62 protein-coding genes (2 of these 62 running past the window's edge) are annotated in these 53,791 nt (G+C 60.7%); 30 read left to right on the plus strand and 32 right to left on the minus strand.

The features are described from left to right. A protein-coding gene (locus tag AC1Q9F_RS04810) for a glucarate dehydratase family protein (protein WP_207983044.1) crosses the window boundary here: on the minus strand, positions 1-836 show its 5' portion. The gene continues 439 nt to the left of window position 1, outside the view; the window shows 836 of its 1,275 coding nt (coding positions 1-836); it begins with the start codon at positions 834-836; the stop codon falls past the left edge of the window. Positions 837-860: 24 nt separating this feature from the next. Then, complete coding sequence (locus AC1Q9F_RS04815) at positions 861-2,228, minus strand: MFS transporter (RefSeq protein WP_207983045.1); 1,368 nt, start codon at positions 2,226-2,228, stop codon at positions 861-863. A gap of 126 nt (positions 2,229-2,354) precedes the next feature. On the opposite strand from AC1Q9F_RS04815, the gene AC1Q9F_RS04820 reads away from it, so the two are divergent. Next, the gene (locus tag AC1Q9F_RS04820; RefSeq protein ID WP_064379392.1) at positions 2,355-3,254 is read left to right on the plus strand and encodes a LysR family transcriptional regulator; all 900 of its coding nucleotides are present in this window, start codon (positions 2,355-2,357) and stop codon (positions 3,252-3,254) included. A 142-nt stretch (positions 3,255-3,396) separates the two neighbouring features. On the opposite strand, the gene AC1Q9F_RS04825 is transcribed toward AC1Q9F_RS04820, so the two are convergent. The 6 genes from AC1Q9F_RS04825 to AC1Q9F_RS04850 form a co-directional block, all read right to left on the minus strand. Next, a complete protein-coding gene (locus AC1Q9F_RS04825) occupies positions 3,397-4,002 on the minus strand; it encodes a DUF6338 family protein (protein ID WP_492618796.1) in 606 nt (201 codons plus the stop codon). A gap of 121 nt (positions 4,003-4,123) precedes the next feature. After that, complete coding sequence (locus AC1Q9F_RS04830; RefSeq protein WP_492618795.1) at positions 4,124-5,737, minus strand: GMC family oxidoreductase; 1,614 nt, start codon at positions 5,735-5,737, stop codon at positions 4,124-4,126. Between the two features lie 174 nt (positions 5,738-5,911). Beyond that, complete coding sequence (locus tag AC1Q9F_RS04835; RefSeq protein ID WP_230731368.1) at positions 5,912-7,129, minus strand: mandelate racemase/muconate lactonizing enzyme family protein; 1,218 nt, start codon at positions 7,127-7,129, stop codon at positions 5,912-5,914. A 1-nt stretch (position 7,130) separates the two neighbouring features. Further along, a complete protein-coding gene (locus tag AC1Q9F_RS04840) occupies positions 7,131-8,450 on the minus strand; it encodes an MFS transporter (protein ID WP_492618794.1) in 1,320 nt (439 codons plus the stop codon). Between the two features lie 82 nt (positions 8,451-8,532). Then, positions 8,533-9,957, minus strand: a complete 1,425-nt coding sequence (aldA, locus tag AC1Q9F_RS04845; protein ID WP_207986230.1) for an aldehyde dehydrogenase — start codon at positions 9,955-9,957, stop codon at positions 8,533-8,535. A 107-nt stretch (positions 9,958-10,064) separates the two neighbouring features. After that, complete coding sequence (locus tag AC1Q9F_RS04850) at positions 10,065-10,997, minus strand: LysR substrate-binding domain-containing protein (protein WP_085711383.1); 933 nt, start codon at positions 10,995-10,997, stop codon at positions 10,065-10,067. A 185-nt stretch (positions 10,998-11,182) separates the two neighbouring features. Between AC1Q9F_RS04850 and AC1Q9F_RS04855 the strand changes: the two genes are divergently transcribed. Together AC1Q9F_RS04855 and AC1Q9F_RS04860 are read left to right on the plus strand one after the other, a co-directional pair. Continuing rightward, positions 11,183-12,361: a hypothetical protein gene (locus tag AC1Q9F_RS04855; protein WP_492618793.1), complete on the plus strand. Its 1,179-nt coding sequence runs from the start codon at positions 11,183-11,185 to the stop codon at positions 12,359-12,361. A 202-nt stretch (positions 12,362-12,563) separates the two neighbouring features. After that, complete coding sequence (locus AC1Q9F_RS04860; protein WP_492618792.1) at positions 12,564-13,439, plus strand: LysR substrate-binding domain-containing protein; 876 nt, start codon at positions 12,564-12,566, stop codon at positions 13,437-13,439. A 10-nt stretch (positions 13,440-13,449) separates the two neighbouring features. On the opposite strand, the gene AC1Q9F_RS04865 is transcribed toward AC1Q9F_RS04860, so the two are convergent. From AC1Q9F_RS04865 to AC1Q9F_RS04885, 5 genes are all read right to left on the minus strand, one after another. Beyond that, complete coding sequence (locus AC1Q9F_RS04865; protein ID WP_492618791.1) at positions 13,450-14,814, minus strand: MFS transporter; 1,365 nt, start codon at positions 14,812-14,814, stop codon at positions 13,450-13,452. A gap of 89 nt (positions 14,815-14,903) precedes the next feature. After that, positions 14,904-16,337, minus strand: coding sequence for an NAD-dependent succinate-semialdehyde dehydrogenase (locus AC1Q9F_RS04870; protein ID WP_492618790.1), 1,434 nt, complete (start codon positions 16,335-16,337; stop codon positions 14,904-14,906). Then, on the minus strand, positions 16,334-17,368 hold the full coding sequence (locus tag AC1Q9F_RS04875) for an aldo/keto reductase (RefSeq protein ID WP_085731936.1): 1,035 nt from the start codon (positions 17,366-17,368) through the stop codon (positions 16,334-16,336). Before AC1Q9F_RS04875 ends, AC1Q9F_RS04870 begins: the two co-directional genes overlap by 4 nt. A 10-nt stretch (positions 17,369-17,378) precedes the next feature. Next, positions 17,379-17,891: a formaldehyde-activating enzyme gene (fae, locus tag AC1Q9F_RS04880; RefSeq protein ID WP_007950493.1), complete on the minus strand. Its 513-nt coding sequence runs from the start codon at positions 17,889-17,891 to the stop codon at positions 17,379-17,381. Positions 17,892-18,141: 250 nt separating this feature from the next. Beyond that, complete coding sequence (locus tag AC1Q9F_RS04885; RefSeq protein ID WP_492618789.1) at positions 18,142-18,708, minus strand: MarR family winged helix-turn-helix transcriptional regulator; 567 nt, start codon at positions 18,706-18,708, stop codon at positions 18,142-18,144. A 117-nt stretch (positions 18,709-18,825) separates the two neighbouring features. On the opposite strand from AC1Q9F_RS04885, the gene AC1Q9F_RS04890 reads away from it, so the two are divergent. From AC1Q9F_RS04890 to AC1Q9F_RS04900, 3 genes are read left to right on the plus strand one after another with little or no spacing between them, the layout of a single operon-like run. After that, entirely contained in the window at positions 18,826-19,566 is a 741-nt protein-coding gene (locus tag AC1Q9F_RS04890; RefSeq protein WP_492618788.1) for a hypothetical protein, read from the plus strand. Next, the gene (locus tag AC1Q9F_RS04895) at positions 19,566-19,823 is read left to right on the plus strand and encodes a DUF2024 family protein (RefSeq protein ID WP_007950496.1); all 258 of its coding nucleotides are present in this window, start codon (positions 19,566-19,568) and stop codon (positions 19,821-19,823) included. The genes AC1Q9F_RS04890 and AC1Q9F_RS04895 overlap by 1 nt, the downstream gene beginning before the upstream one ends. Before the next feature lie 4 nt (positions 19,824-19,827). Then, positions 19,828-20,106 (plus strand): Rho-binding antiterminator, encoded by a 279-nt coding sequence (locus AC1Q9F_RS04900; RefSeq protein WP_064597351.1) that lies wholly within the window; start codon positions 19,828-19,830, stop codon positions 20,104-20,106. A 55-nt stretch (positions 20,107-20,161) separates the two neighbouring features. Here the strand turns inward: AC1Q9F_RS04900 and AC1Q9F_RS04905 are convergent, their stop codons facing one another. Next, positions 20,162-21,367 (minus strand): NAD(P)/FAD-dependent oxidoreductase, encoded by a 1,206-nt coding sequence (locus tag AC1Q9F_RS04905; protein ID WP_492618787.1) that lies wholly within the window; start codon positions 21,365-21,367, stop codon positions 20,162-20,164. 337 nt (positions 21,368-21,704) lie between these two features. Between AC1Q9F_RS04905 and AC1Q9F_RS04910 the strand changes: the two genes are divergently transcribed. Continuing rightward, complete coding sequence (locus tag AC1Q9F_RS04910; protein WP_007950499.1) at positions 21,705-22,253, plus strand: RrF2 family transcriptional regulator; 549 nt, start codon at positions 21,705-21,707, stop codon at positions 22,251-22,253. 64 nt (positions 22,254-22,317) lie between these two features. Here AC1Q9F_RS04910 and AC1Q9F_RS04915 read toward each other — a convergent pair whose 3' ends face one another. After that, positions 22,318-22,653: a hypothetical protein gene (locus tag AC1Q9F_RS04915; RefSeq protein WP_179694603.1), complete on the minus strand. Its 336-nt coding sequence runs from the start codon at positions 22,651-22,653 to the stop codon at positions 22,318-22,320. A gap of 176 nt (positions 22,654-22,829) precedes the next feature. Here AC1Q9F_RS04915 and AC1Q9F_RS04920 point away from each other — a divergent pair, with 176 nt between their 5' ends. Continuing rightward, positions 22,830-23,069 (plus strand): hypothetical protein, encoded by a 240-nt coding sequence (locus AC1Q9F_RS04920; RefSeq protein ID WP_007950501.1) that lies wholly within the window; start codon positions 22,830-22,832, stop codon positions 23,067-23,069. A gap of 59 nt (positions 23,070-23,128) precedes the next feature. On the opposite strand, the gene AC1Q9F_RS04925 is transcribed toward AC1Q9F_RS04920, so the two are convergent. Beyond that, complete coding sequence (locus AC1Q9F_RS04925) at positions 23,129-23,317, minus strand: hypothetical protein (RefSeq protein ID WP_007950503.1); 189 nt, start codon at positions 23,315-23,317, stop codon at positions 23,129-23,131. A 197-nt stretch (positions 23,318-23,514) separates the two neighbouring features. Between AC1Q9F_RS04925 and AC1Q9F_RS04930 the strand changes: the two genes are divergently transcribed. After that, the gene (locus AC1Q9F_RS04930) at positions 23,515-23,877 is read left to right on the plus strand and encodes an NUDIX hydrolase (RefSeq protein ID WP_492618786.1); all 363 of its coding nucleotides are present in this window, start codon (positions 23,515-23,517) and stop codon (positions 23,875-23,877) included. Positions 23,878-23,880: 3 nt separating this feature from the next. On the opposite strand, the gene AC1Q9F_RS04935 is transcribed toward AC1Q9F_RS04930, so the two are convergent. The 3 genes from AC1Q9F_RS04935 to AC1Q9F_RS04945 form a co-directional block, all read right to left on the minus strand. Next, positions 23,881-24,123 carry a DUF1652 domain-containing protein gene (locus tag AC1Q9F_RS04935; protein WP_007950507.1) on the minus strand — a complete coding sequence of 81 codons (243 nt, stop codon included), beginning with the start codon at positions 24,121-24,123 and terminating at the stop codon, positions 23,881-23,883. A 121-nt stretch (positions 24,124-24,244) separates the two neighbouring features. Continuing rightward, entirely contained in the window at positions 24,245-25,144 is a 900-nt protein-coding gene (locus AC1Q9F_RS04940; protein ID WP_492618785.1) for a polysaccharide deacetylase family protein, read from the minus strand. A 134-nt stretch (positions 25,145-25,278) separates the two neighbouring features. Beyond that, positions 25,279-26,226 (minus strand): ABC transporter substrate-binding protein, encoded by a 948-nt coding sequence (locus AC1Q9F_RS04945; protein WP_492618784.1) that lies wholly within the window; start codon positions 26,224-26,226, stop codon positions 25,279-25,281. A gap of 293 nt (positions 26,227-26,519) precedes the next feature. Between AC1Q9F_RS04945 and AC1Q9F_RS04950 the strand changes: the two genes are divergently transcribed. The 4 genes from AC1Q9F_RS04950 to AC1Q9F_RS04965 all read left to right on the plus strand — a co-directional run bounded on the left by AC1Q9F_RS04950 (position 26,520) and on the right by AC1Q9F_RS04965 (position 29,681). Continuing rightward, the gene (locus tag AC1Q9F_RS04950) at positions 26,520-27,506 is read left to right on the plus strand and encodes an aliphatic sulfonate ABC transporter substrate-binding protein (protein ID WP_492618783.1); all 987 of its coding nucleotides are present in this window, start codon (positions 26,520-26,522) and stop codon (positions 27,504-27,506) included. Between the two features lie 61 nt (positions 27,507-27,567). Then, positions 27,568-28,407, plus strand: coding sequence for an ABC transporter permease (locus tag AC1Q9F_RS04955; protein WP_492618782.1), 840 nt, complete (start codon positions 27,568-27,570; stop codon positions 28,405-28,407). Positions 28,408-28,460: 53 nt separating this feature from the next. Continuing rightward, on the plus strand, positions 28,461-29,141 hold the full coding sequence (locus AC1Q9F_RS04960) for an SOS response-associated peptidase family protein (protein ID WP_492618781.1): 681 nt from the start codon (positions 28,461-28,463) through the stop codon (positions 29,139-29,141). 267 nt (positions 29,142-29,408) lie between these two features. Further along, entirely contained in the window at positions 29,409-29,681 is a 273-nt protein-coding gene (locus AC1Q9F_RS04965; RefSeq protein WP_041475322.1) for a hypothetical protein, read from the plus strand. A 44-nt stretch (positions 29,682-29,725) separates the two neighbouring features. On the opposite strand, the gene AC1Q9F_RS04970 is transcribed toward AC1Q9F_RS04965, so the two are convergent. The 3 genes from AC1Q9F_RS04970 to AC1Q9F_RS04980 are packed head-to-tail and all read right to left on the minus strand — an operon-like array spanning position 29,726 to position 30,922. Then, the gene (locus AC1Q9F_RS04970) at positions 29,726-29,872 is read right to left on the minus strand and encodes a hypothetical protein (RefSeq protein ID WP_007950514.1); all 147 of its coding nucleotides are present in this window, start codon (positions 29,870-29,872) and stop codon (positions 29,726-29,728) included. 40 nt (positions 29,873-29,912) lie between these two features. Continuing rightward, complete coding sequence (locus tag AC1Q9F_RS04975; RefSeq protein WP_492619434.1) at positions 29,913-30,224, minus strand: AzlD domain-containing protein; 312 nt, start codon at positions 30,222-30,224, stop codon at positions 29,913-29,915. After that, on the minus strand, positions 30,224-30,922 hold the full coding sequence (locus AC1Q9F_RS04980; RefSeq protein WP_045121617.1) for an AzlC family ABC transporter permease: 699 nt from the start codon (positions 30,920-30,922) through the stop codon (positions 30,224-30,226). The genes AC1Q9F_RS04975 and AC1Q9F_RS04980 overlap by 1 nt, the downstream gene beginning before the upstream one ends. 155 nt (positions 30,923-31,077) lie before the next feature. On the opposite strand from AC1Q9F_RS04980, the gene AC1Q9F_RS04985 reads away from it, so the two are divergent. Beyond that, positions 31,078-31,464 carry a DUF2784 domain-containing protein gene (locus tag AC1Q9F_RS04985; protein WP_492618780.1) on the plus strand — a complete coding sequence of 129 codons (387 nt, stop codon included), beginning with the start codon at positions 31,078-31,080 and terminating at the stop codon, positions 31,462-31,464. Here AC1Q9F_RS04985 and AC1Q9F_RS04990 read toward each other — a convergent pair. Next, positions 31,461-31,982 carry a DUF3087 domain-containing protein gene (locus AC1Q9F_RS04990; RefSeq protein WP_492618779.1) on the minus strand — a complete coding sequence of 174 codons (522 nt, stop codon included), beginning with the start codon at positions 31,980-31,982 and terminating at the stop codon, positions 31,461-31,463. The two genes, AC1Q9F_RS04985 and AC1Q9F_RS04990, sit on opposite strands and share 4 nt — an antisense overlap. A 210-nt stretch (positions 31,983-32,192) precedes the next feature. On the opposite strand from AC1Q9F_RS04990, the gene ppnN reads away from it, so the two are divergent. The 5 genes from ppnN (at position 32,193) to AC1Q9F_RS05015 (ending at position 36,106) form a co-directional block, all read left to right on the plus strand. Continuing rightward, positions 32,193-33,566, plus strand: a complete 1,374-nt coding sequence (gene ppnN, locus AC1Q9F_RS04995) for a nucleotide 5'-monophosphate nucleosidase PpnN (RefSeq protein ID WP_007950520.1) — start codon at positions 32,193-32,195, stop codon at positions 33,564-33,566. A gap of 61 nt (positions 33,567-33,627) precedes the next feature. Continuing rightward, complete coding sequence (locus AC1Q9F_RS05000) at positions 33,628-34,365, plus strand: response regulator (RefSeq protein WP_039766999.1); 738 nt, start codon at positions 33,628-33,630, stop codon at positions 34,363-34,365. Positions 34,366-34,516: 151 nt separating this feature from the next. Next, a complete protein-coding gene (locus AC1Q9F_RS05005; protein WP_492618778.1) occupies positions 34,517-34,849 on the plus strand; it encodes a hypothetical protein in 333 nt (110 codons plus the stop codon). Between the two features lie 162 nt (positions 34,850-35,011). Then, a complete protein-coding gene (locus AC1Q9F_RS05010; RefSeq protein ID WP_492618777.1) occupies positions 35,012-35,746 on the plus strand; it encodes a substrate-binding periplasmic protein in 735 nt (244 codons plus the stop codon). Between the two features lie 108 nt (positions 35,747-35,854). Continuing rightward, the gene (locus AC1Q9F_RS05015; protein WP_207983069.1) at positions 35,855-36,106 is read left to right on the plus strand and encodes a hypothetical protein; all 252 of its coding nucleotides are present in this window, start codon (positions 35,855-35,857) and stop codon (positions 36,104-36,106) included. Between the two features lie 64 nt (positions 36,107-36,170). Here the strand turns inward: AC1Q9F_RS05015 and AC1Q9F_RS05020 are convergent, their stop codons facing one another. The 3 genes from AC1Q9F_RS05020 to AC1Q9F_RS05030 form a co-directional block, all read right to left on the minus strand. Next, complete coding sequence (locus tag AC1Q9F_RS05020) at positions 36,171-37,586, minus strand: FAD/NAD(P)-binding protein (protein ID WP_492618776.1); 1,416 nt, start codon at positions 37,584-37,586, stop codon at positions 36,171-36,173. Positions 37,587-37,645: 59 nt separating this feature from the next. Further along, positions 37,646-39,049, minus strand: a complete 1,404-nt coding sequence (locus AC1Q9F_RS05025; protein ID WP_492618775.1) for an LLM class flavin-dependent oxidoreductase — start codon at positions 39,047-39,049, stop codon at positions 37,646-37,648. A gap of 216 nt (positions 39,050-39,265) precedes the next feature. Next, a complete protein-coding gene (locus tag AC1Q9F_RS05030; RefSeq protein ID WP_064597393.1) occupies positions 39,266-39,829 on the minus strand; it encodes a helix-turn-helix domain-containing protein in 564 nt (187 codons plus the stop codon). An 85-nt stretch (positions 39,830-39,914) separates the two neighbouring features. On the opposite strand from AC1Q9F_RS05030, the gene AC1Q9F_RS05035 reads away from it, so the two are divergent. The 7 genes from AC1Q9F_RS05035 (at position 39,915) to AC1Q9F_RS05065 (ending at position 46,999) form a co-directional block, all read left to right on the plus strand. Next, positions 39,915-40,853, plus strand: coding sequence for a DMT family transporter (locus AC1Q9F_RS05035; RefSeq protein WP_179694586.1), 939 nt, complete (start codon positions 39,915-39,917; stop codon positions 40,851-40,853). Between the two features lie 106 nt (positions 40,854-40,959). Next, positions 40,960-43,860: a monovalent cation/H+ antiporter subunit A gene (locus AC1Q9F_RS05040; RefSeq protein ID WP_007950531.1), complete on the plus strand. Its 2,901-nt coding sequence runs from the start codon at positions 40,960-40,962 to the stop codon at positions 43,858-43,860. Further along, positions 43,860-44,204: a Na+/H+ antiporter subunit C gene (locus tag AC1Q9F_RS05045; protein ID WP_003192163.1), complete on the plus strand. Its 345-nt coding sequence runs from the start codon at positions 43,860-43,862 to the stop codon at positions 44,202-44,204. The genes AC1Q9F_RS05040 and AC1Q9F_RS05045 overlap by 1 nt, the downstream gene beginning before the upstream one ends. Beyond that, positions 44,201-45,880 (plus strand): monovalent cation/H+ antiporter subunit D, encoded by a 1,680-nt coding sequence (locus AC1Q9F_RS05050; RefSeq protein WP_085602918.1) that lies wholly within the window; start codon positions 44,201-44,203, stop codon positions 45,878-45,880. The genes AC1Q9F_RS05045 and AC1Q9F_RS05050 overlap by 4 nt, the downstream gene beginning before the upstream one ends. Next, positions 45,877-46,365, plus strand: coding sequence for a Na+/H+ antiporter subunit E (locus AC1Q9F_RS05055; RefSeq protein ID WP_007950533.1), 489 nt, complete (start codon positions 45,877-45,879; stop codon positions 46,363-46,365). The genes AC1Q9F_RS05050 and AC1Q9F_RS05055 overlap by 4 nt, the downstream gene beginning before the upstream one ends. Continuing rightward, entirely contained in the window at positions 46,362-46,640 is a 279-nt protein-coding gene (locus AC1Q9F_RS05060) for a K+/H+ antiporter subunit F (protein ID WP_007910754.1), read from the plus strand. The genes AC1Q9F_RS05055 and AC1Q9F_RS05060 overlap by 4 nt, the downstream gene beginning before the upstream one ends. Next, positions 46,637-46,999: a Na+/H+ antiporter subunit G gene (locus AC1Q9F_RS05065; protein ID WP_011334689.1), complete on the plus strand. Its 363-nt coding sequence runs from the start codon at positions 46,637-46,639 to the stop codon at positions 46,997-46,999. The genes AC1Q9F_RS05060 and AC1Q9F_RS05065 overlap by 4 nt, the downstream gene beginning before the upstream one ends. Here AC1Q9F_RS05065 and AC1Q9F_RS05070 read toward each other — a convergent pair. Beyond that, entirely contained in the window at positions 46,996-47,436 is a 441-nt protein-coding gene (locus tag AC1Q9F_RS05070; RefSeq protein ID WP_007950535.1) for a DUF3995 domain-containing protein, read from the minus strand. The genes AC1Q9F_RS05065 and AC1Q9F_RS05070 overlap by 4 nt on opposite strands. A gap of 94 nt (positions 47,437-47,530) precedes the next feature. Between AC1Q9F_RS05070 and AC1Q9F_RS05075 the strand changes: the two genes are divergently transcribed. After that, a complete protein-coding gene (locus tag AC1Q9F_RS05075; RefSeq protein WP_085602912.1) occupies positions 47,531-47,917 on the plus strand; it encodes a DUF2946 domain-containing protein in 387 nt (128 codons plus the stop codon). Positions 47,918-48,010: 93 nt separating this feature from the next. After that, the gene (locus AC1Q9F_RS05080; protein ID WP_492618774.1) at positions 48,011-50,143 is read left to right on the plus strand and encodes a TonB-dependent receptor; all 2,133 of its coding nucleotides are present in this window, start codon (positions 48,011-48,013) and stop codon (positions 50,141-50,143) included. Between the two features lie 37 nt (positions 50,144-50,180). Here AC1Q9F_RS05080 and AC1Q9F_RS05085 read toward each other — a convergent pair whose 3' ends face one another. The 3 genes from AC1Q9F_RS05085 to AC1Q9F_RS05095 all read right to left on the minus strand — a co-directional run bounded on the left by AC1Q9F_RS05085 (position 50,181) and on the right by AC1Q9F_RS05095 (position 51,987). Then, a complete protein-coding gene (locus AC1Q9F_RS05085) occupies positions 50,181-51,194 on the minus strand; it encodes an ABC transporter substrate-binding protein (protein ID WP_492618773.1) in 1,014 nt (337 codons plus the stop codon). 128 nt (positions 51,195-51,322) lie between these two features. After that, entirely contained in the window at positions 51,323-51,520 is a 198-nt protein-coding gene (locus AC1Q9F_RS05090) for a hypothetical protein (protein ID WP_492618772.1), read from the minus strand. Beyond that, positions 51,517-51,987, minus strand: a complete 471-nt coding sequence (locus tag AC1Q9F_RS05095) for a hypothetical protein (protein ID WP_007950541.1) — start codon at positions 51,985-51,987, stop codon at positions 51,517-51,519. Before AC1Q9F_RS05095 ends, AC1Q9F_RS05090 begins: the two co-directional genes overlap by 4 nt. Positions 51,988-52,395: 408 nt before the next feature. On the opposite strand from AC1Q9F_RS05095, the gene AC1Q9F_RS05100 reads away from it, so the two are divergent. After that, complete coding sequence (locus AC1Q9F_RS05100; protein WP_492618771.1) at positions 52,396-52,668, plus strand: hypothetical protein; 273 nt, start codon at positions 52,396-52,398, stop codon at positions 52,666-52,668. A 30-nt stretch (positions 52,669-52,698) separates the two neighbouring features. Then, positions 52,699-52,935, plus strand: coding sequence for a DUF2789 family protein (locus AC1Q9F_RS05105; RefSeq protein WP_207983078.1), 237 nt, complete (start codon positions 52,699-52,701; stop codon positions 52,933-52,935). Positions 52,936-52,941: 6 nt separating this feature from the next. Here AC1Q9F_RS05105 and AC1Q9F_RS05110 read toward each other — a convergent pair whose 3' ends face one another. Then, complete coding sequence (locus AC1Q9F_RS05110) at positions 52,942-53,145, minus strand: hypothetical protein (protein ID WP_492618770.1); 204 nt, start codon at positions 53,143-53,145, stop codon at positions 52,942-52,944. 113 nt (positions 53,146-53,258) lie between these two features. Further along, on the minus strand, positions 53,259-53,791 hold the end of the coding sequence (locus tag AC1Q9F_RS05115) for a methyl-accepting chemotaxis protein (protein ID WP_492634777.1). The gene runs 1,072 nt beyond the window's last position; 533 of the gene's 1,605 nt are visible here — the last part of the coding sequence; the start codon falls outside the window, past its right edge; its stop codon occupies positions 53,259-53,261.

Consider the following 53,791-nt stretch of genomic DNA (forward strand, 5'->3'; position numbering starts at 1 on the left):
CGGAACTCGTCGAAATCGGTGACCACCATGTTGGTCGCCAGCGGCAACCCGGTACGTTTGTGCAGCTCGGCCATGCCGTCGAGGCCCGGGGTCGGATCTTCGTAATACTGCAGATCATCACCCAGCAACTCGGCCATACGGATCGAGGTTTCCAGCGACCAGTTGCCGTTGGGATCGATGCGCAGCGGATAACCGGGAAAGGCCTTTTTCAGCGCCTTGATGCACGCCACTTCGTGCTCCGGCGGCAGCGTGCCGGCCTTGAGCTTGATGCTCTTGAAACCGTACGTCTCAATCATCCGCGCGGCCTGGGCGACGATCTGCTGTTCGTTCAGCGCCTCGCCCCAGTTGTCCGGTTTGTAGGGAGAATCGACGTGCTGCGCGTACTTGAAAAACAGGTAGGCGCTGAACGGCACCTCATCACGCACCGCCCCGCCCAGCAGATCCACCAACGGCACATTCAGGTAACGAGCCTGCAAGTCGAGAAACGCCACTTCGAACGCCGAATACGCGTTGCTCACGGCCTTGCTGGCGTGGGAACCGGGCGCCAGTTCGGCACCCGCCAGACTGGCCGGTTTGTTGGCAACAACCGTCGCCTGAACGATGCGACGTAGTTGATTGAGGTTGAACGGATCGAGACCGATCAACTGCGACTGCAACTGTTGCTGGATCGCCAGCGCCGGGGTATCGCCATAGCTTTCGCCGAGGCCGATGTAGCCGTTGTCGCTCTCGATCTCGATGATCGAGCGCAGGGCGAACGGTTCGTGGATGCCACTGGCGTTGAGCAGCGGCGGATCACGGAAAGCGATCGGAGTGACGGTGACGCGAGTGATTTTCAAAATGACGCTCCTGTTGAATCGGAATCAGTGGCTCGCCACCGGGCTGGCCGTCGGCGCGACGGCGGTTTCGGGTTCAGGCTTTGCCGGGGTGTTGCCTTTGGCGCCGGGCGCCATGCGGGCGAAGAAGATCACTACTGCCGCTACCAGCGAAGTCGCGGCCAGGCCATACAGGCCACCCTCGATAGAGCCCGTGGTCTGTTCCAGAAAACCGAACGCGGTCGGCGCAACGAAGCCGCCGAGGTTGCCGATGGAGTTGATCAGCGCGATCACCGCCGCCGCGATACGGGCATCCAGATAGCTTTGCGGAATCGGCCAGAACAGTGCCGAAGCCGCCTTGAAGCCGATGGCCGCGAAACAGATGGCGACGAAGGCGAAAATCGGCCCGCCAGTGGTGGACATGAACATGCCGAACGCAGCGATCACCAGGGTCAGCGCAACCCACGCCTGCTGGAATTTCCATTTGCCCGCCAGCGCCGCAAAGCCGTACATCGCGACGATGGAAATGATCCACGGCACTGAGTTGAGCAGCCCGACCTGGAAGTCGCCGAGGTTGCCCATTTTCTTGATCATGCTCGGCAGCCAGAAGGTGGCGCCGTAGATGGTCAGGGCGATGGAAAAGTAGATGAAGCAGAACAGCGCGATCTGCCGGTCCGCCAGCAGTTTGAACATCGAAGGTTTGGCGACGTGGGTTGCTTCGCGGGCACGCTGCTCCTCGGCGATCGCGGCCACCAGCGCTTCACGCTCCTCTTCGCTCAGCCACTTGGCCTGACGCGGATGGGATTGCAGCCAGAACCAGACAAACCCGCAGAGCACCACCGACGCGGCGCCTTCAATCAGGAACATCCACTGCCAGCCGTGCATGCCCAGACCGCTGATGTGCAACAGCGCGCCGGACACCGGACCGGAAATCACCGAAGCGATTGCCGAACCGCTGAGAAACACCGCCATGGTCTTGCCGCGTTCAGAGGCCGGCAGCCATTGGGTGAAGTAATAAATGATCCCCGGAAAGAACCCGGCTTCGGCGGCACCCAAAATGAAGCGCAACACGTAGAAACTGGTTTCACCCTTGACGAACGCCATGGCCATCGCCGCGGCGCCCCAGGTGAACATGATCCGTGTCAGCCAGGCGCGGGCACCATAGCGTTGCAGAAGCATGTTGGACGGCACTTCAAACAAGGCGTAACCGATGAAAAACAGACCGGCGCCAAGGCCATAGGCAGCAGCGCCGATACCCAGATCGGTTTCCAGATGACTGCGCACGAAGCCGATGTTGACCCGGTCGATGTAGTTGACGATGAACATCACCACGAACAACGGCAGCACATGGCGCTTGACCTTGGCGGCGGCGCGGGCGAGTACCGTGATATCCGGCGGACTCTGGAGGGTATTCAAGGGGCGACTCCCGATCTTTGTTTTTGTAGGGATAGCGGTGGCCTTTGAGGCGTAGAACGATCATGGACGGGGCAATTGATCCCGTCTAATCTAACTTGGCATTCGATTGATACCTGGATTAGATCAATGTTCGAACTCACCCAACTGCGCTGCTTCACCACCGTCGCCACCGAGCTCAACTTCCGGCGTGCCGCCGAGCGGTTGAACATGACCCAGCCGCCACTGAGCCGGCAGATCCAGTTGCTGGAACATCATCTGGGCGTCGAACTGTTCACCCGCAGCACACGCAGCGTGGCACTCACTGCCGCTGGTCGCGCATTCTTCATTGAGGCGCAGAATCTGCTCGAACGCGCGCAACAGGCCGCCGTCACCGCCCGGCGTTTTGCCGAGGGCGATATCGGCTCGGTGAACATCAGTTTTGTCGGCAGCGCGGTGTATGAGTTCTTACCCAAGGTCATCGCCGAGGCGCGCCTCAAGCAGCCGCAGGTGAAGATCGACCTGACCGAAATGAACACCTACCAGCAACACGAAGCCTTGCGCGCCCGACGCATCGACCTGGGTATCGTCCGCGCGCCGTTGCTGGAACCGGGTTACGCCACCGAATGCCTGGTGCGTGAGCCGTTTGTGCTGGCGGTGCCGAGTGGGCATCGACTGGCCGAGGCCGACGACGTGTCAGTGAAGGACCTGGATGGGCAGCCGTTCCTGATGTATTCCCACGCCGCCTATCCGCCGTTCAACGAATTGCTCACCGGTATGCTGCGTTCGGCCCGGGTCGCTCCGGATTACGTGCAGTGGCTGGGTTCTTCGTTGACGATTCTGGCGCTGGTCAATGCGGGCATGGGGCTGGCACTGGTGCCGCGTTGCGCGACCAGTGTGGTTTTCAGGAATGTGGTGTTTCGCGAGATCGATCTGGGCGAAGGGGTGCAGAGCGAACTGCATCTGATCTGGCGGGAGAACAACGACAACCCGGCGTTTGCGATGTTGCTGGAGGGCATTCGCCGGGCGGTGAAGGATGGATGGGGTTAGTAGCGGGCTCGCGGTGATGGGGGGTACTTCAGCGGTGGGGGGGCCTTTGGGCCCGTGATCAATGGTTTCTCCAACAGCTTCCCGTCGGGCCCTACGAAAAGTCGCTCCAGATGTTGTGGCATTGGTTGCGGTGCTCTGGCGGTCATGATGAACCCTCTGATGCCGGGCTGAATTCAACCCATTTAACCTTCGCGGAATCTATCAGCAAAAATTCGGCGCCAATAGGATCCAATTTGCCATCTTCGTTGAGCCAGCGTGGAAACCTCATCAAAAACTGCCCTGTGTTCGACTCCGGTGGCCACTCGACTGGCCAGCCTAGAACGCGCCTTTCATCCTCCAGATGAAGGGTGATGAATCGATCATATTGAGCGAAAGCGCAGAACCATTCACTGGGATAGGAAGATTGTTTCGTTACGTTTCTACTGCGCAACCACCTATGCAATTTGCCATTGGTTGCCAGACAACAAGCCATCAACCCCAGCAGCAACGAAGTAGAAAATGCCCAACAAGCCTCCGCCTTCGCATCCCACTTCCCTACAGAAAACCCTTTCTCCCCCACCCACACACAAACCGCTCCAACCCCCAACACCACCCCGTGAGTCACAAACGTGAAAATCAACGCCTGCACAATCTGCCCGAACGTATCCGGCCGCTTGAACGCCGTCAGGGTGTAGAAAATCCAGGCCGAGACAAACCCCGGGATCAGGTACTGCAACAACGGAATCACTTCTTTCACCAGATCATCCATGACCGGTCGCTCCTTGAATCAAAAACAATCCTCCAGAAACAGCAATGCCGGCCCGTAATGAGCCGGCATTCGAAGCCTAGTGCACGCTGGAAAGACGCTTGCGATCAACTGTCACCGCGCATTACGCATCCTGCAGAATCAGATCCGCGCCCTTCTCCGCCACCATCAGCACCGCCGCATGGGTGTTACCCGATGTCACGTTGGGGAAGATCGACGCATCGACGATCCGTAATCCGTCGAGGCCATGCACCTTGAGACGCTTGTCGACCACCGACGTCTGCTCGTCTGCACCCATCGCGCAGGAGCCGCACAGGTGATAGATCGAACCGCAGTTGTCACGGAAGTACTGCAACATTTGCTCGTCGGTTTCCACTGCCGGTCCCGGCAAGACTTCATCGACCGTGATGCCTTTCAATGAAGGAGCGCCCATGATCTTGCGCATCAGGCGACTGCCCTGGATGACCTCGTCGATGTCCTTTTGCGTGCTCAGATAGTTCGGATCGATCAACGCCGCATCACGGGGATTTTTTGAGGCAATCGTGATGTGCCCGCGACTGGTCGGGCGGCACGGATTGAAGCACAGCAGGAAGCCTGAATACGGCTCGGGCTTGAGGCTGGCCTTGTTGTTTTTCGGAATCTGGTAAGACAGTGGGTTGAAATATAACTGCAGGTTCGGATGGCTCTGCTCCGCGTTGCCTCGGAAGAATCCGCCGGCTTGATTGACGCTCATCGCCAGCGCGCCCTTGCGGGTCAGCAGATATTTCACGCCGAGCTTGAACTGGCCGAACAGCGAGCTCAGCTCATCGTTCAGGGTCGGGATATTGGCCTTGTAGTAGTAGCTGACGCACAGGTGATCCTGCAGGTTCTGCCCCACTGCCGGCAGGTGTTTCACCACCGGAATCTGATGCTTGGCCAACAAGGCGCGATCGGCCACGCCGGACAATTGCAGGATCTTCGGCGTGTCGACGGCACCAGCGCATAGAATCACTTCCTTGCGCGCCGTGAAGGTCCGCGCCACACCATGCTGGGTGATGGAGATGCCAGTGGCGCGCTGTTGAGTCTCATCGAACAGCACTCGATCAACCAGCGCGTAATGCTCGACCGTCAGGTTTGGCCGGCTCAGCGCCGGGTGCAAATGGGCGAAGCTGCTGGAGCTGCGTTGACCGTTGCGAGTGTTGACGTCATAGATGCCCGCGCCTTCGAATTTCGGCCCGTTGAAATCGTCACTGCGAGGGTAGCCGAGTTCGTCGCAGCCCTTGAGGAACACGTCGCAGATCGGGTGCGTCTGGCCGGCCATCGGGGTGATGCTGATCGGGCCGCTGCCGCCGTGATATTCGCTGTCGCCCAGCGGATGGTTTTCCAGTTTGCGGAAGTACGGCAGCACTTCCTTGAAGCCCCAACCGTCGTTGCCGTTGGCCGCCCAGTCATTGAAGTCATGGGCCTGACCACGCACGTAGATCATCGCGTTGATCGAGCCCGAACCGCCTTGGACCTTGCCGCGCGGGGCGTAGATTTCGCGATTGCCCAACTGCTTCTGCGGCTGGCTGTAGTACATCCAGTTGAAGGTCGGGTTGTAATACATTTTGGCGAAGCCGACCGGGATCTTGAACCACAGGGAACTGTCCTTGCCGCCCGCCTCCAGCAGCAGCACCGTGTGTTGGCCCGAGGCCGAAAGCCGGTTGGCCAGCACGCAGCCAGCGGCGCCTGCGCCAGCGATGATGTAGTCGTATGTCATGCACGGTTACCGCGTAAGTCGTTGTACAAAGAATGCCTGTCAGCCAGGCACTATCCTTGTGGGAGCGAGCTTGCTCGCGATTGCGGTGCCGCATTCAACATCGATGCTGACTGAACTGACGCTATCGCGAGCGAGCTCGCTCCCACAGGTCTTGCGGTTGGGTTAAAAACCTCGTCAGCCCTTGGCCGGCGATGTGTCTTTGACGTCGGCCGGGGTCGGGGCCATTTGCAGATGCAGACGTGAACCGGTGTACGGCGAATGCTTGCGCACCACGTCCATGTTCAGCTCCACGCCCAGGCCCGGCTCGGTGGACGGAATGATGTAGCCGTCCTCCCACTGCAGCGGTTTCTTCAGGACTTCGGCGTGGAAGCCGCCCCAGGTCTCGATGCTTTCCTGGATCAGGAAGTTCGGCGTGCAGGCCGCAAGCTGGAAACTCGCCGCTGCACCAATCGGCCCGTTGTACAGATGCGGAGCGATTTGCGCGTAATAGGCCTCGGCCATGCTGGCGATCTTCTTGCCTTCGAGCAGGCCGCCGCAGCGCGCCACGTTCATCTGCAGAATCGACGCACCGCCGGCCTGCAACAGCTTGAAGAATTCGTACTTGGTGGTCAGGCGCTCACCGGTGGCGATCGGAATGCTGGTCTTGGCCGCGACCTGCGCCATGGCCTCTTCCTGGCCCGGCGGCACTGGTTCCTCGAACCACAGCGGGTCGTACTTCTCCAGGCGCTTGGCCAGGCGAATCGCCGAAGACGGCACCATTTGCCCGTGGGTGCCGAACAGCAGATCGCACTTGTTGCCCACCGCTTCGCGGATCTTGCGGCAGAAGGTTTCGCAGCGCTCCAGCACTTCCAGCGAGATCTGATGCCCGGAGTACGCGGTGTACGGCCCGGCTGGATCAAACTTCACGGCAGTGAAGCCTTTGTTCATGTTTTCAATCGCGCACTCGGCGGCCAGGTCCGGGTCGTCGTAGTCGTACTCGCCACGGCTGTTGACCGGGTACAGATAGGTGTAGGAGCGCAGGCGTTCGTGAACCTTGCCGCCGAGCAGTTCGTAGACCGGCTTGTTCGCAGCCTTGCCGATGATGTCCCAGCAAGCCATTTCCAGACCGCTGACCACGCCCATCATGGTCAGGTCGGGACGCTGGGTGAAACCGCTCGAATAGGCCTGACGGAAGAAGCGCTCGATGTGGTGCGGGTCCTGATTCAACAGGTAGCGTTCGAACACGTCTTCGATAATCGGCAGCATGGCTTTGGGGCCGAAGGTCGCGGCGTAGATTTCGCCGACACCTTCGATGCCGCAGTCGGTCTTGAGCTTGACGAACAGCCAGTACATGCCGCCGATGTGCGGTGGCGGTACGGCGACGATATGGGTTTCAAGGGCGACGATTTTCATCTCAGGCACCTGTCTTTTTCAAAGATTTGCGATTGATCCGGGCACGCAGGGTCACGGCAGCCAGGGTGCCGATCAGTCCGATAGCAGCGATGTAGCCGAAATAGAGTTCGTAGCCGAGGGCGCCGGGGAAATGCTCAGTGAGGTAGCCGTTGATCAACGGGATAAAAGCATCCGGCATGTAACCGACCACCGAGACGATGCCGATGGCCAGTCCGGTGATGCGCAGCGGAATGTTGCAACTGTCGAGGATCGCCCAGTACAGACCGCGAATCGCGTAGGTCATCAGGCCGATGAAAATCACTGTCGCGATCAGCAGTCCCATGCTGTTGAGTGCCGGGAACACGATCAGGCCGACAATCGCCAGACTCGCCAGCAACAGCGCGACGATCAGCACCGAGATGTTCGAGAACTTGTCCCCCAGCCAGCCGCCGCCGATGCCGCCGATCGGGCGCATCCACAGTTTGATGGTGGTGATGGTGCCGGCCATGACGGCGGTCAGGCCGCTGCCTTGCAGGTAGTCCGAGAAACTGTAGGTGGCCCAGAAGATGTGATAACCGCAAAACACGATCGCGGTGACCAGCCACAGTTCAGGGATCTTCACCAACGTTGCCAGATCATTGAACAGGTTGAACTTGCCCTTCTCCACCGGCGGCGTGTCTTCCATCGACTTCGGGTCCTTGATCAGCACCAGCACACAACCGATGGCGATACAGGTGAAGGCGTAGAGGTAAACCACGTGTTTGAAACCTTCGGCGGTGGACTCGCCACGGGTTTCGGTGGCGTAGGCGAACAGCCCCAGCGCAACCGTTGCCAACAGCGCTTCGACCAGTCCGCGACCGCCATCGAGAATGCCGAAGAACCGGCCCTGCTCGGTGTGATGGGCAATCATCTTCACGCGCTTGAGCACCGAGGCCCAGAACGTCAGCCCGGTGGTCAGACCCCAGCAACCGAAGATGATCATCAGCCCGGTCATCGATGGCGCGGTCGAGTACCACAGGCCCAGCACGCCGGTGGCCACCAGCGAGAAGAAAATCAGGAAACGCGGCGCGATACGGTCGGCCAGCCAGCCGCTCGGCAAGTAGCTGAGCAGGAAAATCGTCCCGAGCATCGAGTACAGATAACCGAGCTCGCTGTGGTTGATCTGGAACACCTCGAGCATGGTGGTCTGATAGACCTGGCGCAGGTACAGAATCGGGTAGATCGCACCGGCGGCGAGCACCAGCAACATCAGTTGGAAATAGCGACTTCCCTTGTCGCTCCGGCTTTTCGAAGCCGAGTTGGAACCCTGAACAGCGGCAGCAGAGGATGCATGCTTGGACATTGAAGTGACCTCGGGCGACCCGTGCTCCGGGCGCCCCTGATAATTGTTTTTATAGGTGTAGCGTGAGGCGTGATGCGGTGGATCAGTACTTCATGACCACGAGTCGGGTCTGGGTGAATTCGAGCATGCCGTGCTTGCCGTCATCGCCGCCCAGGCCCGAGCGTTTCCAGCCGGCGTGGTAACCCTGATACGGATCGGCCGGGGTGCGATTGACGTACAACTCGCCGGCTTCGATGGCGTTGGCGACTTTCTGCGCGGTGCGGTAATTCTCGGTATAGAGCACCGACGACAAGCCGAACTGGTGGTCGTTGGCCATGGCCAGCGCTTCGTCGATGTCGCGGTACTTGAGCACCGGCAGCACCGGGCCGAAGATTTCTTCCTGGACGATTTCCATGTCCTGACGGCAACCGCTGAGCAGCGTTGGCGGGTAGAAATGCCCCGCCCCCTCGGGCAGCACACCGCCGCTTTCGAGGACGGCGCCGTCGGCAATTGCGCGCTCGACCATGGCGTGGATGTTCTTCTGCGAACTGGCGTTGACTAGCGGACCCATCAGGCTGGCGTCTGTGGCGCGGTCACCGAACTTCACGGCGGCGATCTTCGCTTTGAGCAATGCGAGGAAACGGTCGTAGACGCTTTCCTGCACGTAGACCCGCTCCACCGCCGTGCACAACTGGCCGCAATGGGTGGTCTTGGAGGCGATGATTGCGCTCGCAGCGGCTTCAAGATCAGCGTCGGCTTCAATTATTGCCGGAGTCTTGCCGCCCAGCTCCAGCGACGGCTTGGCGATGTTGGCCTTGCAGTAGTCGAGGACGATGCGCCCGGCGTTCACGCTGCCGGTCAGGGTGATCAGGCCCACGGCTTTATGGGTGCACACGGCGGCGGCGGTGGCGTGATCCATGGTCAGGATGTTGATCACACCGGCCGGCATGCCCGATTGCTCCACGGCTTTGGCGATTTCGAATGCCGAAGTCGGAGTGTTGTTGCTCGGACGCACCACCACGGTGTTACCGGCAATCAGCGCCGGAGCGATTTTGCGCAACAGGGTGTAGACCGGGTAGTTGAATGGAATCAGGCACGCGACCACGCCAATCGGCTCGCGGTGCAGGAACAGGTTTTCGTCGGGGCTGTCGCTGGGAATGATCTCGCCTTCGATACGGCGCGCCCATTCAGCGTGGTAACGGGTGATCTGCGCGGCATAACGGGCTTCGTTGCTGGCGTCGCTCACGCTCTTGCCGGATTCAGCGGCCAGTGCGGCGCCGATGGCTTCGGCGCGATCTTCAAGGGCCGCCGCAAACGCTCGCAGGTGCTCGGCGCGTTCGATGCTGGTGAGTTTGCCCCAGGTTTTTTGCGCCTTGGCGGCGGCGTCGACTGCCGCCGTGGCCTCTTCGGCAGTGGCGGCCGACACCTGGCCGATCAACGCTTCGGTGGCCGGGTTGTAGACCGCGATCAGCGCCGCGCTGGCCGGCTCGATGAAGTGGCCGTTAACAAAATTTCGCTCGACTCGCATGTGCATCGCCCATCGTTTGTTTTTATCGATGCCGCCAGTCTTGTCATCGACAGCAGGTTCAACAAACGATTTATCCGGCGATCAAACATTCGAAAAAAGCACGTTACTCAGAAAATCGCCTTCGAGGGCTCAAGCTGGCGCTGCGCCAGCCAGATTTCTTCCTGCAACCACTGACTGAACGCCTGCAATTGCGGCATCTGAGTCTGCTCCGGGCGGGTCACCAGCCAGTAGGACTGGTGCCCTTCGACGTGGACATTGTGCACCTGGGTCAACTGCCCGCTGGCCAACTCCGAGGCGACCATGTGCCAGTCGGCAATGGTAATCCCCAGACCATCGACCGCCGCCTGAATCGCCAGGTCCAGCAGGTCGAATTCATAACCGCCCTGGGTATCGACCCCGCTGATGCGCGCCGCGTCGAGCCAGTGTTTCCAGGTCAGGTAACGCTGATCCTCGCGAGCCAGCACATGCAGCAAGGTCAGGCGATTGAGGTCGATACCCTGATCGCCGCCCTCCCGCGCATACAGGGTCGGCGCGCACACCGCGATATGACGTTCCTGAATCAGCAATGAACTGTCGAGCCCGTCCCACTCGCCGTCGCCAAAACGGATCGCGCAATCGAGGGTGCTGGTTTCCGCGAGGCTGTCCTGCAAACGGGTGGTGATGCTCAGTTCCAGTTCCGGATGCTGTTCGCGCAAGCGCCCCAAACGTGGCATCAGCCAGCGGCTGGTAAAGGTCGGCGGCGCATTGATGTGCAGACGGTTGGCGTGGGTTTTCTGCTGGATGCTACGCACCGTCAGCTCGATCTTGTCGAACGACTGATGCAGCGCCCGCAGCAGAATCTTGCCGGCACCGGTCAGTTCGAGATGGTGATGGCGGCGTTCCAGCAGGCTCTCGCCGAGCTGCTCTTCCAGTTGCCGCACCTGACGGCTGACCGCGCTCTGGGTGACGTTGAGCAACTCGGCGGCGCGGGTGAAGCTGCCGGTGCTGCCGGCCACTTCGAATGCTTTGAGTGCATTCAGGCCGGGCATTTTGCGTTTCATACAAGGCACTCGAAAACCACTGACAAGGTGCAAAGCATCCCACGATGCTGGCGAATTGTCCTACAGGATTTTCCGAGTAACATGCATTCGATGCAGGTTTCCCCACCGTTTTTATCGTTTGTTCAACATCCCGCAGATCGCAAAACTGCGCGGCATCTCTAATAAAAACAATCGAGAGCCGCTCCATGCCCTTCCCTGCATCTTTGCGCCTGCGCACCACCTCCATCGCTCTGTTCTGCAGCATTGCCGCTCCGGCCATGGCGGTCCAGGTCACCGACAATCTCGACCTTGGCGGCGCCATTCGTGCCCGTTGGGACGTGGACCCGGATCGCGACATCCAGAAGTTCGGCCTCGACACGGTGTTCCTCAGCGCCAAGTACAACTCCGACACGTGGATCGGCGAAGCGCAATACCGCTTCTACGGTCGCTCCTACCCGTACCAATACACCAAGGACTACGGCGATATCCGCTTCGCCAAGTTCGCGTGGGTCGGCTACAAGTTCAACCCGGACCAGCAGGTGCAAGTGGGCCTGAACACTGTGCCGTTCGGCCTGCAGCCGTACTTCGGCAGCACCTTCTACGAAACCCTGGGCAACGTCATCGGTCTGGAAGACGTGCAACAGGTCGGCGCCAAGTACATCCAGCAAAGCGGCGACTGGAACCTTCAGGCCGGTTATTACCTGCGTCCGGCGTGGCAAGGCAAAGGCACCAGCAAAGGCGTGACATATTCCAGCGTCGTGTCGGGCGCCGACAGTTATGTGGCCGACGGAAGTGACAACCAGGAACGCAACACCGTGGTGCTGCGGGTGGCCAGGTCGCTGGATCTCGGGTCGTGGAAGTCAGAAGTCGGGATCTCCGGCCTGACCTCGACCCTCGAGAACAAGGACACGAACAATGACGGCCGACGCAACGCCGTGGCCGTGCATTACCTGGGCAAGAACGGCCCGTGGGGCGTGCAGTTGCAGGCGGCGCGGCAGCAGATGTCGCCACGCAATGCCGGCACCGATGAACTGGTGACCCTCGGTGGATACGACGGCACTTACAACGTGGCCAGTCGCGGCAATCTGTACGTGGCTGACCTGAGCTACGACGTCGGCGGCAAATACCTGTTTGACCAGATCAGCGGGATCAAGCTGTACGCCAACTACAGCGCGTTCGACAAGTCTGCCAGCGGCTTCAAGACGTCTGAGCGGATGATCCTTGGTACCTCGTTTTCCGTGAGTAAATTGTGGGTTGCCACGGAATGGCTGTTCGGCAAGAACGATCCGTATATCGGCGGCAGCAGCTACACCCAGAGCCTTGGCGCGGGTGGGCTGGATCAGTGGGAGAACCAGTTATATGTGAACGTCGGTTACTACTTCTGATCCAGCTTCGTTATCGCCCTTCAAATTGCTTTCGCGAGCAAGCTCGCTCCCACAGTGGATTTGTGTCGTACACAGAACTTGTGGGAGCGAGCTTGCTCGCGAATGCGTCTGCCCAAACAACGCTTGCATCCGCCCATCACCGATAGTCAGATAGGCCCATCTCAAAACAACAATAAACCGCCTGCTCCGGAGTCCCGCCTCCATGCGTCAACTGCCCTCGCTCAACACCCTGCGCGTGTTCGAAGAAGTCGCCCGCCATCGCAGTTTCAGCCAGGCCGCCATCGGGCTGAACGTCACCCAGGGCGCGGTCAGTCGCCAGATCAAACAGCTTGAAGACTACCTCGGCGTGGCGCTGTTCGTGCGCACGCCTCAAGGCCTGTCGCTGACCGAAGCCGGCAGCAATCTCTCCCCGCATCTGGCCGAAGCCTTCGACCACATCGAACGCTCCCTGCAAGCCGTGCGCGTGCCCAATCTGCGCCAGCGCCTGAAAGTACTGGCTCCTCCGACCTGGGCCACCCGTTGGCTGTCGCCACACCTGCGCGCATTCTGTCAGCGCTATCCGGACATCAACCTCAGCGTGACCAACCAGATCGGCCACGACAGCCTTACGGAAGTCGATTGCCACATCCGCTTCGGCCTCACTGCAGCGCCCCACTGCGTCAGTCAATTGCTGGTAATGGAACGACACATTGCAGTGGCCAGCCCGGAGCTTTTCAACGGCGATCAACCACCGGACCTCCGGCAGTTTCCGCTGCTGCACATCCTGCACGACGGCAAGCGTTTGAAGGTGTGGGAAAACTGGCTGGCCGCCATGGGCCGGGATGACATCGATGCCGGGCAAGGGCTGGAATTCAGCACCCTGGATCAAGTGATCCACACCGCACTGGCCGGCGGCGGTCTGGCGGTGATCGACCGGCAGATGATCGAAAAGGAACTGGCCAACGGCAGCCTGCTGCCGATCACCCCGACTGAGGTGATCGGCCCTTATGGCTATTGGCTGGATGTGGCGAATGACAAGCAGGGGTTGTCGAAGGTGAAGCTGTTTACCGAGTGGCTAGGGGTTGTCAGCAACCCCTGACCTGCACTCATCAGACGGGGGTAGCGACTTTCCCGACCGTCCCTACCGCGACTTCCACCGGACTCTGCGCCTTGCACGCCTGGCTCAACGTCAACGATTTGGTCTCCGGCGCCCACGCCCACGACAACAACGCGCCAATCCCCAGAATCGCCGCAAGAATCCCCATCGTCGGGCTCAGACCAATCCCCGCCACACTCACCGGCAACAGGAACGTACTGACCGCCGAACCCAGACGACTGACCGCCGTCGCCAGACCAATCCCGCTGGCCCGCACTTCCGTCGGGAAGCTTTCCGCCGGGAACACGCCGACCAGATTGCTCACCGCCGACAGCACCAGCGTGAACACGCCGAACACCAGCACCATCAGCCACGCCGCGCTGCCCGGCAACACCGCCAGCAGAAACAGCGCCACCGCCAGAATGATGAACGAGTTGATCAGGAACCCGCGCCGGGTGAACTTGATCGTGCACCAGATGCCGATCAGTGCGCCGAGGATCAGCAGCATGTTGAGCATCAGTTCGGTGCCAAAACCCTCGGCCAGGCCCATCTTCTGCAGGATCGACGGCAGAAAGGTGTAGATGGCGAAGTACGGCATGACAATGCAGACGAAGAACAGGCAGTTGAATGCCGTGCGCTTACGGTATTCACGGCTGAACAGCACCGCGTAGCCCGAACGGGTTTCCGTGGAGCGGGTTTCATCCAGCTCGACGTTGTCGCCCAGATGTTTTTTGACGATGGCACGGGCTTCGGCCACCCGGCCCTGATTGACCAGCCAGCGCGGTGATTCCGGCGTGCCGATCCGCGCGATCAGAATCAACGCGGCGGGGATCGCCGACGACGCCAGCATCCAGCGCCAGGCATCGTCACCGAGGCTGAGCATGGCGGTGCCGACAAAGGTCGCTGCGACGTAACCGAAGGTCCAGATCACGCTGAACGAACCCAGCAAAACGCCGCGATGTTTCTTCGGTGCGAACTCGGCAAGCATCGCGTGGCCGACGCTGAAATCGCCGCCCAGGCCGATGCCGATCAGCACCCGGCAGAGAAACAGGCTCATGGCGGTTTCGACGTAGAACTGCATCACCGAAGCGATCGTGATCAGCACAAAACTGACCAGGAAGATTTTCTGCCGGCCGACCTTGTCCGAGATCCAGCCGAAAAACAGACTGCCGAGAAACAGACCGATCAGCGCCGACGCGCCGATCAGGCCCTGCCAGAACGCATCGAGCTGCATCTGCGGGCTGAGCAAGGTGAACGCGATGCCGATCAGGCCAAGGATATAGCCGTCGGTGAAGTGCGCGCCGAAGGTCAGGCCAGCGATCTTGATATGGAAGCGCCCGATGGGCAGGTCATCGATCTTTACGGGTTGAGCGGACATGTTCGTCTCCAATTGTTGTTATTGACGGAGAAACGGAAAGCTCTGGGAGGAACCCTGCAGGAGCCAGCTCCCACAGGGTTCGGGGAGGTCTAGAGACCGCCCATCAACAGGTATTTGATCTCCAGATAGTCATCCAGACCGTACTTCGAACCTTCACGCCCAAGGCCCGATTCCTTGATGCCACCGAACGGCGCCACCTCCGTGGAGATGATCCCTTCGTTGATGCCGACCATCCCGGCTTCCAGCCCTTCGGCCATGCGCCAGACCCGGCCGATGTCGCGACTGTAGAAGTACGCCGACAGTCCGAACGGCGTGTCGTTGGCGCGCGCCAGCACTTCGGCTTCGTCCTTGAAACGGAAGCACGCCGCCACCGGGCCAAAGGTTTCGTCTTGGGCAATCAGCATGTCGCCGTTGGCTTCGGTGAGGATGGTCGGCTCGTAGAACGTGCCGCCCAAGGCATGACGACGGCCGCCGCACAACAGCGTGGCGCCCTTCTCCAGTGCATCGCTGACGTGGGCTTCAACCTTGGCCAGCGCAGCGGCGTTGATCAGCGGACCTTGCTCGGTCTCACCGTCCAGCGCACTGCCCACGCGCATCGCCGCCACGGCTTCCGCGAGTTTGCCGGTGAAGGCTTCGTAGACGCCGTCCTGAATGAAGAAGCGGTTGACGCAAACGCAGGTCTGACCGGTATTGCGGAATTTCGAGGCCATCGCGCCTTTCACGGCCGCGTCGATGTCAGCGTCGTCGAAGACAATGAACGGCGCGTTGCCGCCCAGTTCCAGCGAAACCTTTTTCAGGGTGTCGGCGGCCTGGCGCATCAGCAGTTTGCCGGTGCGGGTCGAGCCGGTGAACGACAGTTTGCGCACCACGCTGGAGGCTTGCAGCGCGCCGCCGATAGCCACCGCATCGCCGGAGACGATGTTGAACACGCCCGCCGGAATCCCTGCCTGCTCGGCCAGCACCGCCAGGGCGAATGCCGATAGCGGCGTTTCTTCCGAGGGTTTCAGGATCATCGTGCAACCCGCCGCCAGCGCCGGGCCGACCTTGCGGGTGACCATCGCCAGCGGGAAGTTCCACGGGGTGATCGCCGCGACCACTCCAATGGCTTCCTTGGTCACGATGATCCGCGCATCAGCCTTGTGGCTCGGGATCACATCACCGTAGGCACGCTTGGCTTCTTCACCAAACCACTCGAGAAAACTGGCGGCGTAAACCACTTCGCCCTTGGCTTCGGCCAGCGGCTTGCCCTGTTCACGACTGAGCAAGGTCGCCAGTTCCTGCTGGTTGGCGAGCATCAGATCGCTCCAGCGCTTCAGGCGCTGGCTGCGCTCCTTGGCGGTGAGTTTGCGCCACGCTGGCAAGGCACGATTGGCGGCGTCAATGGCGAGGTTGGTTTCCTCGACACCGGCGTTTTGCACGTCGGTGATCAACTCACCGTTGGCCGGGTTGCGCACCGGGTAAGTGGCGCCACCCTGGCCCCACTGACCGTCGATAAAGTTGCCGTGACGAATCAACCCGCTCATGCCACCGCCCCCTGCAACGTGAAGCGCTCATGCCCCGGACGGGCCGTGCGCAGGATGCGTTTGCCAGCGGTGTAATCGTTGATCACGTCGCACGGGGTGTAGTTGCGTTCCAGCTCGTGCAGCTCTTCCGCATCGAGTTTTGTTTCCAGCGCCGCCAGTGCGCTGTCGAACTGCGCGGTGGTGTCGGCGCCGACCAGCATACAGTCCACGCCGGGATGATTGGCGACCCAGGCCTGGGCGATCTGTGCGTTCGACACGCCACGGGCACGGGCCACGCGCTGCACCGAATGAGCGATTTCGAACGAGGCTTCGTCGCTGTACATCTGCTGGGTGAAGAAGTCGGTCTGGTTGCGGGTCGATTGCACGTCACCGGTCAACAGGCCACGGGCCAGCGGGCTGAACACCGACACGCCGATGCCCTGATCGCGGCAGAACGGAATCATCTCGCGCTCTTCTTCGCGGTAGGCGCAGTTCAGTTGCAGCTGCATGTTGATCGGCTTGACCCAGCCATTGCGCTCGCAGGCCATGAGGATTTTCGCCAGTTGGCCGGTGAGCATGGTCGAGACGCCGATGTAACGCGCCTTGCCGGAACGCACGATGTCGTTCAGCGCGCCCATGGTTTCTTCGACAGGCGTGTTCACGTCGAAGTAATGCAGCATGAACACGTCGACGTAATCCATGTCCAGACGCTTCAGCGAAGCATCGATGCTGTCCATGATGTGCTTGCGCGAATGGCCGCTGGCGTTGATTGCGTTGCGGGTGCCGTAGCCGACCTTGGTGGTGATCACCAGGTCTTCGCGACGGGCCAGACGTTTGACGATGCGCCCTACCACTTCCTCGCCGACACCGGCGGAATAGAAGTCCGCCAGGTCGATGAAGTTCACGCCGTTGTTCAGCGCGTGAGCGACGATCGGCTCGCTCTGTTTTTCATTGAAGATCCACGGCTTCCAGTCCGGGGTGCCCATATTCATCGTGCCCAGGCACAGGCGGGAAACTTGCAGGCCGGAGTTGCCCAAACGGATGTATTGCATGGCGCGGACCTCAGGCTTTTGGCGTGTAGAAAGGGTTGCTGATGTGGTTGACCACATCCTTGAGCTGCGCGGTTTCCGGCTTGCCGGTCAGGGCGGCGCGGATCGCGGTGCGGCAGGCGTTGTAGTTGTTCAGGTAGACCGCATCCAGGTCATCGCAGGCCGGGTTGACCCAGTTGGCGGTGACGATGGCCCACTCGTCCTCGGCTTCCGGCGGCAGCGTGCCGTCGAGCAGTGCTTCGAGCACAGCCTTGGCGATACCGGCCTGGGAGGCGCCCCAGGTTGCGTTGCCGTGCAGGTCGCTGCTGATGGCGGCCTTGTTGACGTACAGGGTCATCGGCTTGACCGGAATGTTCGGCTGAGCGATCACCATGAACGGGCAATGGCCCTGGCTCGGCGACGCCAGGCTGTTGGCGAACGCTTGCCCTGCCGGGCCGTTACGCGGTCCGATCAGGATATTGATGTGCGCGGCGTTCACGCCCGGGCCTTCGAAACCTTCACCGATGTACAGGTCGAGTTCTTTCATCAGTCATTACTCTTTGCGATGCAGATGGATTTTTTGGGGTGATCGACAGCTCACGCGGACCGAATGGCCAACGGGATCAATAACGGACGTGGGGAGACGCGAAGGGAGAATCGGGACATGGCTGCAAACGCTCTCTGGTTGTTATTGATGAGCTGTGTTTGCGATTTTTTAACACCGGGGATCGGGCCGGCCGTAACCATTAAAAATCATGGGGCAATGACTTTTAGTCATAGCCCCGGCGGGAGAGGATTCAGGCGGGGGTTTCTTCAGGCAGGCGATGCTCGCGACAGATCAGTTCGATTTCCGGCGGAGCCAACGCCTCGCCGGTCAATCCGCAAACGGCACCAGCAGTCGATGCCTGGTGAAAACGACAAGTCCGGCAAAGCCCATAACTCGGTACGTTTTCGCTGTGTTGAATGTTGCGCAGCAACTCCAGCAACAAGCCCTCCAGATCGCCGGCACGCGCGCCCATGCGTTGCTCGGCATTGCTCAGGAAATCCGGCGGCATCACTGCGTCGATCAGTTCGCGCGCAGTGGTCGTCAATTCCAGATGCACGCTGCGTTTGTCTCGGGCGTCCGGAACCTTGGTCAGAAAACCATTTATCTCCAGCGCCTTGAGTGACTGCGACACGGTGCCCTTGGTCAGGCCGAGGTAATCGGTGACCGCCAGCGGCGTATTCGAATAGCGGTTGCACCGCGCCAGATACAGCAGCGCGCTGAGTTGAATCGGTTGCAGTTCGGCCAGCAGCGGGTGCTCGCGAAACCACACGCGGGTCAGGCTCGACAATCTTTCCAGCAGGTCAAACAACACGGTCATCGCCTGTTTCAATGGGATCCATAAATAGTATCGTTTAAAAACCTTATTGACAAAAAACAGCGCCACCTTAGGATTGCGGTGTCGATTCGAAACTTAAAACACACTTCGAGGCATCCCATGAAAACCGCATTGGCATTGACCATCAGCACGCTTCTGGCAACACAGGCCTGGGCCCACGGACCTGAAGGCATTCACAGCGAACCCGGTAAAACCGAGGCCGCGTTCGACCTGGTCCACACCCGTGTTTTCAAGGACGGCAACACCCTGGTCTTCGAACAATTGGTCGATGGCAAGGCCGGCAGCCGCGTGCCCACCGCCAAGGGTTCATTTGCCGGCGCCGAGGTTTACAGCTACGTCTGGCCCACCAGCCTCGACAGCGGCGCCGTCGGTTTTGAAGCGAACTCCGGCATCCTCGCCCTCGCCCTGACCTCGCACCCGGACTTCGATGACACCCCACAGCTGGATGAAAACAAGGACGGCAAGAAGGACAACGATGGCGGCCTCTGGCACTCGCACTGGGTGGTCCTGAGCAAGGATGAAAGCTGCGGCCCCGGTGGGCTGAAAGTGCGCGACATCCCCAAGGACGCCAAACCGAAACTGCCTGCGACCTGGCCCGGCGCGCCGATTTACATCGACTCCCTCGGCTACGACCTGAGTGTGAAACAGAACGCCGCGCAGATCCGCGTGCCGCTGGCTGCCGTCGGTTTCCCGCAAAGCTTCAACTATGACGGCGTCACCGCAGCGCTGAAGGTCAATGCCGACCTGCACAACCCGTTGCTGTGTGTCAGCAGCGTCTACGACATCGCCTCGGGCAACCTTTCGCTGCCCGGCACCTGGAAAATGCAGGAGAGCCAATAATGTTCGTCAAAGTATTCGATACCCACGTGCGCACCAAAGATGGCCGCTATCTTCATTTCGACGTGCTGACCGATCGCGAAGCTGAAGCGGCAAAGGCCTACGCCCGGCAGTTCCTGATGGACAACGGCTTGCAGGACGAAGACATTTCCCAGAGCCAGTGCCTGTTCTGCCACAGCGAGCCGGCCAATCCGCAGGTCGCCAAGGCCATCGCCGAAGACGGCTATTTCATCATCACCCTGCAAGGTTTCGAGGAGTAACGCCATGACCCGTTATCAGCCGTTGAACTGTGATCTGCACGACTATCTGGAAATCGCCTGCCTGCGCGGCTATCAGCTGGACATCGAGCTGGTCGACGGCCAGCGGCTGATGGCCCGGGCCGTGACCACGCGAACCAGCAGCGACAAAGAAGAATTCCTGGTGATCGAGCAACAAGGCGCGCAACAGGAGATTCGCCTCGACCAACTGCTCGCCATCACACCTCAGGAGGCCAACGCCGAGTTCGGTCGGGTGGTCCTTGCCGGAGGGGTTTGCGGAATCTGAACGAAAAAAATCCCGCCCGGCATCAACCGGGCGGGATTTTCTGTGCCACGTCGTTTTACGCGACGACGGGGATCATCGGATCCGCAGCTGCCAGCGCGATGGCGCGGTCAGCCGCTGGCGGGTAGATCCACTGGGTGTTGATCTGGGTCTTGAGCGATTTGCCCTCCTCCTTGACCAGTTTCACCTGACGATCCCAACCCTCGGTATACACCGCGCCCCAGGCGCCGAGGTCGAGGCAGGTCACGTATTTCGGCTGGCTGTACGGCGTCGGGTCAACACCCAGAATCTGCGCCGCGACGTTGTTGCCGGCGTGTCGACCAAGGGAAATCGCGTGCTGGCAGGTCATCAGCGCGAAGTTGCCGATATCGTCGGTGGCCGCGTAAGCCACGTCGCCGGTGGCGAAGATGTCGTCCTGGCCGATGACTTTCAAATGGGCATCAACGTGCAGACGGCCCTGACGATCACGCTCGGCAGGAATCTGCTCGGTCAGGGAGCTGGCGCGTACACCGGTGGTCCAGACCACGGTTTTTGCCTCGATGCGCTGGCCGTCCGACAGGGTCACGCCGTTTTCGTCGACCGACAGCACCGACACACCCAGTCGCCATTCAACGCCCAGCTCTTGGCTCGCTTCGGCAATTGACACGCTGATCGCTTCGCCCATGGAGGCGCCGACTTTCTGCGCACGGTCAACGATGATCACCTGAACGTTCGCATCGTCGCCCAGCACGGCCCGCAGACGCGCCGGCATTTCAGTGGCGGTTTCGATACCGGTGAAACCGCCGCCGGCGACGACCACGGTGTTGCGCGCCTGGCTTTCAGGCTGACCGTTCAGGGAATCCAGGTGGTTTTCCAGGCGGATGGCGGCTTCGATCTGGTCGACGTCAAACGCATATTGCGCCACGCCCGGGGTGTCCGGCAGGGCCAGGCCGCTGCCGGAGGCCAGCACCAGTTTGTCGTAGTTGAACACCTGCTGCGCACCGGCTGCGTCGGTGTAGCCCACGGTTTTCGCCTGTACGTCGATGGTGTTCGCCGCGCCTTTGATGAAGTTGACGCCAACCGCGTCGAACAGATCGCCCAGCGGCGCAGCCAGCGTGTGGGCATTCGGCTCATAGAAACGCGGACGAACGCGCAGCTCGGCCTGCGGCGCCAGCACGGTCACGTCGATGTTGTCCCGATTGTGAATGTCGACCAGACGCGTGGCGCTCAATGCCGTCCACATGCCACCGAAACCTGCGCCGATTACCAGAATGTGCTGTTTCATTGTTCTCTCCAGGCACGAAGCCAAGTCACTGAATGAGGTTGAAGGATTCACATCATCGGGAGCGGACACGTCTGTATTTTTCAAGAACGCGAAAGGCTGCTCACCGGATAACGGCGACTGTATTGGTCGCCTTTAAATCCGACAAGTCAGATTTTGTGATGATTAGCATCGAAAACTTCGATAGCTCAAACCGAACGTAGCCACCCTCCACAACCCATTGATTTAGCTGAAAACCAAGAAAACCGGGATCCTCATAGCCAAACACCCAAGGCGTTCCCGATTTGTTTGCCACGAACAACCCTGATAACATCGGCGACAAATACAGTCGGAGATAGTTATGTCGCTTTACAGTGCGGGGGTCGAGTACGGCATTCACTGCCTGGCGTTTCTGGTGGGCAGCGGCGGTGACAGTCGTGAAGCCAGCGTGCGCGACCTGGCAGAGCTGCAAGGCGTGCCGCTGGATTACCTGGCAAAGATCTTCACCAAACTGGCCAAAGGCAAACTGGTGGAATCCACCGGCGGCGTGCGCGGCGGCTTCACCCTGGCACGGCCGGCAGACGAGATCACCCTGCTCGACATCGTCAATGCCATCGATGGTCCCAAGAACATTTTTGAATGTCGGGACATTCGTGGACGCTGCGCGCTGTTCGACGGCTCGCCGCCGGACTGGGCGCTGGACGGCACCTGCTCGATTCACGCTGCGATGATGACCGCGCAAAAGCGCATGGAAGAAGCCCTCGCCCAGCAGACCATCCTCGACATCGCCAGAAAGGTCGGGCGCAAGGCACCGGCAGGGTTCAACAGCCAGGTGGAAGACTGGATGCAGGATCGTCGGGAAAAGAAGACCGGCGGTGCCGGCATCCCGCTCACCGATATCTCGGACTGAACTCGATCAGCAGGCAAAAAAAAGCAGAAACCGGTCACCGGTTTCTGCTTTTTTCATTTCGACCTTACAGGCAGTCGCGTACCGCTTTACGCAACGACCCGGACTTCGCCCACGGCGGCCCCTGATACAGGGAGACACGGCTGCCGTCCTTGTACTTGACCACATCAAGGATCTCGTCGGCGGTAACGATGCTCGGCGCGGTGATCCGGTATCCATTGGAAATCGCTACCTGGGACGTCTTGGCAACGTCCTGCTGCCACAGTGGCAATACACACGCGGCATAGTCCTTGGGAGTCTTTTCGCTGGTCTTGCTGACATTCGGCTCGCCCGGCACCAGTGACGCAGGCAACGAACAACCGGCCAATGCCGCCAGCAGCATCCCCCCGATCAACATCCGCATGATGATTCCTTCATTTGAAAAAACGCGAATGTACCCTGTAACTGTTCGGACATCCATCGTAGCGCTCTGCCTGCACTTCCCTGAATCAGACCATTCAGCTCACAGACAGACGAGGCTTGACCCGCTCCGGAAAAATCCAGCTACTCTGTTTTACCGACAATGTTCCGGAGGTGATCATGCGGCTCAATGAATACGAACACGAACTTCAGCGTGACCTGCAAAGCGTGGCATCGGACCTGAGATGGTCGGCGGTGGACCTCAAGCGCATCGCCGAGCAATTGCGCCAGTCGGGCAACGAGGCGGACGCCCAGGCGGTGCTCAGGTCCTGCGAAGTGCTGCAAAGCGATGAAGAACGCCTGCAACTGTACGCCCGGGAAGTGAAAGCCCGCGCCATCAGCCGAACCAAAGTCCACTGAACCTCACCCTGCCCACAGCAAAAAGCCCCGGACAACCGGGGCTTTTTCTTCACAGACCTTCAGTCTGCCTTGCGACCGCGTGCGCGGCTCTTGTACCCCGGCAGCGCGGCGGCGTACGCCAGCGCTTCCTCGCGACTGGCAAACGATGCGAGCCGGTCACCCTGCGTGCAGACCCGCCACGGGCCGTTGTTCACGCTGAGTACGTCGTAGCCATTCATGTGCATTTTATTCAGCATCGCCATGCTCATAGGCACCTCCTGTCTGCTGACGAACTTTTCCACCTTACACCCGCAACGTACCGCCGTGCCGACCGAACGTCGCACCGCAGTCGCGTCAAGTCTCCGGCACTTTTGCCCTTGCCGAGCACTCAGAAGCTCTAAACCGGCAGCGGCCCAAATATTGCTAATTCATGACAGATTTATGACAAACGGCAATCGGGTAACACATGAAAGTACGAGCAACCGTCATCTGCGAGCAGGATCGACACATTCTCCTGGTGCGCAAACCCAGGTGCCGCTGGACGCTTCCGGGTGGCACCGTCGAACCGGGAGAAACCCGCGCGCGAGCCGCCGCTCGAGAACTCAAAGAAGAGACCGGGCTGGAAAGCGATGACATGCTTTATCTGATGGAATTGCAGACCGGCAGCACCCGCCACCACGTCTACGAGGCGTCGGTGCTGAACCTTGATCAGGTTCGCCCGCTGAATGAAATCGTCGACTGCCTCTGGCACCCGCTGGATGCGGTGCAGAATCTGAACGTCAGTGACGCCACGCTAAGCATCGTCCGCGCCTTTCAGCGACGCCTTTGACCGTCAGCCGGCGAACGCCCGCCGTCCGGCACTCATCTCAGTGCGCAATTCACCGATGAAATTGGAGATGTCACGAATGGTGACCAGATGCTCCGGGGAAACCCCGTTGAGCAACAGGTTGACCCGCCCGCTGTCGGGTTCGTAAACCTTGATCTGCAAGAGTCCCTGCGCCGTTTCGGTGCAATCGCAATACAGCGGCGAAAAGCCGGATTCGACGATGCGGCAAATGTCGGTAATGGCAATCATGGGGGCACGCCTCACAGGCGCAGGCTCGGGCGACCCGATGAGCATAGATGAGCTTTTGTCGCCTTGCTCTCGTCGCCCACTGCAAAATTGCCAACCGCTTCACATCTTCAAGTCGCCGCACTCAGTGGGCGTCATGGTCCCAGATCCAGTTCCAGATCCCCGGCAGATTCACCGGCTTCGACGACTCGCCCACCGTGCGCGCCAGCGCGGCTTTTTCCAGCGATGCGCGATCGTCATAGAACGGCTTGTCCGTCAGTCGCACGCCAGTGGCGGCGGCGCTGTCTAGCAGAATCTGCAAGTACTCTCGGGTGTGGCGGGCGGTGTAGCGGTTGAGATCATGGAAGGTCACCACCACTGGAATCGCCCCGTCCACCGTTGGCAGTTCACCGAGGGCAATCCGTTCGCGGACTTCCGACAGCTGACGCAACATGTTCGCCCGCCGCCGGGGGCTGGCGTTGAAACCCCAGATCTTGCCGTCGTTGGCGCTCAGGTCGGTCAGCAACACTTGCATATGGTGCTGTTGATAGGCGGCGAAGGTACGTTTGTCGTAGTTCCAGAACGGCGGACGCAATAACGTCGGCGGCGCGCCGGTGATCGCCGCGATGTCCGCCGAGCCGTTGGTCAACGTGGTTTCGAGTTCATCCGGGTCGAGCAATCGATGATTGGTGTGCCAATGGGTGGCGGTGTGAAAGCCCAGAATGTGCCCTTCGGCGTGCTCGCGGCGCATGACCCGCCGGCCGATCTCGCTGTTGCCTGCTCGGGGCGCTCGGGTCTGCACGAAAAACACCGCTTTGATCCCCGGCTGCAGCGGGTTGTCCTTGAGGCTGTCGAGCACGGTGTCGGTGGGATTGAAAAAACTGGAAGCGCTGGGGCCGTCATCGAAGGTCAACAGAAACCGCACCGGTGCCTGGGCCTTGAGCCGGGTCTCGGTCTGCGCGGTCATTTCGATGGGAGCGGCGATGCACCCGGCCAGCCCGACGGCCACCGCCATCGCGCTGAAAAGCCTGAACCACTGTGTCATGTTTTGCCTTGAGCCCGACCGTTGCGGTCATGTTGTCGATTGGCAAAACTCCTTCGCCGCTACTGCCTCCCTGCGACCCATTGAGATGGGCCGAGGTTGGATAAAGATACACAGGGTTTGGTTCCGGCGCTCGCTCAGCGTGCCAGTGCCTGTTGAAACGAGCTGTCGATGATCCCCGCCGTAGCCAGCGGAGCCGGCAGCGCCTTGACCTTGAACAGGAAGTCGGCGGTGCTTTGCAGATCGGCGGCGGCCTGCTGATCCACCGGGCCGACCGTCATGTGCGCCTGGCGCAACCAGTGCCGCGAAACCTGCTGATCGAGGTTGGCTTTCTTCGCCCACAAGTCGGCGTATTCGTCGGTGTGACTGTCAACCCAGGCCCGGGCCTGCTTCAGGCGCCCGAGGAAATCGGCGATTGCTTCACGCTTGCTGTCGATGGACGGTGCCGATGCCGCAATCGCGCTCAAGCCCGGCATCAGGTTTTTCGCCGTGAGAATCGGCCGCGCACCGGAGAACACGATCTGCTGGGAAATGTAGGGTTCCCAGACCGGGAACGCATCAATGCTGCCTTGCGGTAGCGCCGCCGCTGCATCGATCGGCATCAGCTTGACGAAGTCGACGTAGTTCTCCGGCAAACCGCCCTGCTCCAGCGCCCGCAAGGTCAATTGCTGACTCCAGGCACCCGGCCAATAAGCGACTTTCTTGCCCTTCAGGTCCTCGATGGTTTTCACCGGAGAATCCTTGGGCACCAACAGGGCGATGGTGTCCGGGTTCTGTCGCGACACACCGATCAGTTTCACCGGCGCCTGTTTGGCAGCCAGGAACAAAAATCCCGAATCCCCCAGAAAACCCAGATCCAGCGACCCGGTCTGCAACGCCTCGGCCAATGGCGCGGCGGCCTGGAAATGTTTCCAGTCGACCGTATAAGGCGCGTCCTTCAACACGCCGGACGCTTCTATGGACGCGCGGATGTTGTAGTAATTCTGGTCGCCGACGTGCAGGACCAAGGGTTCGGCAGCGTAAGTCAATGGCGTGGCAAACAGTGCGCTGGTCAACGCGGCGCGTAGGAAACGTGGGAGCTTCATGGCGAGTCCTGCAGAAGGGATTTTTATAGACCATAACGCTCTTACAAATCGGATTTGAAATTCGATTAGCGCATAAGCTCAGCACCTTCCCGCCGCACTGTTGGCCAAGCAACAGTGGCTCGGCACAGTGTTTTCCCTGCAACACTTCCAACCTGCAAAACCGGCGTTAGACCCGGTAAATGCGGGACGGGGCGAACATGGCACAGAGCCTGCAATATTCCATTCATGCAGGAAGCATTCGATAAAAATATCTTTTTGGACATAAGAACCTGTTGCCTTGCCGGAGCGTGCCCATGAAATCCCTCTTACCGTTTTCCCGCGTCAAAACGCTGCTCGCGGCCTGCGCAGTAGCCCTGAGCCTGCAACCGCTCGCCCACGCTGCCGAAGCGCCGCCGGCCGAAGTGCATCTGGATTACGCCTATTACTCGCCGGTCAGCCTGGCGCTCAAACATCTGGGCTACCTGGAAAAAGCCCTGCCCCAGAGCAAAGTCAGCTGGGTGCTGAGCCAGGGCAGCAACCGCTCGCTGGAATACCTCAACAGCGGCGGCGTGGATTTCGCCTCGTCGGCCAGCCTCGCTGCCGTGCTCAGCCGCGCCAATGGCAGCCCGATTAAATCGGTCTACGTCTACAGCCGCGCCGAGTGGACCGCGCTGGTGGTGCGCAAGGACTCGACGATCCAGTCCGTCGCCGACCTCAAAGGCAAGAAAATCGCCGCCACCAAGGGCACCGATCCGTACCTGTTCACCCTGCGCACCCTGCAACAGGCCGGGCTGAAAAAGGACGATGTGGAACTGGTGCACCTGCAACACCCGGACGGCCGCACCGCGCTGGAGAAAGGCGATGTCGACGCCTGGGCCGGTCTTGATCCGCACATGGCCGCCAGCCAGGTGCAGGCCGGTTCGCGCCTGCTGTACCGCAATCGCGACTTCAACAGCTACGGCGTGGTCAGCGTCACCGAGCAATACGCCAAGCAACACCCGCAAACCATCGACACCGTGATCAAGGCCTATGAGCAGGCCCGCGAGTGGTCGGTGAAAAACCCCGAAGAATTGGCCAAGTTGCTCGCCAGCGAATCCGGCCTGCCGCTGGACGTGGCCAAACTGCAACTGTCGCGCACCGACCTGAGCAGCCCGCAACTGACCGCCAAGGACGTACTGGCCTCGAAAGCCGCCGCGCCGATTCTGGTGTCCGAAGAGCTGGTGCGCCGTGGGGTGAATGTCGATCAGGTGATCGATCAGTTGATCGACACCGGTTTCCAGCAAGTCGCCGCCGCCCAGTAACCGATCAGGCTCATAACAAATCCGCGCCCGTCGCGGATTTGTCGTGAGCGGAGAACCGTCCATGAGCAACGACTTGCCCGCCCGCCTCGCCTTATCGGCACCACGGCGAAAACTCCCACAGCTGAATCCGCTCTGGCGCCGGCGCCTTAAAGGCCTGGCCCTGCCATTGCTGATCGTGATCGCCCTGGAATTTATCGTACGCATCGGTTGGCTGCCGTCCTACCAGATGCCCGCGCCAAGCGAGATCGCCCTGACCCTCACCGACCTGGCCGAGGGCGCCCTGTGGAAACACATCGGCGCCAGCCTGATTCGCGTGCTGCTGGGGTTTGCCATCGGCGCGAGTCTGGCGCTGGTGTTTGCCGCATGGGTCGGCCTCAGCCGCGAAGCCGAGGCCTATCTGGAGCCGACCTTCGCCGCGCTGCGTTCGATTCCCAGCCTGGCCTGGGTGCCGCTGTTGCTGCTGTGGCTGGGGATTGACGAGACCTCGAAAATCGTCCTGATCGCCATCGGCGCGTTCTTCCCGGTGTACGTCAACGTGGTCGCGGCGATCCGCAACATCGACCGCAAACTGGTGGAGGTCGGGCACATCTATGGCTTCAGTCCGCTGCAACTGGTGCGACGGATTCTGCTACCCGCCGCCCTGCCCGGACTGTTCACCGGATTGCGCAGCGGCATGAGCCTGTCGTGGATGTTTCTGGTGGCGGCCGAACTGATCGCGGCGACCAAAGGGCTGGGTTACCTGCTGAGTGACGGTCGCGAAACTTCGCGGCCGGATATCGTGCTGGCCGCGATCATCGTCCTGGCGCTGCTGGGCAAACTCAGCGATGGCCTGCTGGCCATATTGGAACGCCGCTGGCTGGTCTGGCGCGACGCGTTCACCGGCCAGGGCAGCAAGGATTGAACCGTGCAACTAAGCTCAAACCTTCAGGCAGCTGTTCGCCGGAGGGTCGGCCAATGTGCGGAAGACTGTCGCAATACCGGGGCATCCACGATTTCGTCGCGGTGCTGAGCATTCCCGATGCGCTGATCAATCACGTCGGCGACGCACCGCTGGCGCATTACAACGCCGCGCCCACGACGTCATTGGCGATCCTTCATCAGCACGAACAACAGCTATACGCTGACAACCTGCGCTGGGGCTGGCGCCCGCACTGGGCCAGGGATCGCGCCGCGCCGATCAACGCGCGGGTGGAAAAAGTCGCCCACGGGCCGTTCTTTCGAGCGATCTGGCGTCATCGGCTGATCGTGCCGGTCGACAACTGGTTCGAGTGGGTCGATGCACCCGACAAGAGTCGACAGCCGTGGCTGATTCGTCGCGCCGATCATCAGCCGGTTTTCTGCGCCGCCATCGGCCAGTTTCCGACGCCCGGTGAGCCTCCACGGGAAGACGACGGCTTCGTCATCATCACTGCCAACAGCGAAGGTGGCTTGCTCGATGTGCATGACCGGCGCCCGATCGTGCTGTGCGCCGATCGGGTGCACGAATGGCTCGATCCCGCCACGCCCACCGAACGCGCCGAGCAGATGTTGCTGTTCGAAGCCGAACCCAGCGAAGCGTTTCAATGGCACAAAGTCGGCAAAGCGATGGGCAACTCCCGCAATCAGGGTGCGGAATTGATTGAAGCGATGACGTAAATAAATGCCGGTGCGGTGCGTTATCAAGAGCAGGAATCCACGAATTGAATCCGCCGCGTTACACGCGGTGTTTCATTCGCGAAACAGGGAGCTGAAACAGTCGTTTGAGTGAACTAACCGCCTGTCTGACATTTCAATCGTCATACATACTTTTAGAAACACTACGGATAGCATGCGCGCCGCATTTCCTATTGGCATACCAGTTGACCAAAGAGTCAGCAAAACCAGGAATACCCCACAAACTAACAAGCCTTGCAGAGAACTAAGTTGCGCGACGATTTTGCAATCAAACAGGTCACCGGCCTGGAGTGTATTCATCTGTCCACGACAGAACGCTTTCAACTCGACTGTTTTATCGGCCACTACATAAAGACTCGAAACCTGCGTGACGTACCCGATATCGACCGCATCCTGCGCGCCACCCTCGAAAACTATCCCTGCCACCCGCCGGTGATGGTCAACGAGCTGAATGCCTGGATCGACAAGACCTTGGGTTATCGGGCCTCCCACCCCGATTTCACGCAGCTGGAAGATCTTTGATAAAACGAAAAGCCCCGCAATCGCGGGGCTTTTCGTTGTGGCGTTCAGGGTTTCAGCGGGCGTTCCTGATCACGGTCGGACAACTCGCGGCTGTCGTCATGCTTCCAGGTCTGCTCCTTGTGTTTCTCCCGCTCGATCTCTTCTTCACTCGGTTCGTCATCTTCTTCGGGACGTTTCTGCTCGGTTGCCATGTTCACCTCGCTAATGGAATTCATCCATTAAGCGTAGAACTTAAAGCCACCAGCGCAATAGAAAGAAGAACGCCATGCTCAATAGCATGCTAAGCAATGTATTGCGTGTGTAGATCACCAGGCCGATTGCCACTAGTGAACTCAGCAGATAAGGGTTGCCCCACTGCAAATTCAGTTGTTTGTCCGGCATGAATACAATCGGCCCGCAAATCGCGGTCAACATGCCCGGCACGGCAAAACCGAGAAATTGCCGCGCGTTGCTGCTCAAGCGCACCGGCAGGCGCGGTTCGAGAAACACGTAACGGTTGAGGAACACCAGAATCCCCATGCCGAAAATCACTGCCCAGACCATCATGTGCGCTCCCGATACAGCTTGTTGCAGATAAAACCGGCGGTCATGCCGGCCAGCCCCGACAGCACCAGCGCCGAACCCCATTGCCAGTAACTGAAGAGCACCGAGCAGAACAGCGACACCGCCACGCAGACCACCGTCGGCACATTGCGCACCACCGGAGTGATCAGGGCGATGAAGGTCGCGGCAATCGAGAAGTCCAGCCCCAGGTGTTCAAGCCCCGGAATGCTGCTGCCGAGCACGATGCCGGCAAGGGTGAAGAGGTTCCAGGCGATGTAAAACGTCAGGCCGACGCCCAACGCGTACCAGCGATTGAACTGCTGGCGATCATGCTGACTGGTCAGGGCGAACAGTTCATCAGTGAGCAAAAAGCCCAGACCGATACGCCAGCGCCCCGGCAACGGCGAAATCACGTGGCGCATGCTCATGCCATAGAGCAAATGTTGCGAGGTCAGCAGCAGCGTGGTCAGCAGAATCGAGAAAATCCCTGCGCCGCCCTTGAGCATGCCGATCGCCACCAATTGCGCAGCGCCGGCGAACACGATGCTCGACAGGCCCTGCCCCTGCAGCGGCGTGAGGTTGGCTTCGATCGCCATGGAGCCGGCCAGCAGCCCCCACGGCGCCGTCGCCAGGGATAACGGCATGATCGCCGCGGCTCCGCGAAGAAAGGCACTGCGCGGCATTAATGAGTCAGACATAACACTCTTCAACCGTGAGACAAGACCCCGGACTCTGCCAGCAAACGCCCGTTCATGGCTTGAACAATCTTGCGCATTTGGCGCAAATCCTTCCTTCCGTCAGTCGTTTACCGGCGTAACATGGCAACCATTCACACGCGCGTCAGGGAGACGACATGCTGTATCGAATAGCCGCCGACGGGCTGGTGCTGTTTCATTTGCTGTTCATTCTATTCGTGCTGTTCGGCGGGCTGCTGGTGCTCAAGTGGCCGCGGCTGATGTGGCTGCATTTGCCGGCGGCGGCCTGGGGTGTGGCGGTCGAGGTGTTGCACCTGACCTGTCCGCTGACCTATTGGGAAAACCTGATGCGCCACGCCGCCGGGCAGACCGAATACGCGGGTGGCTTCATCGAACACTACGTCTGGCCGATTATCTACCCGGCGGGGCTGACGCCGCAGATTCAGTTGGTGCTGGGCAGCGTGGTGCTGGTGGTCAACCTCCTGGTCTACGGGCGCCTGATCCGCCGCTGGAAACTTCAGCGCGCCGCGCGCATTCCGGTCTAGCGCGCTTTCGAGGTTTCCAGCCAGGCCGGATCGAGGCGCGTCTGATCGGTGTCCAGACCGAGCGCCTCCATCCGCGCCTTGTGCGCTTCGACTTCCCGGTGCAATTGCGCGTGATCGCTGGAGTTGCCGTCCAGTTCATGCATCTGGGTCAAGCCGAGGTGATAGAAACGCAGTACCTTCATCGCCACCGGATCATCCTTCTCCACCGCCGCCGTCACCTGATGCATGACATTGGTGACGCTCATCAGGCTGCGCTTGAGCCGCCAGCCATACACCGCCGGGGCCATCCAGGTCTGGTTCCAGAATCGCCCGCGCAACAACGCCGCCGTCAGCAGAAATGCGCCAAACACCCCGCCGACATTGAACCGCAGGTTATCCCCGCCCGGCTCGCCGAACAGCGCCACCGCCGCCGTCGAAAACGCCATCGCCAGCACCAGAAACAGCACCGCAATGATCAGCGTGCTGCGCCGGGTCTGTTGGCGATAAGTGATGGCATCGATCGGTTGAATCTCGAACATCGCGACAGGCTTCCATGGCTTGAGTTAAAAAGAGGCTGCGCATTATCGCCTCTGAGGCGGATTTAGCTATGCTGGAGCGCCTTTTCATCTTTTCAACGCCCAACGGGGACATGGCGATACCACGCAGATCGTGCCATCTTCATTCATGGATACACACTATTCGGATGCCATTGGCCATGCCGGCAATGACATCGTTTTAAGGATCACTGCATGACCCAACGACACGTAATCAATGCCTCGGTCAGCCCAAAAGGCAGCCTCGAAACCCTTTCCCAACGTGAAGTTCAGCAACTGAGCCAGGCCGGAACCGGCAGCACCTATACCCTCTTTCGCCAGTGCGCCCTGGCAATCCTCAATACTGGCGCCCATGTCGACAACGCAAAAACCATCCTTGAAGCCTACAAAGACTTCGAAATCCGCATCCACCAGCAGGATCGCGGCGTGCGCCTGGAACTGCTGAACGCCCCGGCCGACGCCTTCGTCGACGGCGAAATGATCGCCAGCACCCGGGAAATGCTGTTCAGTGCCCTGCGCGACATTGTCTACACCGAGAACGAACTCGACGCCTTGAGCATCGACCTCAGCACCTCCCAGGGCATCAGCGACTACGTCTTCCACCTGCTGCGCAACGCGCGCACCCTGCGTCCGGGCGTCGAGCCGAAAATCGTCGTGTGCTGGGGCGGCCACTCGATCAACACCGAAGAATACAAATACACCAAGAAAGTCGGCCACGAACTGGGCCTGCGCAGCCTCGACATCTGCACCGGCTGCGGTCCGGGCGTAATGAAAGGCCCGATGAAAGGCGCGACCATCGCCCACGCCAAGCAGCGGATTCACGGTGGCCGCTACCTCGGCCTGACCGAGCCGGGCATCATCGCCGCCGAAGCGCCGAACCCGATCGTCAACGAGCTGGTGATCCTGCCGGACATCGAAAAACGTCTGGAAGCCTTCGTCCGCGTCGGCCACGGCATCATCATCTTCCCGGGCGGCGCCGGCACCGCCGAAGAGTTCCTGTACCTGCTGGGCATCCTGATGCACCCGGACAACGCCGGCCTGCCGTTCCCGGTGATCCTGACCGGGCCGAAACACGCCGCGCCGTATCTGGAACAACTGGACGCCTTCGTCACCGCCACCCTCGGCGAAGCGGCGAAAAAGCACTACGAAATCATCATCGACGACCCGGCCGAAGTGGCGCGGCAGATGACTGCGGGCCTGAAGGCCGTGAAGCAGTTCCGCCGCGAACGCGCCGACGCGTTCCACTTCAACTGGCTGCTGAAGATCGACGAAGGCTTCCAGCGCCCGTTCGACCCGACCCACGAAAACATGGCCAACCTCAAGCTGCACCGCGACCAGCCACCCCATGAACTGGCGGCCAACCTGCGCCGCGCGTTCTCCGGGATCGTCGCCGGCAACGTCAAGGACAAGGGCATCCGCCTGATCGAGGAACACGGGCCATACCAGATCCGTGGCGACGCCGCGATCATGCAGCCGCTCGATCTGCTGCTCAAAGCCTTCGTAGCCCAGCACCGGATGAAACTGCCGGGCGGCGCGGCTTATGTGCCGTGCTATCGCGTGGTGTCCTGACCCGAAGCGACCAGTGCCCGAAGCGCAACGCTTCGGGCACTCCTTATAAAAAGAGCGAACCATGGATCACATCAACCACATCCTGATCGTCGACGATGACCGCGAGATCCGCGAGCTGGTCGGCAATTACCTGACCAAGAACGGCCTGCGCAGCACCGTGGTCGCCGATGGCCGGCAGATGCGCAGTTTTCTGGAAGCCAACACGGTCGACCTGATCGTGCTCGACATCATGCTCCCCGGCGATGACGGGCTGGTGCTGTGCCGCGAGTTGCGCGCCGGCAAGCACAAGGCAATTCCAATCCTGATGCTCACCGCCCGCGACGACCAGACCGACCGCATCCTCGGCCTGGAAATGGGCGCCGACGATTACCTGACCAAACCCTTCGCTGCCCGCGAATTGCTGGCGCGGATCAACGCCGTGCTGCGCCGTACGCGAATGCTGCCACCGAATCTGCTGATCACCGAAACCGGGCGCCTGCTCGCGTTCGGCCGCTGGCGCCTGGACACTACCGCCCGCCATCTGCTCGATGAAGACGACACCATGGTCGCCCTCAGTGGCGCCGAATATCGTTTGCTTCGGGTATTTCTCGACCATCCGCAACGGGTGCTCAGCCGCGACCAGTTGCTCAATCTGACCCAGGGTCGCGACGCCGATCTGTTCGACCGCTCCATCGATTTGCTGGTGAGCCGCCTGCGTCAGCGTCTGCTGGACGACTCCCGCGAGCCGACTTACATCAAAACCGTGCGCAACGAGGGTTATGTGTTCTCCTTCGCCGTGGAGATGCTCGCCGAATCCTGAGGGATTTGTATCGCTCTGTATAAATTCGCCGCGCAGATACGTAACCCGTGTTTTCGGGCCGTATCACCACATATCTGCGATACACCCTCGCGTTTGAATGAACCCACCAGAAAGCACTGGTTCACTCATCTCAAACGCAAGGAGAAGCACCATGTTCAAGTCCTCGAAATCCCTGGTACTCGCAATCAGCCTGTTCAGCGGTTTGGCCCTGGCCGACCTGGCGTCCGCCAGCTCCCAGCCGCTGATCGCGGAATACGGCTCGGAAAACCTGCAGAAGGATCGCGTTGCCGAAGGTGGCGCGGATCGCTTGCAGGAACTGCGTGAACGCGTGGCTGAAGGCGGCGCCGACCGTTTGCAGGAACTGCGTGAACGCGTAGCCGAGGGTGGTGCCGACCGTCTGCAGGAACTGCGCGAACGTTCGGCCCGCAGCGTGCTGGTCGCCGAGAACCGTCCCGAGTTCGGTTCCAAATACCAGCGCTACTGATCGTTTGTACCCGCCGTTGTCGATTCCTGCCGGGGGCGCTCTGCCCCCGCAGCGTTCACTACCGATAAGCCTTGTTCTCTGACACAAAAGCCCCGCTGTTTCCCCACGACAGCCGTCATGGCTCGTACTAAGCTGCGCGATTGATTTGTTCAGGGACGATCCATGAAACGATTTGCCGCCTGTCTGCTGTCCATGCTGGCCCTGACGGCCAACTCGGCGGACCTGCAACTGCTCACCGACAACCACCCGCCCCTGCATTTCATGCAAGGCAATCAGCTCGCAGGATTCGGGGTGGACGTGGTGCAGGCCCTGGCGACCCAGACCGGCGACCGCATCCATCTGCAACAAGTCCCGCTGCTGCGCGCCCTGCGCATGGCCAGCGACACGCCCGACACGGGCGTATTCACCGTGTTGCGTACCGACGAACGCGACGATCGCTATCAATGGGTCGGGCCGCTGATCGAAGTCGAAACCGCGCTGTACGCCCGCGACAATCTCCAGCCTCCCGTGCACAGCCTGCGTGAAGCCGATCATCTGGGCCGGATCACCGTGCCGCGCAAATGGCTGGTCTACAGCTACCTGCAAGGGCAAGACCTGAACAATCTCTACGGCGTGGAAACCCCGGAGCAGATGATGCGACTGTTCAGCCTGGGGCGTACCGATTTCGTGGTCTCCGATACCTGGTCCAAAGCCGCCCTCGCCCGCGAACAAGGCATGGAGCCGGGACGCTTGCAGTACCAGATCCCATTGATGAAACAGAACACCTACATTGCCTTTTCGCCGCAGACCGATCCGAAACAGGTCGCACGCTGGCAGCAGGCGCTGGATACATTGCGGGCCGATGGCCGTCTGGAGCAGCTGCGCCAGCGCTGGCTGAGCAATACCCTACCGCGCTGATCAGGCATCAACGCCTTCGATAACGACTATGCGCAAGGGTGTTTTCACATCAAATCTCTCCAGCACTAGAGTGGGCTCCATCTTCTCCCCACTCTCTGGAGCAACATCATGAAAGACATCATCGCACTCGGCTTCATCGTTTCCCTGATCGGCGCCACCTCCGCCATCGCTGCCCCACACGCCAGCACTCCGGTTGTCGCGGCGGCAACCGTTGGCCAGTCGGGCACCCTGAACGTCGACACCGTCAGCATCGATGCCGAACACAAAGGCAGCCTCAACCTGCAACAGAACGCCGAACAGACCAAACTGTACGTCGCGGAAAATCGCCCGGAATTCGGTTCCAAATATCAGCGCTACTGAGTAATCGGTTTGAGCTGCCAGAAACAGGAAACCCCGCCGAAGCGGGGTTTCTTGCATTTGGCCGTCAGCGTACCAATCGCGCGGCCAGTGCCTTGGCCTGCGAAGCCACATCGGTGACGGCGGTGCTTTCCCACCACATGCCACGCAGCGGCGGGCCCATGGCGAACAAGCGGTTCGAGACCCGACCCTCTTCATCCAGCACAGCGCCGTCCACTGCGGCCTCGATGCCCAGCGCCAATGGCCCCGGCCGAACCAGACCGCGCGTCAACAACTGCTGTGGCAAGGGTCGTGCGACCCGGCGCCAGTCGTATTCGATGCCGCTGGAATTGATCAACGCCGCGCCCTGCACTACGCGGGTTTCAGCCTCGCCGCGAGGGCGAACGCGGATACTCACGCCGTCGCCCGATACCGGCTCAAGCCCCTTGTAAGACGCCGCCTGAATGCGCAATCGCCCTTCCCGGTGCAGACGCTCGACCAGTTCTGCACTCAGCGGCGGCGAACGATGGTGATGACTTTCCCACCACGGCCGCACATGCCGGACGAATTGCCGGCGCTGCACATCGCTGGCCTGACTCCATAACCGGCCGATGTGCGCACGCACGGTGTCGAGCGGCGCCTGCCAGTCGATACCTTGGGTGATGGCGTCGCGACAATGCCGGCGCAATTCACGCAGCAATTGGCGTGGCGTGCGGATACTGTGATTCTCGGCGAGGAAGTCCACCCACGCGAGCGGTTGCCGACGCACATGGGGCAACAGCCCGTGCCGGGAAAACACCTCGATCGGCCCACGATGCCCGGCCTGCTCCAGCGACACCACGGCATCGACCATGGTCAGGCCGGAACCGATGATCAGCACCGTCGACTGCGGATCGAGCTGACGCATGGCCGAGACATCCCACGGATCGAGTGCCGCCGCGTTGAGGCCGCAGGATTCTTTTTGCGGTGTGCGGGCAGCCGGGAACATCCCGGTTGCAAGCACTGCATGAGCGCCCTGCAATTGCTGGCCGTCACTCAAGGTGAGCTGCAGGGAATCGCTGAAAGCCTGAACATCGACCACTTCGGCGCGCACATGCTCGACCGTCGAACCGTGTTGCGCGCCCACCTGCTGCGCCTCCGCCAGACGCTGCTGCACGTACACGCCGAACAGCCCCCGTGGTGGAAACAGTTCGCTGACCGGCACGTGCTGCTGATCCGACTCCGGCCAGCCACCGCCAGCGATGTGATCGGTCAGCCATTGGGTCAGGTCATCGGCATTGTCCGGATCGACGCTCATCCGCGCCGCGTTACCGTTAAGCGTGTGGCCCAGCTCCACCGCGCTGTACGCTTCACCCCGGCCCAATTCGGCCCGGGGCTCGATCACCAGAATCGTTCTGCGCCCCGGCAAACGCAGCAATTGCACCGCCAGCATCGTGCCGCTGAGGCCGCCGCCGACAATCAGGATGTCGGCGTGACGGTGGACGGTCGTATCGGTTTGAGTCATGCCGTTCTCGCAGCTGAGGATATGCTCGGGCCAGTGTCATTCAGACGCCGCGAAGACGTCTAGACGGACGCGACTTTTTTCTCCTGTCGATGCAGCTCACCAAGGTTTCGATAGCCGCTGCCCGGATGGATCTCCGGCAGTCTCGGCCCTTCGCCAAACAGCTTTTCGCGCAAGGTCCCCGGCGCGTACTCGGTCTTGTAAACACCGCGCTTCTGCAACTCCGGCACCAGCAATTCCACGGCATCGATGAAGGTTTCGTGAGTCAGCGCGTAGGCCAGGTTGAAGCCGTCGACGTCGGTTTCGTCGACCCATTCCTGCAACAGATCCGCTACCGTTTCCGGGCTGCCGACGAACAACGGGCCGAAGCCGCCGATGCCGACCCAGTCGGCCAGTTCGTTGGGGGTCCAGACCTTATTCGGATCCGCCGTGGAAAATGCCTCGACCGCAGACTGAATCGCATTGGTGTGCACGTGTTTGAGCGGCTCGTCCGGTTTGAAGCGGCTGAAGTCGATGCCGGTCCAGCCCGAGATCAACGCCATCGCGCCCTCGTAACTGACCCAGGATTTGTACTCCTCGAACTTGGCCTTGGCCTTGGCGTCGGTCTCGCCGAGGATCACGGTTTGCAGGTTGAAGATCAGGATCTTCGACGGATCGCGTCCGGCCTCGGCGGCGCGGCGGCGGATGTCGGCCACGGTTTTCTTCAGCAGCACTTTCGACGGGGCAGCGACAAACACGCATTCGGCGTGCTCGGCGGCAAACTGCTTGCCCCGGCTTGAAGCACCCGCCTGATAGAGGACCGGCGTACGCTGCGGCGACGGTTCGCAAAGGTGAATGCCCGGCACCTGGAAGTGTTTCCCGTGGTGGCGGATTTCGTGGATCTTGCTCGGGTCACTGAAGATGCGGCGCTCGCGATCCCGCAGAATTGCGCCCTCTCCCCAACTGCCTTCCCAGAGTTTGTAGCAGACCTCCAGGTATTCCTCGGCGAAGTCATAGCGCGCGTCGTGTTCGGTCTGGGCTTGCTGACCGATGTTCTTTGCACCGCTCTCCAGATAAGACGTGACGATGTTCCAGCCGGCGCGGCCCTTGGTCAGGTGATCAAGGGTCGACAGGCGTCGGGCGAATGGATACGGATGCTCGAAGGACAACGAAGCGGTCAGGCCAAACCCCAGATGCTCGGTGACCAGCGCCATCGGCGGGATCAGTTGCAACGGATCGTTGACCGGTACCTGCGCCGCCTGCCGGATCGCCGCTTCGCCATTGCCGTTGTACACGTCGTAGATCCCCAGCACGTCGGCGATGAACAAGCCGTCGAACTTGCCACGCTCAAGGATTTTCGCCAGATCGGTCCAGTACTCCAGATCCTTGTACTGCCAGGAACGATCCCGAGGGTGAGCCCACAGGCCCGGCGACTGGTGGCCGACGCAGTTCATGTCGAAGGCGTTGAGACGGATTTCGCGAGGCATCAGATGGCACTCCCGATGTTCGGGAGGCGTTTAGCGGTTTGATTTGAAGCGATCATGTGAGGCGACTCCGTGGTTTCCGGATGAGGATCCAGAACCTTTAGCAGGAGTCGTGCCTGAATATATTTTATTTATTTATCAATAGATTGAGATAACAACCTAAAGCAGTCTGCACGCTGAATGGAGCAAACTGTTTATCCGCTGTCGGCCCTGCAACAGTCAGATCACCACATTGCGCACGAACCGCGCCGCCACTTCCCCGTCATTGCGATAGGTGTGCGGCTGGTTGCTGGCGAACATGAAAAACTCGCCTGCCGCGATGCGCTGGGGTTGATCGCCGAGCATCAGCGTCAGGCAGCCCTCGAATACGAAAATCTGCTCGCTCCAGCCCTCGGCGTCCGGTTGCGACGGATAGACCTCGCCCGGTTGCAGGCACCATTCCCACTGTTCCACCGCGCGAGTGGCGTTGGCTTTGGACAGCAAAACGGCTTTGCTGCCGGGGATGCTGCCGGCCCAGGCGAGTTCGTTGATACGACCGGGATCGCGGTTGTCCGGGGCCTGAATCAGATCGCTGAAGGCCACTTCGAGGGCTTCGGCGACGCGGTCGAGGGTGGTCAGGCTGACATTCTTCTCGCCGGCCTCGATGGCCACCAGCATCCGCCGGCTGACCCCGGACTTTTCCGCGAGGGCCGTCTGGCTCATGTCGGCGGCGTGTCGCAGGCGTCGGACGTTCTGACTGACGTGTTGCAGGACCGAAGCCCGCTGTACGGAATCTCTGTGCACTATATTGCTCACTGGCTGGGGTTGGGCAGTATACTGCGCAACATTTGGCGCATTGTGCGTCCCCTCCTTAAAAGTGCGCAAGGTCATGACGTCAGCCAACTCCCCTCAAACTCCCCTGCGGTTTTCCCGGTTCAGCAAAGCCGAGTGCGTGCTGGTGCTGATCACCATGCTCTGGGGCGGCACCTTTCTGCTGGTGCAGCACGCGATGACCGTCAGCGGTCCGATGTTTTTCGTCGGCCTGCGCTTTGCCGCCGCCGCGAGCATCGTTGCGCTGTTTTCCTGGAAACATCTGCGTGAACTGACCTTGTTCGAACTCAAGGCCGGCGCCTTTATCGGCGTGGCGATCATGCTCGGTTATGGTTTGCAGACTGTCGGTTTGCAGAGCATCCCGAGCAGTCAGTCGGCGTTCATCACGGCGTTGTACGTGCCATTCGTGCCGCTGCTGCAATGGCTGGTTCTCGGTCGGCGCCCGGGGTTGATGCCGAGCATCGGCATCATGCTGGCGTTTACCGGGCTGATGCTGCTCTCCGGGCCATCCGGTGCTTCGCTGAATTTCAGCCCCGGTGAAATCGCCACGCTGATCAGCGCCATTGCGATAGCGGCCGAAATCATCCTGATCAGTAACTATGCCGGGCAGGTCGATGTGCGTCGCGTAACCGTCGTGCAACTGGCGACGACTTCGGTGCTGTCGTTTTTGATGGTGGTGCCGACCGGCGAGGCGATTCCGGATTTCTCGTGGTTGTTGCTGAGCACTGCCCTGGGCCTGGGCGCGATGAGTGCGGCGATTCAGGTGGCGATGAACTGGGCACAGAAAAGTGTTTCGCCGACCCGCGCAACCTTGATCTACGCCGGTGAGCCGGTGTGGGCCGGGATCGTCGGTCGCATTGCGGGTGAGCGTCTGCCAGCGATTGCATTGGTGGGTGCGGGACTGATCGTGGCGGCGGTGATCGTCAGCGAATTGAAGACCAAAGGCAAAGAGACACAAACGGTCACGGAAGAATTGGAGCACGAGACCGAAGGCTAAACGCGGGTTTTACGGCTACTTTGTAGGATTCAGAGACATCCTCGCGTTTGGCGATCCGGGAGCTGGCACGTATGATGCTTCACAAACTTCCGCAGATTAGAAGCCTATGTCCCTGATAGTTCTACTGCTTCTGCCTTTTCTGGGCAGCTGTCTGGCAGCCGTGCTGCCGCACAACGCACGTAATGCCGAATCCCTGCTGGCAGGCCTGGTCGCACTGATCGGCACTGTCTCGGTCGCGCTGCTGTACCCGCAGATCGCCCACGGCGGCGTGATTCGCGAAGAATTCACGTGGCTGCCCAGCCTGGGCCTGAACTTCGTCCTGCGCATGGACGGCTTCGCCTGGCTGTTCTCGATGCTGGTGCTGGGCATCGGCACCCTCGTCTCTTTATATGCCCGCTATTACATGTCGCCGGACGATCCGGTGCCGCGTTTCTTTGCGTTCTTTCTGGCGTTCATGGGCGCCATGCTCGGGCTGGTGATCTCCGGCAACCTGATTCAGATCGTGTTCTTCTGGGAGCTGACCAGCCTCTTCTCGTTCCTGTTGATCGGCTACTGGCACCACCGCCACGACGCGCGCCGCGGCGCCTACATGGCGTTGATGGTCACTGGTGCCGGGGGATTGTGTCTGCTGGCGGGGGTCATGATCCTCGGCCATGTGGTCGGCAGCTATGACCTGGACAAGGTCCTGGCCGCCGGCGATCTGATTCGCGCACATGCCCTCTACCCCATCCTGCTTCCCCTCATTCTTATCGGCGCTCTCAGCAAAAGCGCCCAGTTCCCCTTCCACTTCTGGCTGCCGCACGCGATGGCGGCACCCACACCGGTTTCGGCATACCTGCACTCGGCGACCATGGTCAAGGCCGGGGTTTTCCTGCTGGCCCGGCTGTGGCCGTCGCTGTCCGGCAGCGAAGAATGGTTCTACATCGTCAGCGGCGCCGGCGCCGCCACGCTGTTGCTCGGCGCGTACTGCGCAATGTTCCAGAACGACCTCAAGGGACTGCTGGCCTACTCGACCATCAGCCACCTCGGCCTGATCACGCTGCTGCTGGGCCTGAACAGTCCGCTGGCTGCCGTCGCGGCGGTGTTCCACATTCTCAACCACGCGACCTTCAAGGCTTCGCTGTTCATGGCCGCCGGGATCATCGACCACGAAAGTGGCACCCGCGACATCCGCAAGCTCAACGGCCTGTTCAAACTGATTCCGTTCACCGCCACATTGGCGATGGTGGCCAGTGCGTCCATGGCCGGCGTACCGCTGCTCAACGGCTTCCTGTCGAAAGAGATGTTCTTCGCCGAAACCGTGTTCATCAACGCCACGGCGTGGGTTGAAGCTGCGCTGCCAATCGTGGCGACCATCGCCGGCACTTTCAGCGTTGCGTACTCGCTGCGTTTCACCGTCGACGTATTCTTCGGCCCGACCGCCACCGACCTGCCGCACACTCCGCACGAACCACCTCGCTGGATGCGCGCGCCAGTTGAGTTACTGGTCTTCACCTGTTTGCTGGTGGGGATTTTCCCGGCCCAGGTTGTAGGCCCGTTGCTGGCCGCTGCCGCATTGCCGGTGGTGGGTGGCGTGCTGCCGGAATACAGCCTGGCGATCTGGCACGGCCTCAATGCACCGATGATCATGAGTCTGATCGCCATGTCCGGCGGCATCGTGGTCTATCTGTTGCTGCGCAATCAGCTAAAGCGCGGTCGTTTCAAATTCCCGCCACTGGTAGGCCGCTTCAACGGCAAGCGCCTGTTCGAGCGCAGCCTGGTGGCGATGATGCGTCTGGCCCGGCGGCTGGAGCGGCGCATCGGCACCAAGCGTCTGCAAACCCAGCTGTTCCTGATGGTGTTGGCGGCAGTGCTGGCCGGCCTGATCCCGATGCTGCACAGCAGCCTGAGCTGGGGCGACCGGCCGAAGATCCCGGGCTCGATCGTGTTCGTGACCCTTTGGCTGCTGGCAATAGCCTGCGCCCTCGGCGCCGCATGGCAAGCCAAGTATCACCGTCTCGCCGCCCTGACCATGGTCAGCGTCTGCGGCCTGATGACCTGCGTGACCTTCGTCTGGTTCTCGGCGCCGGATCTGGCCCTGACGCAACTGGTGGTCGAAGTGGTGACCACGGTGCTGATCCTGCTCGGTCTGCGCTGGCTGCCACGGCGGATCGAAGAGGTTTCACCGTTGCCAAGCAGCCTGCGCAAGGCGCGGGTGCGGCGTCTGCGCGACTTGCTGCTGTCGATTGCTGTCGGCGGCGGCATGGCGCTGCTGTCCTACGCCATGCTGACCCGGCAAACGCCGAACGATATTTCCTCGTTCTACCTGAGCCGTGCCCTGCCCGAGGGCGGTGGCAGCAACGTGGTCAACGTGATGCTGGTGGATTTCCGTGGTTTCGACACCCTTGGCGAAATCACGGTGCTGGCCGCCGTAGCCCTGACCGTGTTCGCCCTGCTGCGTCGCTTCCGCCCACCGAAAGAAAGCCTGCAACTGCCGGCCCAGCAGCGCTTACTCGCCCCCGACGTGGTTACCGATCTGGTCAACCCGCGCTCGGCCAGCGACACCGCGCTCGGTTTCATGATGGTGCCGGCGGTGCTGGTGCGTCTGTTGCTGCCGATTGCGCTGGTGGTGTCGTTCTACCTGTTCATGCGCGGGCACAACCAGCCGGGTGGCGGATTCGTCGCCGGTCTGGTGATGTCGGTGGCGTTCATCCTGCAATACATGGTCGCCGGCACCCAGTGGGTCGAGGCGCAAATGAGCCTGCGACCGCTGCGCTGGATGGGCACCGGCCTGCTGTTCGCCACCGTCACCGGTCTCGGGGCGATGGCGGTCGGTTATCCGTTCCTCACCACCCACACCTGGCATTTCAGCCTGCCGCTGCTGGGTGATATCCATATCGCCAGCGCGCTGTTCTTCGATATCGGCGTCTACGCCGTGGTGGTCGGCTCGACCTTGCTGATCCTCACCGCCCTCGCCCACCAATCGGTCCGGGGCCACAAAACCGCTGCCGCCAAAGGAGCCGTCTGATGGAAGAAGTCATCGCAATCGCCATCGGCGTGCTCGCCGCGTCCGGGGTCTGGCTGATCCTGCGGCCACGGACGTTCCAGGTGGTGATGGGCCTGTGCCTGCTGTCCTACGGCGTCAATCTGTTCATCTTCAGCATGGGCAGCCTGTTCATCGGCAAGGAGCCGATCATCAAGGACGGCGTGCCGCAGGATCTGCTCAATTACACCGACCCGCTGCCCCAGGCGCTGGTGCTGACGGCCATCGTCATCAGTTTCGCCATGACCGCATTGTTCCTGGTGGTGCTGCTGGCCTCACGGGGCCTGACCGGCACCGACCACGTTGACGGAAGGGAGCCCAAGGAATGACGGCGATGACTCACCTGATCGCCGCACCGATCCTGCTGCCGCTGCTGACCGCCGCTATCATGCTGATGCTCGGCGAAAAGCACCGTCCGCTGAAGGCGAAAATCAACCTGTTCTCCAGCCTTCTCGGCCTCGGCATCTCGGTGATGCTGCTGCAATGGACCCAGACCACCGGCGTGCCCGGCTCGATCGGCGTGTACCTGCCGGGCAACTGGCAGGTGCCGTTCGGCATCGTGCTGGTGGTCGATCGCCTGTCGGCATTGATGCTGGTGCTGACCGGGATCATAGGCGTCAGCGCCCTGTTGTTCGCCATGGCCCGCTGGGACGGCGCCGGGTCGAGCTTTCACGCCCTGTTCCAGATTCAGCTGATGGGCCTTTACGGTGCATTCCTGACGGCGGACCTGTTCAACCTGTTCGTGTTCTTCGAGGTATTGCTGGCCGCGTCCTACGGCCTTTTGCTTCATGGCTCGGGCCGGGCGCGGGTCTCGTCGGGGCTGCATTACATCTCGATCAACCTGCTGGCGTCGTCGCTGTTCCTGATCGGCGCGGCGTTGATCTACGGTGTGACCGGCACGCTGAACATGGCGGATCTGGCCCTGAAGATCCCGCTGGTGCCGGAGGCCGACCGTGGCCTGCTGCATGCCGGCGCAGGGATTCTGGCCGTGGCGTTCCTCGCCAAGGCCGGCATGTGGCCGCTGAACTTCTGGCTGGTGCCGGCCTACTCGTCGGCCAGCGCACCGGTGGCGGCGATGTTCGCGATCATGACCAAGGTCGGCGTCTATACCTTGCTGCGTCTTTGGACGCTGCTGTTCTCGGGTCAGGCTGGCGCTTCAGCGTATTTCGGTGGTGACTGGCTGATCTACGGCGGCATGGCGACCATGGCCGGCGCAGGCGTGGCGATCATTGCCGCGCAACGCCTGGAACGCATGGCCAGCCTGAGCATTCTGGTGTCGGCGGGGATCCTGCTGTCGGCCGTGGGTTTCGCCCAGCCGAACCTGATTGGTGCGGCGCTGTTCTATCTGGTCAGCTCGACCTTGGCGTTGAGCGCGCTGTTCCTGCTGGCCGAGTTGATCGAGCGTTCGCGCACCGCCATCGAAGTACCGCTGGAAGATGAAAACGAACTGCTGCCACGTCCGCAGGAATGGCAGCGTCCGGTCAAGGGCATCAACCTCGACGACGATCAGAAAGCCGTGGTCGGTCAGGTGATCCCGTGGACCATGGCCTTCCTCGGTCTGAGCTTCATTGCCTGCGCGCTGCTGATCATCGGCATGCCGCCGCTGTCCGGATTCATCGGCAAGCTGAGCCTGATCGGCGCCCTGCTCAATCCGCTGGGCCTCGGCGCCGGCGAACCGATCTCGAATGCCGCCTGGGCGTTGCTGGCCCTGCTGATCCTCACTGGGCTCGGCTCGCTGATGGCGTTCTCGCGTCTGGGCATCCAGCGCTTCTGGTCGCCTGAAGAGCGCCCGTCGCCCCTGCTGCGCAAACTGGAATGCACGCCGATTTTCCTGCTGCTCGGCCTGAGCATCGCGCTGACCTTCAAGGCTGAACCGCTGCTGCGTTACACCCAGGCAGCGGCCGATGCCCTGAACAATCCGCAGCAATACGTGATGGCAGTGCTCGGCACCCGCGCCGTGCCGAGCCCGGAAGCCAAAGCCGCGCTGCTGGAGGTGCAACCATGAAGCGTCTGTTCCCTGCTCCGTGGTTGTCGCTTGCGCTGTGGTTGCTGTGGCTGGTGCTGAATCTGTCGGTCAGCCCGGGCAACCTGCTGCTGGGTGCCGTACTCGGTTTCTGCGCCCCGCTGATGATGCGCAAACTGCGCCCGCAGCGCATTCACATCCGCCGCCCGGGCACGATCCTGCGATTGTTTCTGCTGGTCGGGCGCGATGTGATCGTCTCGAACCTGCAGGTGGCCTGGGGCGTACTCAATGCCGGTCGCCGGCCACTTCGTTCACGTTTCATCAAGGTGCCGCTGGACCTGCGCGATGCCAACGGTCTGGCGGCGCTGTCGATGATCTGTACGGTCGTGCCCGGCACGGTGTGGTCGGAACTGGCGCTGGATCGCAGCATTCTGTTGCTGCACGTCTGGGATCTGGATGACGAGGCGCAGTTCATCCAGCACTTCAAGGTCACTTACGAGCGGCCATTGATGGAGATTTTCGAATGAGCCCGCTGCTGTCGAACGCGATTCTGCTGACGCTGTTCCTGTTTTCCCTGGCCATGGTCCTCACGCTGGTGCGCCTGTTCAAAGGCCCGTCGGCGCAGGACCGGGTACTGGCGCTGGATTACCTGTACATCGTCGCCATGCTGATGATGCTGACCCTGGGGATTCGTTATTCCAGTGACACCTACTTCGAAGCGGCGCTGCTGATCGCGCTGTTCGGCTTCGTCGGCTCGTTTGCCCTGGCGAAATTCCTCCTGCGTGGCGAGGTGATCGAATGAACGCTGAACTGTCTCTCTGGGTGGAAATCCCGGTGGCGATCCTGCTGGTCCTCAGCGGCGTGTTCGCCCTGATCGGCGCGATCGGCCTGCTGCGGATGAAGGATTACTTCCAGCGCATGCACCCGCCGGCGCTGGCCTCGACCCTCGGCGCGTGGTGCGTGGCGCTGGCATCGATCATCTGTTTTTCCGCGCTCAAGTCCGGGCCGGTGCTGCACGCATGGCTGATCCCGATTCTGCTGTCGATCACCGTGCCGGTGACCACCTTGCTCTTGGCGCGGGCGGCGTTGTTCCGTAAACGCATGGCCGGCGATGATGTGCCGGCCGAGGTCAGCAGCCGGCGCACTGAAACCGGCAGCTAGATCCAGGCAACAGCCAACAGCCCGGCTCCCAATATCAGACACAGCGGTGAGTAAACCCAAGTGTCGAGCCGGGCGAACCGCGATCCCTTCACTTCCTTGAAGAAACCCACCAGCTCCGAATCGCCAATCGCCCGCGCAAACATCAGCAGCGCAATCGCGCTGATCACCCATTGCAGCGCCCAGTGATGCACGGCGGGCAGCCACCATCCCACCCGCATGCACACCAGTGCGGCAATCAGTAGCAGGGCTGCCGCCACCACCAGCGTGATCCAGCCTGAAGGTTTGAACGCCGGCCTGAGCGTCAGCCCGCCGTTATCCACCGGAACCTGCGGCACCACCGCCACGGCCGCCCACTGCCCACCCATCGCCCAATACACATGCATCAGGCTGATCACCGCAAATATCGTCACCAGCCATTGAGCCAACACAAAGGTCATGGTCGAGAATCCTTTCAAGGGATTTGAACAAAACATCCTAGTCGGCATTTTTCCATGTGCACGACCGGTCGGCGGTGCGGTAAAGTGCCGCCCCATGAAATTCACCCGTACCGATCGCTCACTGCTGGCCTGGATGCTCTATTGCTGCGTCCTGTTCAACGTGTTCGCCTGCAGCATCGGTCACGGACAAATGGTCGGCATGCAGCTCAACGGTATCGGCGGCCAGTTCTGCGCCGTCGACCCGAGCACCCAGGCGCCGCTCGCCTCGAATCCCGCCGAAGAAAAACTGCCGACCCTGGCCAAAGCATTCGGCTGTCCGCTGTGCTCCACCGGCGGTATGGGCCCGGCGTTCAACTCCAGCCTGACCCTGGCGATCCTGCCGGAACAACACAGCCCGCCGCTGCCGGTCATCGTCAGCGCCGACCTCCCCGCCCGCTTCATCTGGCCTTCGGCCAATCCTCGCGCCCCGCCACTCGCCTGAGTGTCCTTGCCTTTTTGATTTTTCAGCCCACTGCGCCAACGCGCGGCGTTCGCCTGTGCGCTGACTCCTAGACAAGCATTCAGGATTCAATCGATGAAACAACTTACCTTGCTGGCGAGCCTGTGCGGCTGCCTGTCCGTCAACGTCTGGGCGCAATCCACCGTGGATCTGGCGCCGATCACCATTGATGGCGAGTCCGGCACCGAACCCGGCCTGAGCCTCGACCAGTCCAGCGGCATGGCCTCGCGCCTCGGCCTTAGTGTGCGCGACACCCCGGCTTCGGTGGCCATCGCCAACCGCAACGACATCGAACGTCACGGCTCGCAAAACTTTCAGGACGCGGCCAACACCTTGCCGGGTGTGAATGCCAGTGCGCCGCCTGGCTTTGGCGGGTTCGTCTCCTATCGCGGTTTCACCAGCAGCCAGATCACCCAGATGTTCAACGGGATCAACGTTTCCGGCGGACTGGCGCGCCCCGTGGATTCGTGGATTTATGACCGGGTGGAACTGGTCGGCGGTCCCTCTTCGCTGATCAACGGAGCAGGCTCGGTCGGTGGCTCGCTGAACTACGTGACCAAACTGGCCACGCGCGACGAGCAAGCTATCGAAGGCCGAGTCAGTTATGGCACCTACGACACTACCGAAACCGCATTCGGCCTCAACCACGCGCTGACCGAACCCGGTGCCGACGTGCAGCACTACGCACGACTCGACGTCAGCCACAACACCAGCAACGGCTACATCGACCGCCAGGAGCGCGATGCCTGGAGCGTGGCGTTCTCGCTGCTCAGCGACCTGACGCCGAACCTGTCGCACACCCTGGCCCTGGAATATCAGGACGAACACGAGGACAGCCCGTACTGGGGCACGCCGGTGCTCAACCCCAAAGCCGGCGAGTTGAAGATCGACAAGCACAACCGCTTCAACAACTACAACGTCGAGGACGGCCGCTACGAGCAGCGGACAATCTGGGTGCGCTCGATCATCGACTACCGGATTAACGACAGCACCACCCTGCGCAACACTCTCTATCACCTCGACAGCCAGCGTGATTACCGCAACCTGGAAACCTATCAATACAACGCCGACAACAGCGCGGTGAACCGCTCCACTGCGTATCAGGTTCGACACCAGGGCGAGCAGAATGGCAACCAGTTCGAACTGCGCCACGACAACAGCCTGTTCGGCCTCGACACCACTTGGTCCGGCGGTTTCGAGTACAAGGTCAACCAGACCACCAACTCGCCGCTGAACGTCAAAGGCGCCAGCACGGTGAACCCGAACAACTACCGACCGGGGCATTTCTATGACATTCCCGGAACGATGCCGGGTTTTGTCAGCGACAAGACCAACGAAGTCACCACCAAAGCGCTGTTTGCCGAAAACCGCCTGGCACTGACCGACAAACTCTCGCTGCTCACTGGCCTGCGCTACGACGATATCGACCTCGACGTGACCAACCATCGCACGGTGACCGCGAGCAACCCGCGTCATTTGAAGCGCAGCTGGGAGCCGGTCACCGGGCGTGTCGGCCTGACGTATCAGTTCATTCCGTCAGCCAATGTCTACGTGCAATACAGCACCGCCGCCGAGCAGCCCAACGGCACCCAGGACTTTGATGTCTCGACCGGCAAGCAATGGGAAATCGGCAGCAAGTTCGACTATCTGAACGGGCGCGGCTCGGCGACGGTGGCCGCCTACACCATCGAGCGCAAAGACTTCGCGGTGACGGATCCACTGGACCCGACCAGCAGCATTCCGGTCGGCCAGCAGACTTCGAAGGGCATCGAAATTGCCAGCTCCTTGCGGATCACCGACAAGTTGCTGGCCGAAGGCAACTTCGCCTGGGTCGATGCGCAATATGATGAGTTCAACGAGAAGAACGCTGCCGGCGTAGTGGTTTCCCGCAAGGGCAACACACCAACCAACGTGCCGGACCGGGTCGGCAATCTGTGGCTGACCTACGATTTCTCGCCGCAATGGCAAGGCGGGGTCGATGCGCGATACGTGGCGTCGGTGTTCGCCGACAATGCCAACACCATGACCGTGCCCTCGTACACGCTGTTTGGCAGCTTCCTCAGCTACAAGGTGGATTCGCACACCACCGTGACCGGGCGGGTACGCAACCTGACGAATGAGGTGTACGCCGAGTTCGCCCATGTGTCGCCAGCGTATTACCTCGGCACACCGCGTACATTCGAGCTGGCTGTGCAGACACGGTTCTGATTCAACTCGGCGAGGGCCTGGCGCCCTCGCCTCATCGCTACAGACCTGCCTGAACCTTCTGCGCCACATCCTTCGGCAGCCACGCCTGCCACACATCCGGATGCGCCCTCATGAACGCCACCGCCGCATCCCGGGGCGCCGTGTGTTTCTCGCTCATCTCGGCCAGCGCCTTGTTCAGGTCATCAATCGGAAAATCGACCTTGCTGAAGAACTCGGCAATCTGCGGATACTGTTTCTGGAACGGCGTGGACACCCCGATCGACAGCTTAGAGGCCAGTGAACGGGTCGGTTTCGGATTGGGGTTATCGGCGTCGGTCAGGGTTTTCCAGGCCTCGGCATCGAACGGCGGTTCTTCCAGTTGAATCAGCTTGAACTTGCCGAGCAACGGAGTCGGCGACCAGTAATAGAACAGAACCGGTTTGCCCCGGCGGATCGATGAACTGATTTCGGCATCGAGTGCCGCACCGGAGCCGCTGCGGAAATTGACGAAATCATCCTGTAAGCCATAAGCCGTGAGCTTCTGCTTGTTCACCACTTCCGACGTCCAGCCGATCGGGCTGTTGAGGAACCGGCCCTTGCTCGGGGTTTCCGGATCCTTGAACACGTCCTTGTATTTCTTCAGATCGCTGACGCTGCGCAGGTCCGGTGCCAATGGCTTGATACCCTTGGCCGGATCGCCCTTGATCACGTATTCCGGCACCCACCAGCCTTCGGTGGCGCCTTTGACCGTGTCGCCCAGGCTGGCGACCTTGCCTTCGGCCTCGGCCTTGACCCATACCGGGCTGCGCCCGGCCCACTCTTCGCCGATGACCTGAATGTCATTGTTTGCCAGTGCGGTCTCGAGGGTGATGGTGGTGCCCGGCAAGGTGTCGGTCGGCAGGCCGTAGCCCTTCTCGACGATGATGCGCAGGACATCGGTGATCAGGCTGCCGCTTTCCCAGTTCAGGTCGGCGAAGTGGATCGGCGCCTGTGCCGCGCTCACCGCAGGCACCGCCGTCATCAAGCCGAAGGAGGTCAGGCCAGCGGCCAGCAACCGTCGAAATCCGTTCATGCTTTTGCACCTCGTGCTGTTCACAGCAATAGCAGGATGGCCTGACAGAAGACCGCAAGCCTCTGAATACTCAGTCAACTGACTGTAGACGAGGTTCCTGCTTTTTCAGGGGCATGACACGGATGAGGCTACTTTTCAGAAATTTCCTGCAGGCTCTTCAGCTCGCGTCTGACCATGCTGGCGTATTCCGCAGGCTGCAAGGCGTAAATTTGCGAGGCGACCCACCCCAGCCAGGCGCCCTTCATTTCGACCTTTGCCGTGAACAATCGACGTGCTTCTTCACGGGCGCTGTCGAGGTTCTGCAAATGGAAATCAGCGCGGCTCACTCGCTGGCCTTGAACGTCACCAGTTCGCCCTTGCGCCACTTGGCGGCTTTGGCGGTGACGGCTTTCAGGGTCTTGGTCAGGCCTTCCTGCAGTTGTTCATTGGCGGCGAACACGGTAACCGCGCTATGGCCTTCCTTGAATACGATGGCATGACCGTCGGCGGTGGTGACAAACGCGTAGTCGCCCAGACCGTAGACCGTCATTTTGATTTCGCGAAAGCGGATGTCCATCTTGCCGCCTTCACGGCTCGGCAGCACCGACGCGCTGAAATGATCGCCGACCTTGAGCTTGAGGCCAGGTTTGTCATCGACCACCAATGCGCTTTCGGTGTCGATCTCGGCAACGTAAATGCCTTCGGCGTTCTGCTCGGTGATGTAAACAAAACGCGATTGAAACTGCTTGACCAGCTTTGCCCGCAAATCACCCAGCACGAACAAAGCATGCATATCGAGGTTACTGACTGCCAAAGAAACATCCCCACACTTGAAAAGAGTGCCGTACGCGAAAAGCGCGCACGGCAGAAAAAGTCGGCCAGGCCTAAGGTGTTGCGCGATGACTCGAATATACGCCTGAGCGAGCAAAGTGCTCATTCAACGCGAGTTGCACAAGACTACTGGAATGCCACTCGCGAAACCTGCAAAGACGTTCTCCAAATGTTGAAGGAAAACGCGTCACGGTCGGCCAGAGAAAACTGACTACGAACTTTAGGGAAAAAACTCACCAAGAAAATCACTTTTCCGACATATCGTACGCAAAAAATTGCTTTAGATAACGCCATGCCGTCAACAGGTGTTGGCGATTCTAGAGCAGCGATGCTGTTCGCGACTACCCGCAGTGGCCAGTAAATGCGGGTCAATCCATGAAAAGGACTTCATATGTGCACTATGACGCATTTTGCCGTGACTCACGAACCTGCCTTTGCCTTGAACACTTCAGCATTCGAGACTGTTCCTGCAATGGAGCCTTGCGGACGGGAACCGTTGTTTCAGGTAATCCCGGCAGGCAACGGCTTTTTCCATATCAGGGAAAAGTCGACGGGGCTTGTCAGAGGTTTCCGCGAGAATCACAACGCCGCCTGCGCCCTTGCCCGTTCTCTGGAATCGCGAATCGAACTCCTGGCCAGCGAGCACCTCAGATACAGAGAGTGATCGACCCCGCCATCCTTCAAGGAGCACACCATGGAACTGCCTGCCTACAACCTGACAACCCTTTTCGATCAATTAGGGCTGCCGTCGGAGGAAACGGCGATCGACGACTTCATCGAAGCCCATCCGCTGGAAGCCGATACCAAACTGATCGACGCCAACTTCTGGAGTCCGCAGCAGGCGCAGTTACTCAAGGAGTGGCTGCGTGCCGATGGCGAAGAAGCGGTGATGGTCGATGAACTGAACGTGCGCCTGCACCGAGGCAAATGATTTCAATCAGTGCAGGCTGTCACCGGTTTTAGCGCTCAACTGCTCAAGCCACGCGGCCCTGCACTCTTCCGCTTCATTACGACTCGCGAAAGCGGTGCCGCGGCGTTCACCATTGAGCAGCACCACCCAGCAGACACTTTGTCCCATCGCGCGCAGCCCGGCGGGTACGCCGCTGCCGATCATCACCGCGACATCGACTCTGCATTGCATGCTGACCTCCCAACTTCATTAGCAACCTAACTATGTAGGCATATTAATGATTTGGATCAGGAGGAAACAGCGACGCCGCTGCACAGCTTAATTGCAGTTCCGGCAACAATACTTCAGCGCGGATTCTCCGGTTTGTAGCCCAGACGCAACCCGCCCCAATGCCGGCCCTTGACCATGATCGGCACCGACAGGTCGTGCATCAGCTCGCCGGTATCGCGGGTGTAGGTCTGCAACAGCACCGGTTGCTGATGGCTGCCGCAGCGGATGCCGGTGCGATCGGCGAATTTGCGTTTGGTGCGATTGTTGACGGTATCGACCTGCGCATCCCCGGTCAGCGGTTGACTGAACGCCTGATTATGGGTCGGCACATAACCCTGCTGCGTACAGGCGATGGCGAACACCAGGCCTTCGTGGCGCGGCAGCAAAGGTTCCTGAATCGCGGGCAGCACCTGATCGGTGTAGCGGTCGAAACGGGTCTGGAACTTCGCGGGTTGTGTATCGGGAATCGGCTGGTACTGGCGGTCAAACAGATCTTCAATGCTGATGCGCCCTTGCTCGACATCAGCCTCGAACCGCGCGGCAATCTGGCTGGCCCCTTCACGGGCGAGGTCGTAGATGCGCTGGTGATAGTCATCCAGCCCGACTT

Source organism: Pseudomonas sp. GW823-FHT04A03 (assembly GCF_058796615.1).

Coding starts and splice junctions, on each gene's coding strand:
- AC1Q9F_RS04820 (WP_064379392.1), top strand. CDS start 2,355: ATGTTCGAACTCACCCAACTGCGCTGCTTCACCACCGTCGCCACCGAG.
- AC1Q9F_RS04825 (WP_492618796.1), bottom strand. CDS start 4,002: ATGGATGATCTGGTGAAAGAAGTGATTCCGTTGTTGCAGTACCTGATC.
- AC1Q9F_RS04830 (WP_492618795.1), bottom strand. CDS start 5,737: ATGACATACGACTACATCATCGCTGGCGCAGGCGCCGCTGGCTGCGTG.
- AC1Q9F_RS04835 (WP_230731368.1), bottom strand. CDS start 7,129: ATGAAAATCGTCGCCCTTGAAACCCATATCGTCGCCGTACCGCCACCG.
- AC1Q9F_RS04840 (WP_492618794.1), bottom strand. CDS start 8,450: ATGTCCAAGCATGCATCCTCTGCTGCCGCTGTTCAGGGTTCCAACTCG.
- aldA (WP_207986230.1), bottom strand. CDS start 9,957: ATGCGAGTCGAGCGAAATTTTGTTAACGGCCACTTCATCGAGCCGGCC.
- AC1Q9F_RS04850 (WP_085711383.1), bottom strand. CDS start 10,997: ATGAAACGCAAAATGCCCGGCCTGAATGCACTCAAAGCATTCGAAGTG.
- AC1Q9F_RS04855 (WP_492618793.1), top strand. CDS start 11,183: ATGCCCTTCCCTGCATCTTTGCGCCTGCGCACCACCTCCATCGCTCTG.
- AC1Q9F_RS04860 (WP_492618792.1), top strand. CDS start 12,564: ATGCGTCAACTGCCCTCGCTCAACACCCTGCGCGTGTTCGAAGAAGTC.
- AC1Q9F_RS04865 (WP_492618791.1), bottom strand. CDS start 14,814: ATGTCCGCTCAACCCGTAAAGATCGATGACCTGCCCATCGGGCGCTTC.
- AC1Q9F_RS04870 (WP_492618790.1), bottom strand. CDS start 16,337: ATGAGCGGGTTGATTCGTCACGGCAACTTTATCGACGGTCAGTGGGGC.
- AC1Q9F_RS04875 (WP_085731936.1), bottom strand. CDS start 17,368: ATGCAATACATCCGTTTGGGCAACTCCGGCCTGCAAGTTTCCCGCCTG.
- fae (WP_007950493.1), bottom strand. CDS start 17,891: ATGAAAGAACTCGACCTGTACATCGGTGAAGGTTTCGAAGGCCCGGGC.
- AC1Q9F_RS04885 (WP_492618789.1), bottom strand. CDS start 18,708: ATGACCGTGTTGTTTGACCTGCTGGAAAGATTGTCGAGCCTGACCCGC.
- AC1Q9F_RS04890 (WP_492618788.1), top strand. CDS start 18,826: ATGAAAACCGCATTGGCATTGACCATCAGCACGCTTCTGGCAACACAG.
- AC1Q9F_RS04895 (WP_007950496.1), top strand. CDS start 19,566: ATGTTCGTCAAAGTATTCGATACCCACGTGCGCACCAAAGATGGCCGC.
- AC1Q9F_RS04900 (WP_064597351.1), top strand. CDS start 19,828: ATGACCCGTTATCAGCCGTTGAACTGTGATCTGCACGACTATCTGGAA.
- AC1Q9F_RS04905 (WP_492618787.1), bottom strand. CDS start 21,367: ATGAAACAGCACATTCTGGTAATCGGCGCAGGTTTCGGTGGCATGTGG.
- AC1Q9F_RS04910 (WP_007950499.1), top strand. CDS start 21,705: ATGTCGCTTTACAGTGCGGGGGTCGAGTACGGCATTCACTGCCTGGCG.
- AC1Q9F_RS04915 (WP_179694603.1), bottom strand. CDS start 22,653: ATGCGGATGTTGATCGGGGGGATGCTGCTGGCGGCATTGGCCGGTTGT.
- AC1Q9F_RS04920 (WP_007950501.1), top strand. CDS start 22,830: ATGCGGCTCAATGAATACGAACACGAACTTCAGCGTGACCTGCAAAGC.
- AC1Q9F_RS04925 (WP_007950503.1), bottom strand. CDS start 23,317: ATGAGCATGGCGATGCTGAATAAAATGCACATGAATGGCTACGACGTA.
- AC1Q9F_RS04930 (WP_492618786.1), top strand. CDS start 23,515: ATGAAAGTACGAGCAACCGTCATCTGCGAGCAGGATCGACACATTCTC.
- AC1Q9F_RS04935 (WP_007950507.1), bottom strand. CDS start 24,123: ATGATTGCCATTACCGACATTTGCCGCATCGTCGAATCCGGCTTTTCG.
- AC1Q9F_RS04940 (WP_492618785.1), bottom strand. CDS start 25,144: ATGACACAGTGGTTCAGGCTTTTCAGCGCGATGGCGGTGGCCGTCGGG.
- AC1Q9F_RS04945 (WP_492618784.1), bottom strand. CDS start 26,226: ATGAAGCTCCCACGTTTCCTACGCGCCGCGTTGACCAGCGCACTGTTT.
- AC1Q9F_RS04950 (WP_492618783.1), top strand. CDS start 26,520: ATGAAATCCCTCTTACCGTTTTCCCGCGTCAAAACGCTGCTCGCGGCC.
- AC1Q9F_RS04955 (WP_492618782.1), top strand. CDS start 27,568: ATGAGCAACGACTTGCCCGCCCGCCTCGCCTTATCGGCACCACGGCGA.
- AC1Q9F_RS04960 (WP_492618781.1), top strand. CDS start 28,461: ATGTGCGGAAGACTGTCGCAATACCGGGGCATCCACGATTTCGTCGCG.
- AC1Q9F_RS04970 (WP_007950514.1), bottom strand. CDS start 29,872: ATGGCAACCGAGCAGAAACGTCCCGAAGAAGATGACGAACCGAGTGAA.
- AC1Q9F_RS04975 (WP_492619434.1), bottom strand. CDS start 30,224: ATGGTCTGGGCAGTGATTTTCGGCATGGGGATTCTGGTGTTCCTCAAC.
- AC1Q9F_RS04980 (WP_045121617.1), bottom strand. CDS start 30,922: ATGTCTGACTCATTAATGCCGCGCAGTGCCTTTCTTCGCGGAGCCGCG.
- AC1Q9F_RS04985 (WP_492618780.1), top strand. CDS start 31,078: ATGCTGTATCGAATAGCCGCCGACGGGCTGGTGCTGTTTCATTTGCTG.
- AC1Q9F_RS04990 (WP_492618779.1), bottom strand. CDS start 31,982: ATGTTCGAGATTCAACCGATCGATGCCATCACTTATCGCCAACAGACC.
- ppnN (WP_007950520.1), top strand. CDS start 32,193: ATGACCCAACGACACGTAATCAATGCCTCGGTCAGCCCAAAAGGCAGC.
- AC1Q9F_RS05000 (WP_039766999.1), top strand. CDS start 33,628: ATGGATCACATCAACCACATCCTGATCGTCGACGATGACCGCGAGATC.
- AC1Q9F_RS05005 (WP_492618778.1), top strand. CDS start 34,517: ATGTTCAAGTCCTCGAAATCCCTGGTACTCGCAATCAGCCTGTTCAGC.
- AC1Q9F_RS05010 (WP_492618777.1), top strand. CDS start 35,012: ATGAAACGATTTGCCGCCTGTCTGCTGTCCATGCTGGCCCTGACGGCC.
- AC1Q9F_RS05015 (WP_207983069.1), top strand. CDS start 35,855: ATGAAAGACATCATCGCACTCGGCTTCATCGTTTCCCTGATCGGCGCC.
- AC1Q9F_RS05020 (WP_492618776.1), bottom strand. CDS start 37,586: ATGACTCAAACCGATACGACCGTCCACCGTCACGCCGACATCCTGATT.
- AC1Q9F_RS05025 (WP_492618775.1), bottom strand. CDS start 39,049: ATGCCTCGCGAAATCCGTCTCAACGCCTTCGACATGAACTGCGTCGGC.
- AC1Q9F_RS05035 (WP_179694586.1), top strand. CDS start 39,915: ATGACGTCAGCCAACTCCCCTCAAACTCCCCTGCGGTTTTCCCGGTTC.
- AC1Q9F_RS05040 (WP_007950531.1), top strand. CDS start 40,960: ATGTCCCTGATAGTTCTACTGCTTCTGCCTTTTCTGGGCAGCTGTCTG.
- AC1Q9F_RS05045 (WP_003192163.1), top strand. CDS start 43,860: ATGGAAGAAGTCATCGCAATCGCCATCGGCGTGCTCGCCGCGTCCGGG.
- AC1Q9F_RS05050 (WP_085602918.1), top strand. CDS start 44,201: ATGACGGCGATGACTCACCTGATCGCCGCACCGATCCTGCTGCCGCTG.
- AC1Q9F_RS05055 (WP_007950533.1), top strand. CDS start 45,877: ATGAAGCGTCTGTTCCCTGCTCCGTGGTTGTCGCTTGCGCTGTGGTTG.
- AC1Q9F_RS05060 (WP_007910754.1), top strand. CDS start 46,362: ATGAGCCCGCTGCTGTCGAACGCGATTCTGCTGACGCTGTTCCTGTTT.
- AC1Q9F_RS05065 (WP_011334689.1), top strand. CDS start 46,637: ATGAACGCTGAACTGTCTCTCTGGGTGGAAATCCCGGTGGCGATCCTG.
- AC1Q9F_RS05070 (WP_007950535.1), bottom strand. CDS start 47,436: ATGACCTTTGTGTTGGCTCAATGGCTGGTGACGATATTTGCGGTGATC.
- AC1Q9F_RS05075 (WP_085602912.1), top strand. CDS start 47,531: ATGAAATTCACCCGTACCGATCGCTCACTGCTGGCCTGGATGCTCTAT.
- AC1Q9F_RS05080 (WP_492618774.1), top strand. CDS start 48,011: ATGAAACAACTTACCTTGCTGGCGAGCCTGTGCGGCTGCCTGTCCGTC.
- AC1Q9F_RS05085 (WP_492618773.1), bottom strand. CDS start 51,194: ATGAACGGATTTCGACGGTTGCTGGCCGCTGGCCTGACCTCCTTCGGC.
- AC1Q9F_RS05100 (WP_492618771.1), top strand. CDS start 52,396: ATGTGCACTATGACGCATTTTGCCGTGACTCACGAACCTGCCTTTGCC.
- AC1Q9F_RS05105 (WP_207983078.1), top strand. CDS start 52,699: ATGGAACTGCCTGCCTACAACCTGACAACCCTTTTCGATCAATTAGGG.
- AC1Q9F_RS05110 (WP_492618770.1), bottom strand. CDS start 53,145: ATGCAATGCAGAGTCGATGTCGCGGTGATGATCGGCAGCGGCGTACCC.